This window comes from Vibrio cionasavignyae (assembly GCF_050337155.1).
Lineage (GTDB): Bacteria > Pseudomonadota > Gammaproteobacteria > Enterobacterales > Vibrionaceae > Vibrio > Vibrio nomapromontoriensis.
Map to the genome: position 1 here is coordinate 1 of NZ_JAKJSR010000018.1, position 57,671 is coordinate 57,671.

The following is a 57,671-nucleotide window of genomic DNA, read 5'->3' on the forward strand; positions in this document are numbered from 1 at the left end:
CCACTGACAATGCTTGGTAAATCGTTAACGCCGGTAATCGTGATGACGATGTTGTGCGTGGTGCCGTCTTCACTGAGTACTTGGAACGTCTCGGTGCGCGTTTCGCCTTCAGAGAGTGATTGCACCGAGCTGTCGGTGTTGTCGATCTCGTAATTCCACGCGCCAGTCGCATCAATGGTCAGAGTGCCCACCGGTGTGAGGCCGTTGCCATCATCGACTTTAGTGACGCTGGTTTGGAATTGGCTCTCGCCTTGATCGGTATCGCTAATCGTCAGCTGGCCGCTTTCTTTAAGCAGATCGCCCGCTTGAATATCGGTATCTTCAATGACGCCACCGATGTCAGTACCCGCTATCACGGGCGCGTCGTCAGTACCTTCAATGGTCACTTCGATGATTTGGATTTTGCTGCCATCAATCGAGGCGACTTCAAAGCGCTCAACGCGTGTATCGCCGTCGCCGAGCTCTTGCACGCCAGTGAGGCTGTTATCGACGTTGTACGTCCACGTGCCGTCGGCCAAGATGGTCAGCGTGCCTAGAGGGGACTGACCTTGGTTATTCGTTAAATTAGTGACGGTGGTGTTAAACGCCGCTTCTCCGGCATCCAAATCGGCAATATCGAGCTTACCGCCACCGAGTAACTCACCCGCCACTTCGCCGGTGTCTTCTTTGACGCTGTCTGGCACGTAGTTGGTGATGAAAGTTTCATCTTCTGCGCCGTTCACGGTCACACTAATGGTGTGCTCGGTGCCATCGACGGAGGTGACAATAAAGGATTCAACTAAGGTGTCACCGACATCGAGGGCTTGCACCTGCGTTAAGGTGTTATCAATGGTGTACGTCCAGGTGCCATCAGCCAAAATAGACAGGCTACCTAACGTGGTGCCAACTGAGGTGCCCGCGCCTGCATTAAAGACATTTTCACCGGCGTCTTCATCGCTAATGACCAGCTGCTCAGAGGCGACAAGGTTATTGCCCACCACACCCACATCTTCGGTGAGTTCAGCGGATTCACCACTGACGATGGTCGGCGCACCGTCCACCCCTTGAATGGTCACAACAATATCTTGATAGCTGCTGCCATCAATGGAGTACACGCGGAACACTTCGTCACGGCTATCGCCGTCACCCAACTCTTGCACGCCCGTCAACGAATTATCGACTTGGTAATGCCACTGCCCATCAGCGGTAATGGTTAAGCTGCCGAGTGGTGCGTCACCATTGCCATTTTGCTGGCCTTCGACACGAGTAATATCAAATTGTGCTTCACCACTGTCGGCATCGGCAATGTCCAAATCACCACTGTCGGTCAAAATACCGGCGGTGTCTTCCGTCACTGAGCCCGGCTCGTAACTGCTGATGATGCTTGGATCTTCCGTGCCATGAACGGTCACCGTAATGGTGTGCTCTGTGCCGTCGGCACTTTTTACAATAAAGGATTCGGTCAGGGTATCGCCCACATCCAATGATTGGATTGGCGCTGAGCTGTTATCAACTTTGTAGGTCCATTGACCATCCGTGCCGATGGTGAGGGCACCGTAAGTCGTGCCTACTGGCGTGCCTGCGCCGGCAATGAAGGTCTCTTCATTGGCGTCGGTATCACTGATCACTAAAGTATTGCTGGCGACTAAGTTGCCGTCAGTATCTAAGTCGACCACCGCGTCTTCGGTGGCATCATCACTGGCGCCACTGACAATGCTTGGTAAATCGTTAACGCCGGTAATGGTGATGACGATGTTGTGCGTTGTGCCGTCTTCACTGAGTACTTGGAAAGTCTCGGTACGGGTTTCGCCTTCAGAAAGCGACTGCACTGAGCTGTCGGTGTTATCGATCTCGTAACTCCACGCGCCACTCGCATCAATGGTCAAGGTGCCCACTGGTGTGAGGCCGTTGCCATCATCGACTTTAGTAACGCTGGTTTGGAACTGGCTCTCGCCTTGATCGGTATCAGTAATCGTCAGCTGGCCGCTTTCTTTAAGTAAGTCACCACTTTGGACTTCAAAGTCTTCGGTGACACCACCAATGTCAGTACCCGCTATCACTGGCGCGTCGTCAGTACCTTCAATGGTCACTTCGATGATTTGGGTTTTGCTGCCGTCAATGGACGCCACTTCAAAGCGCTCAATACGTGTATCACCCGCGCCCAACTCTTGCACGCCAGTGAGGCTATTATCGACTTTGTAGGTCCACGTGCCGTCCGCTAAGATGGTCAGTGTGCCTAGTGGCGACTGACCTTGATCATTGTTTAGACTTGTCACAGTAGTATTGAATGCCGCTTCATCCGCATCCAAATCGGCAATGTCGAGCTTACCGCCGCCAAGTAGCTCACCCGCCACTTCGTCGGTGTCTTCTTTGACACTGTCTGGTGCGTAGTTGGTGATAAAAGTTTCATCTTCCGCGCCGTTCACCGTCACACTAATCGTGTGCTCGGTGCCATCGGCTGAGGTGACGATAAAGGACTCAACTAAAGTGTCACCCACATCGAGGGCTTGCACCTCGGATAAGGTGTTATCGATGGTGTAGGTCCAGGTACCGTCTGCTAGGATAGACAGGCTACCCAACGTGGTGCCCACAGACGCACCCGCGCCTGCGTTAAAGACATTTTCACCGGCATCTTCATCGCTAATCACCAGCTGCTCAGAGGCGATGAGGTTATTGCCCACAACCGCGACGTCTTCGGTGAGTTCATCACTGTCACCACTGATGACGGTTGCTGAATCATTGCTACCCGTAATCGTAATCACGACGTCTTGGCTAGTGACGGCTCCTTTATCATCCGTCACACTAACCGTATACGTAACGTCCTGAACTTGACCATCTTTCAATGCTTGAGTCGCATCAGCATCGTTATCTAATGTAAATGTCCAATTGCCAGAAACCGGGTCAATACTAAACGTACCAAAATCGCTGTCGCCGCTGTATGAGAAGCTGGCAACCGAATCGGCATCAACGTCGCTCGCAACAATGTTACCTGTCGCAATATCAACGCCGGGTACATTATCATCACCCGCTTCGATGACGGAACCCACTACGACACTGGTATCTTCAATTACTGGAACATCATTGGTTCCCGTAATAGTAATAGTGACTGTTTCAGTATTCACCGCACCAAACTCATCGGTAACTTTGACAGAAAAGCTTACGTCTTGCTTCTGTCCTTCTTTTAAGGCTTGAGTCTGCGCTGAATCATTATTGAGCGTAAATAGCCACGTTCCATCCGTAGCGACATCGAGATCACCGTAGTCACTACTGCCACCATCGGTTGAAAACGTTAGCAACGCATCGGCATCAACGTCAGAACCAACCAGATTCCCGGTTGCGGTAGGGTTTCCAGCCACCTCAGTACCATCATCATTATGACCAGATTCTGTGACCTCGCCGGTGAACGTGCTACTTGAGGTAAATACTGGCTGATCGTTGGTTCCTGTGATAGCTACCGTGATTGTTTCTGTATTCACGGCGCCAAACTCGTCACGCACCGTTACGGTGAAGGTCTCGTTATGCACCTCACCCTCTTTGAGAGCCTGAGATTGGGCGGTATCGTTATCTAACGTAAATACCCATGTACCATCAGGGTTAACCGTCATCGAACCGTAGTCGCTACTGCCATCTTCAATAAAGAATGTCAGATTTGCACTGGCATCTACGTCCGAGCCAATAAGCGTACCCGTCGCGGTAGCGACTCCATCCACCAACGTGCCATCATCAAGATGGCCGGACTCTGTCACGGAACCTTGTAAATCACTACTTGATAAAATGGTTGGCTGATCATTGGTGCCAACAATCGTAATTGTCACGGGTTGGGTCACGGACGCACCAACTTCATCCGTCGCAATAACGTCAAACACCACAGAGGTTTCTTGTCCCTCACGCAATGCTTGGGTAGCAGCAGAAGCATTATCGAGCTGGAAACTCCAAACTCCAGTTTGAGCATCTATTTCAAAGGAACCAAAATCACTTTGTCCTTGGTAGGTAAAAGTAATTGTACCGTCAACATCTGATGCATTAATGGTATCACTTGCTGTCGAAGTCCCGGTCACCACCGTGCCATCATCTAAATGACCAGCTTCAGTCACGAGCCCCGTTGTCCCCGTCAAATCATCAATAACAGGCGTATCATTGGTACCTGTAATCGTAATCGAGACGACTTCGCGGCTTACCGCGCCAAACTCGTCAGTAACCGTGACAACAAAATCCAGTTGCTTGGTTTCGCCTTCGGTTAACGCTTGCGTCGCATTCGATTCATTATCGAGGGTAAACGTCCATTTACCTTCGTCATCAAATGTCATTTGTCCAAAATCAGTAATACCATCAATAACTTGATAATCTAATATCGCATCGGCATCGACATCCGTCGCGACTAAAGTACCCGTCGCGACTGAATTACTTGCTGCACCATCGCCAGATTCAGTGACCATTCCCGTTGTATCGCCACTCGCACCAAACGTTGGCACGTCATTCGTGCCTTCAATAGTGATAGGCAACGTTTGAGTAACCTGCGCGCCTTTATCATCGGTAACCGTAATGGTGAAGGTTGTATCAACAGAATCCCCTTCTTTAAGGGCTTGTGTTGCAGGAGCACTATTGTCTAAGGTAAACACCCATTCACCCGTCAACTCATCAACCGTTAATGTACCGTATTCGTTACTCGCGTCTTGGACACCATACGTAAGCACAGCATCGGTATCATCGTCGGTTGCTATAATTTGACCTTCGGCTGTCGCAATACCATCGACATTAGTGCCGTCATCCAAACTGCCCGCTTCCACAACATCAGCAGAGCCTACATCGATAATATCGGGGATATCATTAATTGGGTTGATTGTCAGTAGAACACCGCCCGTCTGAACTGAGTTTTCGGCACCTCGTCCATCATCCACGGTATACAAAATCTGACCCGCGTCATCGCCGGCAGTGTATTCTTGCGGCGCATCATATTGAAGGGATTCGAACTCGGCTTCAGTGAGTACTTGCCCCACTTTCACAGGTGTGCCATCAGCAAGGGTGAGCACGCCAAGCTTAGGTAACTCGGTAATAGTAAGCGTTAACGTGTCATTGTTAGCATCAGTGGGAAAGCTTAAATTTAGATCGCCATCTAGTGATTCTTCGTCAAAATTACGAGCATCAAAAACGGTAACAGGTGCGGAGTTTGCGAGGATATCTAGTAACGTATCAGTTTGAGGTTGGTTGAGGTCTTGACTATTCAGTCCAGTGGTTTCAAAAAAGGTTGCTGCTAAAACTTGCTCTTGAGTTGCTTCTACCGTTGTTGCCTGAGAAATACTTGAACTGACAGCGTCGCCAGCCGCAGTTGCTTGGTCTTCATTTTGGGTTGGATCTTGGCCCGTTTCAATTTGCGAAATAATGTCCGCAATATCTTGATTGTCCGAAGGGCTCAACCGTGCGGATTTAGCAACTTGCCCATTTTCTCCGATGACATCAATACCAGCAAGCTCACTGGAATCTTGACCGTCGACGACTGACAGAACCGCTTCACCAGGCTGAGGTTCAACACCCTCGGCCAAGACCTTTAGCTGACCTTTTTTATCAAGAACTAACGTTCCCGTAACACTTGCAAGCCCCAAAAATACAGCAAAACCCATAGCGCGCTCCTTTACACCAAACTCTCGGACGAGAGACCATCGAATCATCAACCGAAAAACAATGATTTACTCGCCCCGCTCCATACGCTAACTAGTATAGGTAGTTCGAGTGTTTTTTCTAATATAGTTAACTCTAAATACCAGATTTAGTTACAAATATGAATCACAGAGTTAGGCTTTTTTTGGCGATTCTCAAAAACGAAATACCAAACGATAATATGAAGGAAAAAAGGCGGATTCTTAGAGATTACAAGCGGAGGTGAGTAAGGATTTGTAAGGGCTATGTACTTATATACCTATGTACTCAGCGTATCGAGTAATTCAGGGTTAACACCAAAACCTGTTTTATGTTCTTCAATCACCACTTCACTGCGTGTTTGAATGACACCGGGCAGCGTACCCAGCTTAGTCGACATAAAGGATTGATAGGATTTCATATCTTTTGTTCGCACTTTAATCATGGTGTCGAAGTCACCAGAAAGGGAATAGCATTCTTCTATTTCAGGCATTAAATCTACGGCTTTAGCGAATTTATCAAAAATAGAGAAACTGGTCTGATCGAGACGAATATGGATAAAAACTTGGACATCCAACCCTAATTTCTCGGGGTTCAATTCAGCATGATACCCCTGGATAAAGCCTTCTTTTTCAAGTCGCTTTACACGGTCAGAGCATGGGGAGGTAGTGAGATTGACTTGCTTTGCCAATTCCACGATCGGCATACGACCTTTGAGAGTCAATATCCTAAGTATTTCTAAATCAATTTTATCTAAAGCAAGCTGGGCCACGATGACATCTCAAGTAAGTAATTGTTACCTGATTGTAAATCAAATGCTAGCAGCTTAAAAACACCACTGATCACACTCTGCGACTAATCTAATTTAACCACGCCTATTTTTGACAAACGCAGATAGTCGCAAAAGTATGATTGATTTTACAAATACCTTAGCCGTTAACGCTATGCAAGGTTAGCTTGTTGGTTCATCACAGGTTTAGCTTCCACCTGATTTTCTTGATTGCATACTCGGCAAATAATGCGACGTTCCAATTTGTAATATCCACTACCATTCACTAGTTGTGACATCAGCTGCTGAAAACTTTGTAAGATAGAGGCACTGTCATTTGGGCTACGTTTCATCACCGCTTTATGTGCCGTTTTCTTTTTGCACGCCGCACAGTAGTTCGTTGGCATTTTGCTGTTCTCCTGGAAGTCTGATCATTTGCTGACCATATTGTGTTCAAGGTCAGCGTGTATATAAAACGATCATTGCAGAAAATGAGGCATACATTCAAAATTCATGTCATTTATTTGCGAATTTTTGATCAAGATGTCGAAACTTACTTACATATTGTTCGATCTCAACGCTCAACTCTCGAGATTGACAGCAAATTGCGGTGTCGAACACAGAATCATTCATGCGATAAATAGCAAAGAAAACCGCTAACCACCCATCATGTATGATCTGAGAACATTAAAAAGCCCGCGAGATGCGGGCTTTGGAATCCAGACAATATTAATACATCATCAATTTTACTGAATCGGCTTAATGTTAAAGAAAATGGCAAAAAGCACAGGGACAACAATCAACGTCAATATGGTCGCAAAACCAAGCCCAGCCATGATCGTCACTGCCATTGAACCAAAAAACGCATCAAAAACTAATGGGATCATACCTAATATGGTCGTTAGAGCAGCCATACTCACTGGCCGCACGCGACTTACCGCACTATCGATGATGGCCAGATACGGATCCTTACCCGTTTCTAACTCCAAATTAATTTGATCCATCAAGACAATGCCATTTTTTAGGATCATTCCGCTGAGACTTAGCAAACCCAGCAATGCTGTGAAACTAAACGGCATCCCAGAAAGCAGCAAACCAAATGCCACGCCAATAATGGATAATGGCACGGTCAACCAAATCACCAGTGGCTTCTTAAATGAGTTAAATAACAACATCGTGATGATGAACATCAGCAAATAACCCATCGGCAGAGATTTAAACATGCCTTCTTGCGCATCTTTTGATGACTCATATTCGCCGCCCCACTCCAAGGTATAACCTTCTGGTAAAGCAATAGCTTCAACTTGTGGCTGAATTCTGGCAAATAGGGTGGCGGCGGTTTCATCACCTAACACATCATGATCGGCAAGCACAGTGAGTGTGCGTTTTCTATCACGACGCTGAATCAAAGGCTCCCCCCAATCTAGCGTGACATCATCCACCACTTGTTCAACCGGAACATACGTCTGAAGCATCGGGCTCCAAATAGAGATGTTTTGAAGGGACGAGTAATCCACCCGCTCTTCTTCCGTCAAACGGGTAACAATCGGTAGACGCTGCGTACCATCTCGAAACACACCAATGGCGTTGCCACCAAACGCTAGCTGCAAGGTATTCGAGAGATCTTCTTTTGAAATACCAAGCCGACGAGCCTTAGATTCATTAAATTGCGGCACGAGTTCTTTCGTGCGCTCTCGCCAATCATGACGAATATTACGCGCCCCTGAATCAGCGAGTAGAATATCTTCAACTTGAACGGCAACATCGCGCAATATCTGTGGATCGGGTCCGATGATTCTCGCTTCTATTTTAGAAGCAGGAGAAGGTCCAAACTCCATTAAACGCAACTGGAAAGATGGCGCGGTAAACTCACTCGATAAAGTGTGATCAAGCTTGTCCAATAACGTAAACATGTCTTCACGATTCGTCGCTCGAACCTGCAGCTGAGCATACGCTTCATAGCTCTTTTCTGGCTGGTAGGTCAACATGAATCGCTGTAAACCTTGTCCTACAGATGTCGATACAAAATCCACGTTTTCTTGCGACCGAATATAGGCTTCCACTTTTTCAGTTTGCTTCAATGTTTGTCGAATATCTGTGCCTTCTGGCATCCACATGTCAACAAAAAACATTGGCGTATTGGAGGCTGGGAAAAACGACTGTTTCACCATGCCAAACGCCATGACGGCAGAAATGAGTAGCGCGACCATACCAATAACGGTCAACCAACGCAGTTTTAACGCCAGCTCCAATGACCAACGAAATACCGTAAATAAAATGCCTTTATACGGATCTACCTGCTCTGAGTCGGCCGTGGTAGTCTCCTCTTTAAGCATTAGGCTTGCTAGAAAAGGCGTTAACGTCAGTGCCGTAATCCAACTTAAAAATAGTGAAAAGCAGAGCACCCAAAACAATGAGCCCATAAACTCACCCGTTGCATCTTGAGAAAGCCCAATCGGTGCAAATGCGGTAATAGCAATAACGGTTGCGCCGAGTAGTGGCCACTGCGTTTGCTTGGCAATCGCTTTCGCTGCTTCTGTTTTCGTTTTGCCCTGTTTTAACCCAACTAGTATCCCCTCGACCACAACGATGGCGTTATCCACCAGCATCCCCAAAGCAATAATCAAAGCGCCAAGGGAAATTCGATGCAGTTCGATATTATTAATACTCATCAAAATGAAAGTACCAAATACCGTCAAGAGCAATACGATTCCAATAATCAGACCGCTGCGTACACCCATGGCAAACAGTAGTACAACTATGACAATGGCCACGGCTTGCGCCAAACTGACGACAAAATCTTTTACCGATTGATCGACTTCCGTCGATTGGTTGTAAAAATAATCTAAATTTACGCCCGCTGGTTTAATATTCTCAAGCTCGCTCAATTTCATATCAATCACGTGACCAACGTCTACAACGTTCACCCCAGATGTAAACGAAATTGCTAAATTAATCGCAGGTTTACCATTAAAGGTAATCACGTTTGATGGCTTTTCTTGGATACCTTTCGATATCTTTGCGACGTCTTTTAATCGAATCAAGTTGCCGGTATCTCGGCCATGAATAATGAGGTTTTCCAGCGATTCTACTGAGTTAAGGCTCCCGTTCGGACGAATGGCTAGGTTGTCACCGTTAATCATGATTTCCCCAGCAGACTGAACGCTGTTTTGTTGATTAAGCAATCCAGCTACGGTGTTCATATCAAGGTTAAGCGCCGACAAGCGATTAAGTGAAAGCTCAACAAACAACATTTCTTGCTGATCACCAGAAATCGCGACTTTACCCACGCCATCAACGAGCTCGATTTCTCGGCTTAAATAATCCGCATAACGTTTAAGTTCCACGTAATCATAGCCGTCTCCCGTCAGCATGATCATCACGCCGAACACATCGCCAAAGTCATCAATGATTTGCACCGAGTTCACACCACTTGGCAAGTTCGGCTTTAAATCGTTAATCTTGCGGCGCATTTCATCCCAAATTTGTGGCAGTTCATCTGGGCCATAATCCATCCGCATGCTAACCATGATTTGCGACATTCCGTCTGAGGATGTTGACTTAATATTATCGATGTATGGCAACTGTCGAATCTGTTTCTCTAATGGATACGTCAGTTCTTCTTCAACTTCCGTTGAGGTGGCGCCTGGGTAAGTAGAAATAATCATGGCATCTTTAATCGTAAATGCCGGGTCTTCAAGACGCCCCAGATCCATAAACGATGTGATACCACCCACGGTTAAAATAACGATGAAGAGCCAGCTAATCACTCGGTTCTTAATTGAATATTCCGTAAGACTCATTTCTCTTCACTCCCTTTAAGCGTCACTAACTCACCATCACGAAGCTTTCTCAAACTCGAAATAATCAATACATCCCCTTCCGTTACGCCCGAATCCACAATGACACCAAAGCTATTAACCTGATCAACATGAACCAAACTGCGCATTGCCTTGCCATCAATGTGCTTCCACACATAAAACTCAGAAGCAGACGTGCCCGGCTCGAGCGCCGTCATCGGCAATTGATAACCTTGAATTGAACTCAAGCCAGCAGCCACCATGTCAACATGCACACTCACGCTTGCGCCGGGCAATATGGTTTGTTTAGGTTGTGGCATTTGCAGCCAAAGCTCATAGGCTCGAGACTGTGCATCAGGCTCACTCGAGTGCTCTAGATATTGCATCGTAAAGCCATGATCTCGGTCTGAGAAAAAAGCCAAAGGTTGATACTTATTGCGTTGGGCATCCGGCGTAATAGACGCCAATATGTAATCAGATAAACTTATTTTTACGTACACTTTGTCTGCCTGATACACGGACACAATGGTTTCACCCGGGCTGGTATTTTCAAAGCGCTCTTTCAATACATCCGCTACAACGCCAGTAAAAGGCGCTCGTAAGCTGGTGTACTGCAGCTGATGCTGCATGTTCTGATACTTCGCTTTGGCTAACTGCTTATTTGACGTCAACTCATCAAGTTCAGAATTGGAAATCATATCTTTAGCAAACAATTCGGCCCCTCGACGCAGTTGCTTCGTCGCCAGTTCAAATTGAGCTTGGGCATCTCGATACTGTTGCTGCAATTTTTTATCATCTAATTTAGCGACAACCTGTCCTTTCTTAACGGATTGACCGGGCTTGACGAGAAGGTGAGATATTTCACCACGAATACGAAAAGCCAGATTGGTTTGCTCTGCCGTCACAACTTGACCACGAAACTCCCGAAACTGCTTCGATACTGGTTGAGAGACATGGAAAGACGCCACCGTTGTTTCCGCAGCGCTGCGTGTCGCTACATCGGACTTGCAGCCTTGTAGAACAAGTAACGCCAGACCCAGCATGATGAACAATACCTTTTTCATTAGATACCACCCTCACGTGTCCATAATTTAACCTGCTGCCCTTCCATCAAATTGCCAGCACCAGCTATCACGATCTGATCACCATGTTGAAGGCCTGCAGTAATTTCACCTTGTTCATTCAGCACTAATTTAATCTGATGGACTTCTTGCGTAGCCGGTTCAAATATCCACACTTGGCCTTCACCGTCTTGCTGAGTTATCCAGGCACTTTTAGGCAGCGATATCGCGCGGTTAGTGGCTTCGCGTTGAATATGCACCTGTCCAGACATTCCAGATAAAATGTTAATATTTGAGGGCTTATTTATCGAAACCGACGCTGTATAGCTATTGGTATCTAGATCAGGTTGCATCGCAATCTCACGAAACGTTGCTGCAATGTGTTGATTACGATGACTGTCTAACGTTACAAAGAATCGCTGCTGTTGCAGTTCATCAAATGTCATGGATTTCACAACCGGGACAGGAATGGAAAAGGTTACATCCAACTCATCACTACTAATTAAATTGAGAATCGGTTGTTTTTCTCCAACCACCTCGTACGCTTTGTGGTAAGTCATTGAAACGACGCCATCAAACGGAGCAATAATCTGGGTATAACCAAGATCAGACTTTGCTTGCTCAAGTGCCGCTTTCGCTGCCTTATATTGAGTTTCTTGCTGATCAAATCTATCGGCGCTAATCAGCTTTTTCTCGACCAGTTGCTGTGCTCGTTTGAGCTGTGAATTAGCCAAGTCAAATTCTGCCTGACGAGCGTCTAGCGCGACTTGGTAATCCGTAGGATCCAATGTTGCAAGGATTTCTCCCGCTTTCACCGATTCGCCCATTTTGACATCAATTGACGCCACTTGACCGCCTACTTGGAACGATAACTGTGCGCGGTCGGTTGCATCAACTTGTGCTAAGTAGCTATTGACTGGAGCAAAATTAAGCGCCGGAATCTCAAACACCTTTACGGGTTTAATGATCGGGGCATGAATTTCAGATTGAGCTTGATTACACCCCGACAGGCTCATGGCTGCCAATACAGGTAACGCAATCAATGCACTTCGTTTGAATAGACGAAACGTGGTCATAGTGGTCATCTCTAATAGTTTTAATTATACTTTACACTTGTGCAGTATAGGTATAATTTGCATCAGATCAACACTTACTACACAATTGTGCAGTATAATTTTTTATCACACTTTCATTCATTTTGGTTATATAGGCCTCATCATCAGCGCTCATTGATGAACACCTTGTCGCTGAACGGGAAAGTGCAGTACCCTATACAAGTACATCGAAAATATAAAAGGTATCGAGTGGAGAAGAAAAAAGGGCGTCGTAGCGCCATGGCAGCGGAAGAGACAAAGAACCTCATCATGACCGTTGCCGCAGAAATGTTCTGTGAATTAGGATATGAACGTGTGTCTATTCGCAATATCAGCGAAAAGGCCGGCGTATCACACAGCCTAATCCGTCACCACTTTGGCAGCAAAGAACAAATTTGGTATTGCATCAGCGACCATTTGCATGCCTATATGCAAAAATACATCCTACATCTACTCGATGAACTACCAGAAAACACACCTACCAACGTTAAACTCTACCGCTTTTCAGTCGAAATGTTGGCTCATATCATCGTCATAAGACAGCCAATCCAGCTCATTGCTGATGCCATGCGACAAGAAAATGAGTTCTTCGACTACTTTATCGATAGTCATGGAGAAATTGAGAGTATCGTCAACAAGTTAGTTGATGCTTATAATGTCAGCCGGCCTGAAACTCCGCTCAATATGGTGGAACTAAAGTGGCAAATGATGATGTTCGCTCACGGTGCGGCGTGCATGCTACCGATGCTTAAAGCCACATGGGCTGAAGAGACACAAGATTTGGATACATGTTTGGTAAAGCACTGGTCGATGTTTGAAAATCAAGTCGCCTGCCGGTTTGACATCGCTGCGGCCGATCGTCTCACGCCGAGTAAATTGGAAGACCTAGTGCACAAAGTAGAATGTGGCTGGAAAGAAACCCCACTTTAGCCATTTTTAATGAATATTAGCGGCATGATTGAAGATCTTTCTCTTGTCGCTTTATTTACCACCTTAACGACTTTTCAAAGTAATAACCGCGACCACTGCAATACCTTTCTCTCCACTACGTCCCTTAGCTGATTCGACACTGCTCACCCCTTCTAGCGACTATTCACTCTCGGCTTTTATACCCGTTAGGTGCCTCAACTCATCCATGCTTTATCACTCTCACACACCATAAACCTATCTCTCACACGTTCAATATTTCAAAACGTAGTGTTATATAAATTCATACATACTTAACATTATATTTTGCTTATCTTGTGCCCTTACTTTGATAGCGATCAATAAAACACTGAATTCCTATCAAACATCTTAAGTATATCGATCCTGTCATCAGGTGAAGTAGGCACACAAGAAGTTAGGTAATTAATATGAACAAACCGATAAAAGCACTGGTGTTAGCGCTCTGCTGCGGCTTTGGAGCGGCATCATCTTACGCCATCGAACTGGAACCTCTAGACAAGGATTTTACACTGCAAATTCTTGGCTCTGGCGGACCAATCTCGGATGATCTTCGGGCATCATCTGGTGAGCTAATTTGGTGGAAGGGAAAATCAAGAATTATGATTGATGCCGGTGGCGGCAATTACTTGAGATTTGGTCAAGCTGGAGCAAAACTTGAAGATCTTGATTTACTCGCCATCACCCACTTTCACACAGACCATGTCGCTGATCTTCCTGCTCTATTAAAAGGGGCTTATTTCTTCAATCGTGAAGATACGCTTGATATCACAGGTCCTAAAGCAGGATCGGCGTTCCCAAGCTTAACCGGTTATATCGATGCGATGTTCAACCAAGATCACGGTGCCTACGCTTATCTAAACGGACTATACGACGGCAGCGATGGACTGTTCCCAATCGCTCTCACAGACGTCCCTTACACTACAAAAACCCCACAAAAAGTTTACGAATTAGATGGGCTTACCGTGTATGCCTTGGGCATCCCTCATGGTGATGTTCCGACCTTAGCCTACCGTATTGAAAGCAACGAAGGCGTCATCGTAATCTCAGCTGACCAAAACGGCAGTAATCCCGCATTTTTAGACTTCGCCAAAGGTGCAGACATCTTAGTGATGCCAATGGCTATTCACGAAGAAGCTGATGCCATTTCCGCCTTTATGCACGCTACACCATCCGTCGTCGGTCAAATTGCCGCAGAGGTCAATCCCAAGCTCTTGATCTTAAACCACTGGATGGGATTAGGCCTCAAACGCAAAAAAGAATCTGTCGCCATTGTGAAGAAGTACTACAACGGCAAGATTTTCTCCGCTCGAGATCTCTCCAGCTTCCCCGTTGCATCTCTTAAGGAAACACCAAATGAACAATAAACTCGTTATCTCAATCACTATTACATCACTCGTCTCACTGCACTCAGCTATGGCCGCAAGTGAACAGCCTGTCGAAGCACCAATCAAAGCGCAACCCACAGAGCAACACGGAGGTAAATGTGCTGCGGGAAAATGTGGCACAGAGAAGCGTTTTGAAAAACAAGAGCTGACCAGCAACCCACAGGACAAACTGGTTCGTGCAAGAGATGGGAAGTGTGGCCTTTCGGCGCAAGGTATCAATACGCCATACAATTCGATTATGTCAATTGGCAATAAAATGACAGGTGGCGTATGCGGACAATAACCAGCACCAGTAAAGGAATTGGTCTGCGTATGGAGCACATCGATATACTCAGCGAGATGCCCAAGCACCCGGACATCGATTTTTTGGAGCTAGCACCGGAAAATTGGATGAACATTGGCGGAGAAAAACGCGAACGTTTGAATGAGATCGCACAAAAATATCCACTCATTGCTCATGGCCTAAGCCTATCAATTGGTGATTGCTTACCGTTGAACGAAGCATTTTTAAAAGATATTGGTCATTTTTTAAATGAGTTTTACATAGAGATATACAGCGATCATCTGTGTTATTCCCGCGATAGTCAGGGATATTTGTATGACCTACTTCCAGTACCAAGAATGGAAGAAAATATTGCCTATCTAACGCCACGAATTAAACGAGTCCAAGATCTTCTTGAACGGACACTGGTATTGGAGAATATTTCCTTTTACCACCGCTACCCTAACGAAATGCCTGAGGGAGAGTTTTTCTCCGAGCTGATAACGCAATCCGGCTGTCAAATGTTACTTGATATCAACAATGTATACGTCAATAGCGTGAACCATAATCATTGCCCGTATGAAATGTTACGCACCTTGCCAAGTGATGCTATTCGCTACTATCACATCGCAGGGCATTTACAGCAGGATGATACATCGCTCCTCGACACTCATGGAAAGCCAGTACCAGAGTGTGTTCGTGAGCTTGCGCACTACGCCTTCAACCTCCACGGTAATAAACCTTTACTACTTGAGAGGGATCATAATGTGCCCCCTCTCGTCGTACTCACAGAGGAATTACGCGATATTCATCGTGAAGTGAAAGCCTCTGAACCTCAGTTTACCCCATCCGTCCAAGGAGCCTACTATGTGTAATCCTCCGGGATTGATGCTGCGCCAAACGGAAGCGTTGGCTAAATGTATTCGTTCGCCACAAGCGATGCACTCTCACTGTCAATATGGCGGCTTTATTCGCAATAATATTCACAGTGTCGTAAGAAATACTTTCCCTTACTTTGCTGAACAAGTAGGGCAACATAAACTTTATCGCCTAATTGACGACTTTCTGTTACGACATAGCGCTCTCGAACCTGAGTTTCATCATATCGCAACAGAATTTGTGCAGTACGCACAGCAAAGCCAACAATTAGATACGCTCAGTACTTCGGTATTAGAGTATGAATGGGCCGTATTTAGTGTCGAGATCGATCAAGCCTTTACACCACAAGGGGTAATTTGGAACGACAGCATCCATGCTCAACCCCACGCATACACTCTGAGCTGCAACCCGACGCTTCAACTGTTAAAACTTCCGTTTGAAATAACTCAGCACGCCGTCCCGTTACTAGAAAACAATGTAGATTCGCAATATTACTGCGTCTTTCGAACCGTTCAACATCGGGTGGTTTCACAAAAACTCAGAGCGATTGATGTCGCGTTGATTCAAATAATTCAACCTGTATCTCAACTGAACTTGCTCGATTTTCAACAACATACCACCGCTCAACTCACCTCATTTGACGCCCTTCAATGGACGCAACACTTCACAACGCTAGAGCTTGTGCAACTACAAGCCTTAGGAGATTAAAATGATTAAGTCAGTCATTACTTGGTACGACACCATTATCGGAAAATGCAAAAAAATCGATTATCTGGTATTACTCTCGATCCGGCTCTACCTGATACCTGTTATATACGTGGGCGCCCGTTCAAAAGTATTAGGGTTTGCCGGAACCGTCGCTTGGTTCGGCGCTTCTTCAGCAGATGGCGGATTAAACCTCCCTTTTCCTGAATTTCTTGCTTTTCTTGCCGCTGCAACAGAAGTCGCAGGGTGCATATGCATTGCCTTAGGCTTGTTTACTCGCATCGTCTCAATACCGATGATTTTCATGATGAGCGCCGCAAGCGCTATGGTGCACTGGAAACACGGTTGGGATGCTATTGCGACAGGCGATATGGAAGCCACCCTCCGCTTAAACGGTTTTATCACTTGGCTCGCCGAGAACTTCCCCGGTCGTTACAACTACATTACTGAATTGGGTGACCCCGTGATGCTCAACAATGGTATGGAATTCGCGGCCACTTACTTTGTCATGCTTATGGTGTTATTTGTCTACGGTGGTGGGCGCTACGTAAGCCTAGACTACTGGTTTAAAAAACCCTTCCTAAACAAGCCTATTTGAACCTAATCACTCTCGTTTTTTACTTTTTCTACCCGCTACATCAGTAGCGGGAAGGGGATACTATGTTATCTGATGTCGTTGATCTGTCGCGTCTGCAATTTGCCAGCACCGCACTCTATCATTTTATATTCGTTCCACTCACTATCGGGCTCTCGTTCCTTCTCGCCATCATGGAGTCTGTCTATGTCATTACGAGAAAGACCATTTACAAAGACATGACCAAATTTTGGGGAAAACTATTTGGAATTAACTTTGCCATTGGGGTTGCAACAGGGTTAACCATGGAGTTCCAATTCGGAACCAACTGGTCTTACTATTCACATTATGTGGGTGATATTTTTGGCGCTCCTCTTGCCATTGAAGCTCTCATCGCGTTCTTCTTGGAATCAACTCTGGTTGGGATGTTCTTCTTTGGGTGGGATAGACTGAGTCATCGCCAGCACCTCTCCGTCACTTGGTTAACAGCGTTAGGATCAAACTTCTCCGGGTTATGGATTTTAATGGCCAACGGCTGGATGCAAAATCCTGTGGGCGCTGACTTTAACTTTGAAACCATGCGCATGGAAATGACCAGCTTTACCGATATTATTTTCAACCCAGTCACTCAAGTTAAATTCGTTCATACCGTGGCAGCAGGATACACAACAGGGGCGTTATTTATCATGGGGATCAGTGCCTACTATCTGTTAAAGAATCGAGATGTGCCCTTTGCTCGTCGCTCATTTGCCATTGCCACCTCATTTGGTATGGCTGCGATTCTCTCTACCCTCATACTTGGTGATGAATCAGGGTATGAGTTAGGTGATGTTCAAAAAGTCAAGCTTGCCGCTATTGAAGCAGAATGGCACACAGAAGAAGCCCCTGCTTCATTCACACTATTCGGTTTCCCTAATCAAGACACCATGACAACAGAATACGCCATTAAAATCCCGTATCTCATGGGCATCATCGCGACTCGATCTATCGATAAACCCGTCCTAGGTATTAAAGATTTAATGTCCATCAACGAGCAACGAATTCGGAATGGCATGATTGCCTATGGATTACTTGAACGCTTAAGAAACGGAGAAACATCAGAAGATAATATTCGTCGATTCAATGAAGTAAAAACTGACCTTGGTTATGGGCTGCTACTGAAAAAATACACCGACGACGTCCCTAACGCCAGTGAGCAATCCATACAAAATGCCACTCAAGACACCATTCCCCATGTGGCGCCTCTATTCTGGAGTTTCCGTATTATGGTGGCATGCGGCATCTTGATGTTCAGTATCATTGGCTTCTCGTTTATCCAAGTCTGTCGCCAAAAAATCGGCTCGCAGAAGTGGTTACTTAACGGCATTCTGTGGGCGATTCCACTACCTTGGATTGCCAGCGAAGCAGGTTGGTTCGTTGCAGAATATGGCCGTCAACCGTGGGCTATCGGTGAAGTGCTGCCGGTAAATATGGCCACTTCAGATTTAGCTGCCAGTGATTTGTGGATCTCACTTGGTGCTGTTTATCTGCTGTACACACTCTTCCTCATCGTAGAAATGTATTTAATGGTGACCTTTTCTCGCCGCGGCCCAAGCTCGCTAAAGACTGGCCGCTATCACTATGAGAGTCACTCCTCTCTAGACACTCTCATTGATAACTATAAATAAGGAGATGTGATGTTTGATTACGAAACACTCAGAATTTTTACGTGGGCCATCGTCGGTATCTTGCTAATAGGTTTTGCCATCGCCGATGGTTTCGATATGGGCGTCGCGGCGCTGTTGCCTGTGGCTGGAAAAACCAACCTCGAACGCCGAGTCATGATTAATATCATCGCTCCGCATTGGGATGGCAATCAAGTATGGCTTGTGACCGCAGGAGGGGCCATATTCGCTATTTGGCCCGCTATTTATGCCACCGCATTTTCCAGCTTTTACTTGGCGCTAGTTCTGGTTCTAGCGGCACTTTGGTTACGGCCACTCGCCATGGATTATCGCAATAAAATCGATAATGACCGTTGGCGACAAGTTTGTGATATCTCGCTCACCGTCAGCGGAATCGTGCCTCCGCTCGTATTTGGCGTTGGTTTTGGCAATTTATTTACCGGAGTTCCTTATACGCTCAATGCATTTCTGATGATCAGTTACCAAGGTGGTTTTTGGGATTTATTCACCACTTTACCGATAATTTGTGGCTTAGTTGCCGTAACGATGACGCTACTCCAAGGCGCGACGTTTCTTCAGCTAAAAACAACCGGCGCACTGCGCAATCGAGCTCAACGTATTGCGGTTTGGAGTGCCTGTGCATCGCTGGCATTATTCATTGTGGGTGGTTTGTTCGCCGCCCAATCAGATGGCTATATTATCCAAAGTCTGATGAATAAGAATGGGGTGTCAAACCCACTGACGAAAACTGTCACCGTGATGGAAAATGGACTGCTCCACAATTTTGTCGACTCTCCTGCACTGTTTATCGTGCCGCTGACCGCAAGCATCATGCTCCTGTTATCCGCTATATTATCCATGGCCAAACAAGCAGGCAGCGCTTTCTTATGTTCCAGCCTTGCAGTCTTGGCAATCATTTTGACTGCCGGTTCCGCGCTGTTTCCCATGATCATTCCCTCCAGCCTAAACCCATCACATAGTTTGACGCTATGGGATGCCACTTCGAGCTATAAAACGCTGAGTATTATTTCAATCGTCGCTATCGTCGTCGTTCCCATTATTTTGGGTTACACCTCATGGTGTTACTACAAAATGTTTGGTCGTATCGACAACAGATTTATTGAAGAAAACACGACATCGTTATACTAAAGAGAGAGAAGTATTATGTGGTATATCTGCTGGGGGCTGGGAATTTTACTGGCATGTTCATTTGGTATTATTAACGCACTTTGGCTTGAACAAAGGGATCGTAACCATCATTAACAAATGTTAATTAACCAACAAAAAAGGCTCCTCTCATTCTTCGATGAGTAGGAGCCTTTCTTCATAAAGAACGGTTAGTCTAGTTCAACTAAGTTCTTTTCAAATACATCATGTTGATCTTGCACGTCTTTCGAAGGACCGCCCGTTAGCGCACTCACTACGACGATGGCGATTGTTGACAAGATAAATCCTGGAACAATTTCATAGACGTCGAAGATGCCACCGGTGATTTGTTTCCAAACCACGATGGTAATACCACCAACCAAAATACCGGCAATCGCACCATTACGGTTCATACCCGCCCAATACAGGCTTAGCAGTACCGCAGGACCAAATGCTGCACCAAAACCTGCCCATGCATAAGAGACAAGACCAAGAACTGAGCTATCTGGCGTCATGGCTAGCACCAAAGCAACAATAGAAATAACCACAACTCCAACACGACCAACCGTAACGACTTGCTCTGAAGTGGCTTCTTTATTGATCACTTGCTTGTAGAAATCTTCCGCTAGTGCTGAAGATGACACCAATAACTGCGAATCTGCTGTACTCATAATGGCGGCTAAAATCGCTGCTAGTAGAATACCGGCAATGACAGGGTGGAACATCGCATTCACTAGCAACATGAAGATTTTTTCACCATCGGCTAGCACATCACCACCCGAGTTCGTCACGTACAGCAGACCAATCACACCAACTAGCATTGCACCAGCCATAGACAATGCAGACCATACCACAGCAATGCGACGTGCCGTTGTCAGATCTTTATTGCTGCGTGTCGCTTTAAAACGGGCAAGAATGTGTGGTTGACCAAAGTAACCCAAACCCCAAGCTACCAGCGAAATGATCGCGATCGCAGATAACGGCTGACCTTTGGTGTCGTTCCATAGGGTAAGTAGCTCTGGGTTGATAGCTCTAAGATCGCTAACTACCTGTCCAAATCCACCTTGCATCGCCGCCACAGGCACAATCATCAGTGCCGCGGCCATGAGCAGGCCTTGTACTAAATCGGTCCAAGACACAGCAAGGAAGCCACCAAATAACGTATAAGAAACCACACATACGGTGCCAATAATCACCGCCGTGGTGTAATCCAAGCCAAAGACCGTTTCAAACAGTTTACCGCCCGCCACTAAACCAGAACTGGTATAGAAAAGGAAGAAAAGCAAAATAAAGAACGCAGAAATTACCTGAATCATTTTCGAGTTGTCATTAAAACGACGAGAAAAATATTCCGGTAAGGTTAGCGCGTCAGTAGTAATACTGTAAGTACGAAGGCGTTTAGCACACAGTAGCCAGTTCAGCCATGTGCCTAACAGCAAGCCACCAGCTAGCCAGAATGCTTCAATACCAGCGGCATAGGCATAACCTGGCAGACCCAGCAATAACCAGCCACTCATATCAGACGCACCCGCCGACAAAGCCGCAGGCCATGGTCCTAATGAACGTCCGCCCAAAAAGTAGTCACTTGAGTTTGACGTGCGCTTATAGGCAATCACACCAATGGCAAGCATCATCGCTAAATACGCGATAAAAGTTGTCGTAATAGCAAAGCTATTTTGAATCATTATTATTTCCTCATCCTAGAATTCAGCCTTCACCTGAGTATTCAAAGTGAAGGCCGATAGGGGGCATTAGCAAAAATACCGTTTAACTACCGAGTTCTAACAAGGTAGCGTTCCCCCCCACTGCTGTAATATTGATAGTTCGAGTTCTTTCTGTAATAAACTTCAATACTAGATTTGGATCGTGTGACGTTGGCATTGACGTCAGATCCGTTTCAGACACCAACAAACCAATCGCACTAGTGCGACTCGCTAATTGATGATTGACCTGCCATAACGTGTCTTCAGATCCGACCAACCCTACTACTCGAACGTCTAAATCGATAAAGGCATTGGCTTCTTCTAAAGGTACGATATGAACAAGCTGTGATGGCAATTGAGAACGCTCAACCGCCGAAACTAATAATTGATTAAAGGCCGTATTGTTTGAGCTAACAATGACACCGTTACCTGCGACTAACGCGGTTGTGATCTGAGCAATGGCCGCAATACTCGCTTGCGCATCTTCGCTTTCAACAATAATAAGCACCACGCCACGACCCGCCGCATAGAGCTCATTGGTTTCACCCGTTGGTCCCGGCATTAAATGAGGCGTGCCCAATAGTACATTCGCCTGCTGGATGTGATACGCCATGACGCTGGCTAACGTCCCGTTCACTTCATTCATATTACGTTGCAGTGACAGTACGCACTCTCGCTGCTCGGCAAACTCGGTGATGTTCCATTGCTCCCAAGCACTAAAAACATCAGAGAAAATTGTTGTGTTATTGACCATGATTTTTCTCCTTATTTCGATACTTGAATAGCATCAGTAAAACGGTACAAATAGTGTGGTCCACCCGCTTTAGGCCCAGTTCCAGATAAACCTTGACCACCAAATGGTTGCACGCCCACCACCGCACCTACTTGGTCACGGTTGATGTAACTGTTTCCGACACGAGTATGTTTTTCTATCCAACGGTAAGTGGATTCGTTTCGACTGTGGATACCCAAGGTGAGTCCAAAGCCAGTCGCATTAATGCGCTCAACAACACTTGGTAACTCGGCGGCTTTAAAGCGAACAATATGCAGAATTGGACCAAATTTCTCTTCTTTCAAAATAGACATATCATCAATTTCAAAAGCACTTGGTGCCACGAAGTCCCCTTCCGCACACTCACTGTCTAACGACAATTGCGCCACTTTCTTGCCATGGATTTGCATCGATTCAATATGACTAAGAAGCTTTTCCTTCGCTTTTGTATCGATGACAGGTCCCACATCGGTTGCATGTAAGTAAGGCAGTCCGACCTTAAGCTCCGCCATCGCACCTTGAATCAGGTTAACAACACGGTCGGCAATATCGTCTTGCACAAACAGCACACGTAGGGCTGAACAACGTTGCCCTGCCGATGCAAACGCGCTGCGTACCACATCACGTACCACTTGTTCAGGTAGCGCGGTAGAATCAACAATCATGGCATTTTGGCCACCGGTTTCCGCAATAAAAGGAACCGGGGCAACTTGACGAGCAGCGAGCGTACTGTTGATACGTTGCGCCGTCGGTGTTGAGCCCGTAAATGCCACACCAGCAATCGCATCGTGAGAGGTCAATGCATAACCAACATCAGCGCCATAGCCGGTAATAAGCTGAATCGTATTCGCGGGGAAGCCCGCTTCAAGCATCAACTCAACGGCTTTAACTGCAATCAAAGACGTCTGCTCTGCAGGTTTCGCGACCACCGTATTACCCGCGACTAATGCCGCTGAAATCTGACCTAAGAAAATCGCCAATGGGAAGTTCCAAGGGCTAATACAAACGAAAACACCACGTCCCTGACGAGTAAAGGTTTTCGATTCACCGTCAAAGCCAAGTAATGATTGAGGCTCAAAGACCTGCGGCTGTTTCGCGTAATAGCGACAAAAATCGACCGCTTCACGCACTTCATCAATAGAGTCGTGAATGGTCTTACCCGCTTCTTGGTGACAAAGTGCAACCAGCTCATGCAAGTTATCTTCCAGTGCATCCGCAAGCTTCAACAAACACGCGCTGCGTTCTTGATAACTCACCTTAGACCATGAGGCATAACCTTGATCAGCGATCCGGATCGCTTCGGAAACATGATCATGGTTTGCCATCGCCACCTGACCCACGACAATACGACGATCATAAGGCGCCGTGATCGTATCCAGTGTCGCTCCTTCCTTGATCATGCTTTCGTATAACGAAACACCGTTAATGATCGGTGCCCCTTTCCAGTGCTTACTCAGGAAGGCTTCAACTTTGTGCTCGTAGTCTTTCGCTTCCGATTCGATATCAACATTGACACCCACGGAGTTCTTGCGATCAGCAAAAATACGCGGCGGCAACTCAATCTGATCATTATGCAGAGTGGTATTAGCATTCAGCGCATCGACAGGATGAACCGTTAATGTCTCTACTGGGCAGCGGGCATCCACTAACCGATGGACAAAGCTACTGTTAGCGCCATTTTCTAACAAACGACGAACTAAATAAGGTAAAAGATCTTTATGGCTGCCAACCGGAGCATAAATACGGACAGGTTGTTTATGCGTATCCATCACATGATCATAAAGAGAATCCCCCATACCATGCAGACGCTGGAACTCATAATCGGTGTGCGGTGCCATCGTGGCAATCGCTGTCACCGTATGCGCATTATGGCTAGCAAATTGCGGGAAGATATTACCGCGAACATTGTCATTTAAAAGAAATCTTGCACAGGCTAGATACGCCACATCTGTCGCTTCTTTACGAGTGAAAACCGGGTAAGCATCATAGCCCGCTTGTTGAGACCACTTCACTTCGCTGTCCCAGTACGCGCCTTTAACTAGACGTAGAGGGACAAGGTCTCCTTGCTGCTTAGCCAATGCGTTAATCCACACCAGTACTGGCAAAGCACGTTTTGAATACGCCTGAATAACTAAGCCAAACTTGCCCCAACCTTTCGCGACATCACTGCGATAAACTTTTTCAAACAGCTTTAACGACAGCTCTAGACGATCGGCTTCTTCTGCGTCGATGGTAATCGCCACATCAAGCTCACGTGCTCGTGTTAGCAACTGCGTGAGCGTGTCACACAACTCGGTCAATACTCGTGCTTCATTCGCCACTTCATAGCGCGGATGTAGCGCCGATAACTTAATGGACACTGAGGGTGCTGGGCTAGTATCAAGTCCATACTTATCGCCGCCTACGGCCTCAATCGCCATGAGGTAGTCTTTAAAATACTTGTCTGCATCGGCTTTTGTTAATGCCGCTTCACCTAACATGTCATAAGAGTAGGTGAAACCGCGGTCGCGCATTTTCTTACCGTTCTTTTGCGCTTCACTGATACTGCGGCCAAGCACAAACTGATGACCCATGATCTTCATCGCTTGGTACATTGCTTTACGAATTACTGGCTCAGAGAATTTATTCACCAGCTTATTCATTGCCTTAGCAGGGCTTTGTGTTTCCTGATCGCCCAGTCCTACCACTTTACCCGTGAGCATTAAGCCCCAAGTAGATGCATTGACAAACACGGAATCTGAACTTTTCAGATGCGATTTCCAATCCGCAACGCTGAGTTTGTCACGAATCAGCGCATCAGCCGTGGCAGAATCAGGTATACGCATTAACGCTTCCGCCAAACACATCAACAAGATCCCTTCTTGGGTATCAAGGCTGTATTCCAATAGCAGCGCATCAATCATTTGAATAGCATTTTTGTCGGCGCGAATCGCCTCGATTAGCTGCGTGGTTTTCAGCGGAATTTGTGTGGCTTCATCACCGCTAGGCGTTGCCAAAGGTAAAAGCTGTTGTAACCATTGTGATTCATCCACCATGTATAGTGGAGAGATCAGTGACCAGAGCTGCTCAAGCGGTTGCTCGGCAAACTCTTTTTTAAGCACATCAGTTGCTGTAAACATGCGTCATCCTCAATCTCGCTCCAACCGCAACAGGCGGTAGGCGTACTACAATGGCAGGGAGTGTATTGTGAGTGCACGACGAATACTTGTCAAAAACTCCGAGCTTTTTGCTGTTTCCTACGCTTATTAACAAAACTAATACAATGTCACATATCAACAAGCAATATGAGCTGTTACTTTCTGCAATCAAATTAACATATTGTTTCGTTTCTAACACTGACGTTTACTGTGAGGTTGTCATTGCTCACAAAAAATAGACGATCAAAAATATTGCAGCGAAGACAACGCTATAGCGTCACCAGCAATATCTATTAACACTTATTTGTGGGACTTTTGCCCATTTTGAGACCTCCATCCGGTATACTGCCAGCGAACAAATCGATGCTAATAACATAAATTGTTGCCAAAAATATAAATCGTTGCCAAAAACAAGAGTACCGACTGACTTTGCTTAAACGTTGCTATCACCTCTTTATCGCGATAATGATTACAGTGTGCTCTTACACTGTGAGCGCGACAGAGTACGCATCATTTGAGACATCCCCTCACTCGACAGCTAGTGCATCCCTTGCCCTAGATTTGACTCAACTAAGCTCGACTCAACTAGCCAACGATACGTTAGATTCACTGGATACTGATGACGATGGTTCGGCAGTGAATGACAACATTAGTCCCTATTTTCTTTCGGTCTCTCGCCGAGCGATCAGTGACACCCATTGCGCAGAATACGGTACGTCACCGGATTACTTATTGCTCATCGCTTTTTTGCCACCACCTCTACTAGAGATGGCCACCAAACCCACCACGATTCTTTCGACTCAAATGCACTGGACGAGCCGCGTAAGCGCTTCGCCTTCGCGCTTATCGGGCTGGAAAGACGCCAACACTCTCTATTCACACCAACACGCTAGATTTAGCTGATTCTCTCATGCTCAGAACCGCCTGAGCCGCACCACCCTCGCTCAAGACCAATCACCACAACTCTCTTTATGTCGTGTTCTTAATTCATTTTAAGACAACATATTAGGGATAGTTCTATGTGGCAGCTTTGCTTGGTCTTGTGTGTTCAAACCATAAATGAATGAGAGAATTTTCTTTTGAAAAAACACACCCAGCGTTCCATTAATCACTTAGCTAAATGGAAATACATCGTGCTCGCTATGACGTTACTAGTGATGCTATTTAGTGCATTGCCATCAGTATTTGGTGAAAATGCCGCCTTGCATATCAATCATCGTGGGCAGCCGACGGATGCCACGTTGTTATCCCATACCCTTACGGAATCCAACATTACTCCTATGAGTATCGAGCAAAATGGTGACACCACCGTCATGATCTTTGATGACGCGACCCAGCAAGCTCAAGCTCAAGTCTTGCTTAAAGAGCACTTACCAGAATCGACGACCGTCGCACTAGCGATGGAGCCAGCGGCACCCCAGTGGCTGCTTAATGCTGGGTTTTCACCTATTGCCCTTGGTTTAGACTTACGCGGTGGCGTGCAGTTTTTACTAGAAGTCGATATGGAGCCGGTGTATCAAGCCCACCGTCAAATGGTGATTGATGAATTTTCTAGTGAGATTCGTTCTAGCCGCGGACGTGAAGTTAACGACTCGGTCCAAATCAATCTCTATAACGATCAAGATGTCACGGCAGCACGTACCTTACTTCGTAGCCAATTCGCCCATTGGGACAGCCGCATCAGTGGCAGCACCGTCACACTGTCGCTATCCGATGATGAAAAGGTGTCGCTGCGAAACCTCACGGTTCAGCAAAACTTACAAATCATGCGCGGGCGCATCGCCGAGTTAGGCATTACTGAAGCCTCAGTGCAGCGTCAAGGTGAAAACCGCATACGAATCGAGTTGCCGGGCGTTCAAGACCCAGCCGCAGCGAAAGACGTGATTGGTGCTACTGCTTCGCTCGCCTTTCACGCAATGCCCACCACGCAGACCCGACAAACGCTCTCACTTCTCGACAGCGAAGGTCACCCTGTCAATGTGAATCGACGCGCCATTTTAGCGGGCGAGCATATTATTGATGCCAGAGCTGGCATTAGCGACATGGGTACAGCAGAGGTCAATATTTCTCTGGACTCGGCAGGCGGTCGAAAGATGTCACAATTTTCTCGAGCCAACATCGGACAACCTATGGCGACCCTCTATAACGAGTACAGCCGTGATTCGAAAGGTGAAAGCCAACAAGTCAGTGAAGTGATTAGTGTCGCGACTATTCAATCTCAACTTGGTAGCCGCTTTAGAATCACGGGAGTGGGAAGCATGCAGGATGCTCAAGAGCTCGCTCTGCTGCTGAGAGCGGGGTCGCTGACCGCACCGGTTACCATCATCGAAGAAAGAACCATAGGGCCATCGCTAGGAGCTGAAAATGTTCAAAATGGCTTTGCCGCGCTTGCTCTAGGGTTAGCACTGACGCTGAGCTTTATTGCACTTTGGTACCGTCGTATGGGCTGGGTGGCCAATGTAGCCCTGCTTGCCAATATGGTGTGTTTGTTCGGGCTCATCGCTTTACTACCCGGAGCGGTACTGACTCTGCCAGGCATCGCCGGCATGGTATTAACCGTTGGAATGGCGGTCGATACCAACGTACTCATTTTTGAACGAATCAAAGACAAGATGCGCGAAGGAAGAACCTTTGCACAAAGCATTGATAAAGGCTTTCACAGTGCCTTTAGCTCTATATTCGACGCCAACTTAACCACCATGATTGTTGCGATTGCGCTATACACCATTGGCAATGGACCTATTCAAGGGTTCGCCATCACGCTTGGACTTGGGTTGCTCACGAGCTTGTTTACCGGAGTATTTTTATCTCGCGCCATCATCAATCTCATATGGGGGCGTGATCAGCGCCGTGAAGTAAGGGTTTAGCCATGAATATCTCTCAATACTCACTCACTCGTGTTCGCTATGGCATGTCAGCAGTGTCAGCATTGCTCTTTTTAACCGCTACGTTATTTATCACCTTGCAAGGGTTTAACTGGGGGCTAGATTTTACCGGCGGCATCGTTGCAGAAGTTCGCCTTGATGAGGCGTTAAATTTAACCGACATCAAATCCTATCTTGAGCACGCTTTAATGCAAGATGTTCAAGTCATCAGCTCCACTGAGCCCGGACGCTGGATACTTCGCTACAACGAACTAGGTGACCAAGCACTGGCGTTGTCCCCTATTCTTGAATCCGTCAGCCAACATGTAGAAGTGCTCAATAGCAGTATTGTTGGTCCACAAGTAGGACAAGATATGGTTGAACAAGGCGGCGTTGCGATCTTGGCGTGCTTTGTATTAACGATGTTATATCTGAGCTACCGATTTGAATGGCGCCTTGCACTGGGTGCGCTCGTGGCTTTAACCTACGACGTGATTCTGGTTCTCGGGCTTTTCGCCATGACTCAAATTGAGTTCAACTTAACTATCCTTGCCGCTGTTCTAGCAGTGCTGGGGTACTCTTTGAATGACTCAATCATCATTGCAGACCGAGCTCGTGAACTCTTTAAAGCTAAACCCAAAGAGTCCGCCGACACACTGATTAATCAGGCAGTTAAAGCCACATTTTCGAGAACACTCATCACGTCAGGGACCACGCTGGTCACTGTCTCCAGCCTATGGTTATTGGGCGGACCTGCTCTTGAAGGATTCGCTATTGCGTTATGTTTGGGCATCGCCAGTGGTACATGGTCATCAATCTCTATCGGCGTCACCTTGCCTCAACTGATTGGTATTAACCCATCGCACTATCGCGCCGCTAAACCAACACCTGAGGAGGTTTCGCCATGACACGATTCATCAAGCAAGAGTTTGTTTTCTTACTCGGTCTACTCACGGTCGTACTGTTCAAATTTGGCGGAGAGGGCATACTTCAGACACAAATGCGATCATCAATAGGGCTTCTACTCACCGCGGGACTGTTTGCGGTTGTCATGGCAGCGATATTTGCCGTTGTGCGCCATTCGGATGCACTTGCAATTAAGCTTGGTGACCCTTATGGCACACTAATTCTGACCATCTCCGTTATTTTGCTTGAAGTTGTGATGATTTCATCCGTCATGCTCACAGGAGACGCCAACCCTGTATTAGCACGTGACACTATGTTTGCCGTGATCATGACGGTATTAAATGGACTCGTCGGGATCACGCTGTTAATAGGAGGACTCAAGTATCACACGCAGAAATATAACCTAGATGGCATAAAGTCGTACCTAGTTGCCATTGTTCCTCTCGTGTTGTTATGTCTTGTGCTGCCAAACTTCACCAGTATGGATGAGCTAGGTTCGATGTCGAGTACGCTCACCGTAACCTTAGTACTGGTCTCCATCGTTTTATACGCGGTATTTTTATTCATACAAACCAGCAGCCATACTCACTTTTTTATGGATGAAGATCATCAAGATGAGCATGAGTTCCACGGTCCACTAGGCAGCAACCTCTATCACTCCCTCATGCTCGTTGGTTACCTGCTGGTGGTGATCTTGCTTGCTAAGAGCTTAGCCATTCCTATTGATGGCACTGTCGGCTTACTTGGTGCTCCACCAGCATTAGGGGGCTTAATCGTTGCTATTTTGATCTTAGCTCCGGAAGCCGTAGGGGCGGCAAAAGCGGCGCTCAATAATCAGCTGCAGCGGGCTATGAATCTGTTCTTTGGTTCAGTGCTTGCGACCATCGCGTTAACGGTGCCAGCGGTTTTGCTTATTTCCAGTATTATCCACCAACCGATTCAACTGGGGCTCGCGCCCGCAGAAATGGTATTACTCGCCACCACACTCGTGATGACAAGTGTCAGTTTTAGTAGCGGGCGAACTAATTCCCTTAATGGCGTTGCTCATCTCGTCCTATTTATTGCCTACATCATTTTGATGTTCGAGTAATACCACCCATCTACCTTGTGCTGCTCGGCACAAGGTAGTTCATATTACGGAGGGACTTCCCAATGTTGGATATATTTGTTGCTATTTGGCACCACGATTTCGAGACGCTGCAACAAGTCAGCTCATTAAACGGATTTTTACTTCTGCTCGCGTTTATCTTGCTACTCGAATCCAGTTTTGTCTTCTTACCCTTACCAGGAGATAGTCTAGTATTATTCGTCGGTGGGCTAGTGGGTCTAGGGATCGTGGATTTTTACCCTGCCGCAGGCGCACTCTGTTTGGCAGCATCACTTGGTAGCATTAACGCCTATTTACAAGGTCGGGTTCTTCACAAAACACGATTGGTACCCTTTTTGGATCGCGTACTCCCCCATGACGCTTTACCTAGAGCCAAGGAATTGCTGCACCACTATGGGTTCCTATCACTGTTTATTTCGCGCTTTATTCCCTTTGTCAGAGTCCTAACCCCAATGTTAATGGGATTGTCTAAATTAAGTATGTGTCGCACCGTCATTATCAGCATTACCAGCTCAGTAATTTGGTGTTTGGTGTTAATGCTGTCAGGAAAATGGTTAATGATTCATCCAAGCCTAAGTGACTACCAAGAACTGATTTCTAAAGGTTTAGTCATCATGAGTCTCATATTAGTGATGGCTGCTATTATTGGATTGTTTTATCGTTATATGACATCAAAAAGCGAGCGCGTTAATCTCTAGAGCCTACTGTCATGTGGGTATAATTCGTCAACAAACTAAATAGTAAACGTCACAGCTTGGACGTAACAAGGCTAAACGATAATTGTCACTTTCTCGTAGCCCTAGAATTACTAGGGCTCTGCCTTGATAGAGTTTGTGACATAAAAAGTTGAGCGTCAAAACAAACCAGACTCCCTCTCTGGATTATTTACTTAATTGCCAGTTCAAAACGGGCCAATTACACGTTTCATTTTCCTTCGTCAGCCGACGACAGGGGTTCACTAAATACGCAAAATCAGCGTATTCACACAAAGGCAAATCGTTAATTGAGTCGGTATAAAAATGAATAGCCTCATAGGTTCGACTTTCATCTTTAAGCCATTGTTTCAAGCGACTAACCTTACCTTCACGATAAGTTGGGATACCATTTATCTCTGGCGTATAAGTGTTATTTTCTTCAACTAAATCGATACCCATCGCAACATCAATACCAATACGTTTAGCTATGGCTTGAACGAGAAAGCTGACCGATGCCGAAATCATCACCGTATCGACTTCATCACGTCGAAGGTTCGCAAGTAAATCGCTTGCCTGAGGGTAAAAACGAGGCATTATCTTCTCGTCGATACATTGTTCGACCCAGCATGCGATGTCTTGTTTAGGTACCCCTTTAAGCGGCGACATCGAGAAGGTCAAATAGTCCTCCATCTTCAAATCACCTTGGGCATATAGCGCCATTAAACGCGTATCCTCTTCAAGAAAACCCGGTGTTGTCGCAATCCCTTTTTCTATCAGAAATTCATTCCATAATACTGCGCAGTCGGCATCAAAAAGCGTTTCGTCCATATCGAAAACATAGAGGTCTTGAAGCATCATCCGTTCCATTGTCATCTAGCGATTGTAAGAACGTTAGCGATGTCTTCACTAACGATTAGCGGTCAAATTGGGCATCATGCTAATCACTCATTGTGACAATTTGATGTAGAAAAGGAGGGAGGAGAAAGAAGCCGCTATCGTCGACTTAAAGAAATCGCTTCTTAAACTGAGAAGGGGAGATCCCCTGTAAACGCGAAAAAGCATGAGTAAAAGTGCTTTGACCAGAAAACCCCGTTAACTCGGCCACTTGACCTAAGTTCAAATGCCCTTGCTCAATCAGGCGCTTGGCGGCATCAACCCTTTTATTTAACACATATTGGTGCGGTGTAATGCCAATCTGCTCTTTGAATAACATATGAAATTGGCTTTCCCCCAAGAATACACTTCCCGCTAGCTGCGATACCGATATTTTGTGGGAAAGATGCTGATCGATATAGCGATCAATCTGTTCAAGATCAAAACGAGAATCTCGTAGCGCAGTTTTAAATGCGGAAATATGACGTTGTAGCAATGCAACAACCGTATCATTGCAAGCGCGGCTCAATAACAGATCATCGGGACTATTCTTCATTTCGGCGACCAACAGCTGTATCAGCTTTTGGATCTGTGTATCGAGTTGGAAATAGGTTTTATTCTTAGATAACTCATTGATACGATGTAGTAATACTGGGTCGTCATCATTAGGTATAGGTAAATTCAGCACCAAAATATCGGGTTGATCAACCACGCCACCGAAAGCATGATCAAGGCCTGATGTGACAACGCACCCCTGACCCGGCCCAACTAAGTTACCCACGCCACCCACTTCAAACTCTGCCTGACCTTTTAAACCAATCACTACCTGCGAATAATGGTGATCATGAGAATCCATATGAGAAGGTAAACGGACTATTTCTGCCGGTTTTGGGGAAGCATGATCAAGAGGTACGTTTGATTTATTCGGCATGGTTCAAGGCGCCAGTCATCGCGAGGAAGAAAACGAGAGTATAGCGATTTCACTCGATTTTTGAAAAGATATTCATGGTCGAATGCCGAAATTGACACCCACAAGTACTAAATTCAAGCAGTTATGGAACACAGCAAAGGATCCTCACTTGATCAAGCTTCCGGAACCATGATCATGAAGCCATAAGTTACGGTGGTTGTAATTTGAACTATTTCACGATTTTGATATAAAAAAGCCGCAATAATTGCGGCTAGATATAAAAACAATTAACGCTCAGCGGAAATAGTTAAGGCGCTAAACGCTCTATGTCCCACTGACCCACACCATCTTCTGTAAACAAAAAGCGATCGTGTAAGCGATTTTCTCCGCCTTGCCAGAACTCTATGGACTCTGGTCGAATACGATAGCCGCCCCAAAATGATGGCACTGGAATTTCGCCTTTTTCAAACTTCTTCTTTAGCTCAAGGTACTTTCCTTCAAGGACACCACGAGCTGAAATTCGGCTACTTTGCTTACTGGCAATTGCGGCAAGTTGGCTCTCTTTAGGGCGCGAAGAAAAATACTTCATATTCTCTAATGTGCTGAGTTTTTCCGCCACACCAGTAATATGCACCTGACGTTCCAATGGATGCCACGGAAAATGTAAACTGACTTTGCTATTGACGGCAATATGCTGTGCTTTGCGGCTACCCAAATTGGTATAAAAAACAAAGCCGTTTTTATCAAAATTTTTAAGCAACACAATGCGTTGAAATGGTTGGCCTGTTTCATCAACCGTTGCCACTGTCATCGCAGTCGGATCCGTTAACTTAGCTTCAACAGCCTGCTCTAACCATGCGTTAAATTGATCGATAGGATCTGCGAGTAAATCCTGACGACGTAACCCACCCTTTGAATATTCACGGCGGATATCTTCGAGTTCCATAACCATTCCTCAACGTTTTTCTGAATTTTGCGCTTATCGTCAGCAGAAAACAACCCTGGATACGACAACTAATCATCGATTTTTGATGGTTATCTTCTAGTTTGTCTGTATCAGTCATCAGAACGAGACAAAACAGACAATATTTCGATATATCATTACTTTGCATTCACAAAAGTAGTACTAAACTTTACTATGTCATCTTGTCTATAAAGACGACTACTTAAATGCTACTCAATAACCTTCACCGTTATTGCCAAGTAGATCGAGTCTTCAGTGTACGCCAGTTACAATTTGACAACAGTAGTAATAGTATTAAACGATCGGATAGCGTCATCCGATACCAATCGCGGATAGGACATGAATAAGAACGAATACAATAAAGTTTCTAACGCCGAAATCGACTACATCGACGATAAAACAGCTGCGCTGCTGCTTAATACCCCCACCAGCGCACGGATCATGTTGTGGGTGGTTGTGCTCTTTTTCATTTGCGCTGGCGTTTGGGCGTCCTGGGCTGAAATCGACAAAGTGACCGTCGGTCAAGGCAAAGTGATCCCATCATCCCAAATCCAAGTCATCCAAAATTTGGAAGGCGGATTGGTTAAGCAAATTTTAGTAAAAGAAGGGGATACCGTTAAAGAAGGTCAACAGCTTCTTCTGATAGATGATACCCGCTTCCGCTCCGACTTTAGAGAAAGAGAACAGCAAGTCCTTAATCTGACGGCGAATGTACTGCAATTATCCGCATCACTAACCAGTGTGGTCATTAACGAAGACGTGGATAATAAAAACTGGCAACAGTCGGTCACTTTGCAAACCGACAAATTAGCTTTCCCCCCTACTTTTGAAACCGACTATCCAAAACTTGTTAGCCGACAGCGGGCAGAATATAGACAAGACTTAAACGAGCTACGTAACCAGCTTTCTGTTCTTGACTACCAAGTGCGCCAAAAACAGCAAGACCTAATCGAAATACAAGCACGTGTTCGTAACCTACGACAAGGCTATAACCTAGCCAGAGATGAACTTAACATAACCAAGCCTTTAGCCGATGAGGGGGTCGTCCCTAAAATTGAGCTGCTTAAGCTTCAGCGTCAAGTGAATGATACCCGACGAGAATTAACCTCTACCGAACTCAAAGTGCCGGCACTCAAGTCTGCTATACAAGAGTCCATGTTAAGCCGAATCGATATTGCACAGAAATTTCGATCTGAGCAGCAAGAAAAACTCAATCAGGCGCAAGATAAACTCTCTTCAATGACCGAGTCAGCCGTTGGTTTAGAAGACCGAGTCAATCGAACCATTGTGGTATCTCCAGTGAATGGTACCGTTAAGACGCTTAATGTTAATACCGTGGGTGGTGTCATTCAGCCCGGTATGGATCTGGTTGAAATCGTCCCGACCGAGGATACCTTGTTAGTTGAAGCTAAAATTGCCCCACAAGATATTGCATTTTTGCGCCCCGATTTGCATGCCATTGTTAAATTCAGCGCTTATGACTTTACCAAGTATGGTGGTCTAGATGGCGTACTCGAACACATTAGTGCTGACACCACGCAAGATGAAGAAGGGAATAGCTTTTATATTGTTAGAGTGAGGACCGAAATAACGAACTTTGGTCAAGGTGAAGAGTTGCCAATTATTCCAGGGATGACAGCTTCGGTTGACATTATTACAGGAAAACGAACGGTTCTCGATTATCTATTGAAGCCGTTAATCAGCGCCCAAAATAACGCATTGAAAGAGTAAAGCGGACTGTGTTAACGGATAAGCGGACAGGGAGTCTGCCAATCAAACTTAAACACTGCGTACTCAGTATCGCGGTGACGACGGTGTTATTGCTTGCTGGACATTCAGGGGCCTATACGAAACAAGAGCAAACTTGGATTAACACGGTTTCAAGTGTTTATGGCGAACGAGCGGGCAAACGCGTCGAAACATGGCGAACTATCCTTGCGGAGTTACAAGGACAGTCGGAGCAGAAGCAACTCGAGGGGGTTAATCAGTTTTTCAATCAACTGAATTTTGTTGACGATATCGATTTGTGGGGAAAAAAAGATTATTGGGCAACACCTTTGGAGTTTTTAGGTAGCAATGCTGGCGATTGTGAAGACTTTACCATTGCAAAGTACTTTTCATTATTGGAGCTCGGCATTTCCGACAAGAAACTTCGGCTAGTTTACGTTAAAGCCATTGAGCTTAACCAGTTCCATATGGTACTTGCCTACTACGAAACACCTCGCTCTCAACCAATAATTTTAGACAACTTAATTGGTGAGATTAAGCCCGCATCAAAGCGAAATGATCTACTCCCGATATACAGCTTTAACGGTCGAAACCTTTGGGTGATGAAAACCACACAAGGAAAATTGGCTGGCAAGTCGTCGAGACTTAAATTATGGAATGATTTGCGCTCGAGAGAGCGCTCATTGAAGTTAAGGAAACCCAAGGTAAATTACGACGAGTAAACAATTATGACACTATACAGACAGCTAGTGGTTAGCATGATAGCAGTATTTATTCTGCTCTTAACGTCGGTGTTTATCATCGAGTTTAACACCACAAAAAACTTCCTTGAGCAGCAGCAACGTTCAGAGGTGCACAATACTATCAATACCGTCGGTCTAGCGCTTGCTCCGTATTTGAAATCGCAAGATACCGTTGCCGTCGAGTCAGTCATCAATGCCTTATTTGATGGCAGTACCTACTCGACCGTCCGTTTGGTCTTCCTAGAGAATGAGCAGGAAATCGTTCGCAGCTATCCGATTCAGCCCAACGGTGTCCCTGAATGGTTCACTAACCTAGGGATCTTCAAACCCATCCACGACTCTAGAGTTGTCACCAGTGGCTGGCTTCAGCTCGCTGAGGTGGAAATAATCAGTCATCCTGGTAACGCCTACGCGGAGCTTTGGGGCGCACTAAAACATCTCGTCATTGCTTTCACGGTGATTTTCATCTTCGGAATTGTGGCAATATCCTTCATCTTGCGACGAGCACTAACCCCTCTAAGAGCCATTGTTCAAAAGATGGAACAGGTTGCCCACAAACAATTTGGTGCCCCTCTGAAGCGCCCAAGTACCAAAGACCTGATCGCTGTTGTCGATGGTATTAACAGCATGTCATCACACGTAGAAGAGTCATTTAAACAGCAAGCTAAAGAAGCGCAAAAACTCCGTGAGCGCGCCTATATGGACCCGGTCTCACAATTAGGTAACCGTGCTTTCTACATGGGTCAGCTCAATCAATGGCTATCTGAATCCTCGCTTGGTGGCGTCGCAATTCTTCACGCTGAATTTATTAAACGAACGTACAAAGCCGAAGGCTATGAAGCGGGGGATGGCCAAGTTAAAGAGCTCGCGGATTTATTATCATTGAGTATTAATATTCCCAACGCTGTGATCGCACGGATATCTACCGATGAATTTGGTTTTGTCTTCCCAAATATTGATGAAAGTGAACTCAAATTAGTCGCCAGCAGCATAGTAAGTTGCGTGCAAGACCTCAACTCGGATCCAACCGGGCTGAGCAAAGCAAAATCGGCACTAGGGGTTGTATTTAATGAAGAACGTAAGAACTCAACACAACTACTATCGGTGTTAGACAATGCGTTGACGAAAGCCAAAGCAGATCCCGCGCTAGATTATGGCTATGTCACCACAGAAACGACTGGCGCGATTCTTGGTAAGCAGCAATGGCGCAATATGGTTGAAGAAGCCATTAGCAACGATTGGGTCACTTTCCGCTTTCAGGCTGCGAATAGCAGCTGGGGCGAGACCTATCATCGCGAGGTCTTCTCTGCGATTGAAAAAGACGGTGAGCGTTTTACCGCCAATCAATATCTGCTTGCCCTTGAACAGCTTAATGCTAGCCACATATTCGATGAACACGTTATTGTTTCGGTAATAAATAAGCTAGAGAAACAAGAGATGTCCGATCCTATCGCCATCAATATTGCACCAACCAGTATTGCCGAACCTAGCTTTATACGCTGGATATCTCAAACACTTGCCAAGCATCGCCATATTAATGAAAAGCTGCATTTTGAGATCCCGGAGACGTGTTTCATCAATAACCCGCATCACACGGCGTTATTCTGTAATGCCCTGCGTAATGAAGGGGCTAAATTTGGTGTCGATAACTACGGTCGAAATTTCCATTCTCTAGAATATATTAGTGAATTTAGACCTGATTACGTCAAACTCGACTACCTCTATACACACCAGTTGGATGACGAAAAACAGAAATTTACGCTCACGTCAATTTCTCGAACCGCACACAATTTAGGTATTAAAACTATCGCCTCTCGAGTGGAAACACAAACTCAGTTAGATTTCCTATCTGAGCATTTTGTGGATGTATTCCAAGGCTTTATCGTCGATAAATAACAAGGTGCCGATAGCATGAAAGACCCAATACTGAATTCGCTGATCTACATCAGCCGATACTATGGGCTTGCCAACTCTCCCGAAGCGCTGGTGAATGGCTTACCACTGTCAGAAGGTAAATTAACGCCATTTCTGCTCCCTAGAGCCGCCGAGCGAGCTGGGCTAGTCGCAAAAGAAAATCGTTCAACACTCGATGGTATTCCGTCCATTGTTTTTCCCGTCATTTTGTTGCTAAAAGGGGGCGATGCCTGTGTCTTGAACAGCATCGATTCTGAGAACAACGAAGCAGAAGTGATAACACTCGAATCTGGTTTAGTGCCTATATCTGTTCCCTTAGACGATCTAATTGAGCAGTTTATTGGTCGATACTTTCTGGTAAAAAAACAGTTTCGCTACGACGAACGCTCGCCAGAAGTACTCAAAACCCGCGAAGGACACTGGTTCTGGGGCACGATCTGGGAATCAAAGCACATCTACCGCGATGTCTTAATGGCATCGCTAGTCATCAACATATTCGCAGTTGCCGCGCCTCTTTTTACCCGTTTAGTTTATGACAAAGTGGTGCCTAACCTTGCCTTTGAAACCTTGTGGGTGCTCGCGGCGGGGATTTTTATCGTCTTTGGTTTTGATCTTGTACTCAAACTGATGCGCAGCTACTTTATTGATGTCGCTGGGAAAAAGTCCGATATTCTGATTTCATCAAAGCTTTTTAGCAAGGTGATGGGAATACGAATGGAGTCGCGACCACCATCCGTTGGCGCTTTTGCTCGTCATCTACAAGAGTTTGAGTCAATTCGGGAGTTCTTTACTTCTGCAACCATCGCATCTCTGATTGATCTGCCCTTTGCGCTGCTGTTTTTAGTACTCATTTGGTTAATGGCCGGTAACTTAGTGATTATTCCCATTATTGGCGTCGTCATTTTAATTATTTATTCGTTACTTATTCAAGCACCGCTACGACGAGCCATCGAAGAGGGCTCACGCCTTGCTTCACAAAAATACGCCAACCTTATTGAAAGCCTGGCTGGCTTAGAGACGGTTAAAATTTTCGGTGCTCAAAGCCAGTATCAATACCGCTGGGAAGAAGCCGTCGCGCATATGGCGAACTGGAATATTAAGAGCAAACGTATTACCGATGGCATCCAAAATACCGCAGGATTTGTCCAACAATCGAGTAACGTCGGCATGGTGATTCTTGGTGTCTACCTCATCTCTGGTGGTGAACTCACCATGGGGGGGTTGATCGCTGCAACCATGCTAAGCAGTCGTGCGATTGGCCCTTTAGTTCAGCTCTCATTGCTCTCTACTCGCTACAATCAGGCCAAGTCGTCAATGACCATCATTGAGCAAGTCATGGCAATGCCCGATGAACAAGAGGAAGGCAAACGCTATATCCACCGCCCAATTATTCATGGAAAAATCGAACTGGATCGCGTGACATTCCACTACCCAGATTCACCTATGGCGTCTATCCGAGATTTAAGTCTAACGATAGAGCCAGGAGAAAAAGTGGCGATCATTGGTCGGATTGGTTCAGGTAAAACCACCCTAGAGCGACTCATTATGGGGCTTTACCAACCCACAGAAGGCCACGTTCGAATTGATGACACAGACATTGCACAGCTTCACCATGTTGACGTGAGACGCAACATTGGCTGTGTTCCTCAGGACTGTAACTTATTCTTTGGGTCTATCCGTGACAATATTACCCTAGGGCGCCCTCTGGTCGACGACAGAGACGTTATGGACGCAGCAAACCGAGCTGGTGTGACCGTATTCACCCAGCAAGATCCTGCTGGCTTAGAACGACAAGTTGGCGAAGGGGGGTTATTGCTGTCTGGAGGACAACGACAAGCGGTCGCTATTTCACGTGCGTTCCTTGCTCGCCCCCCTATTTTGATCATGGATGAACCCACTAGTGCAATGGATAACCGCTCTGAATTGCACATTAAAACGCAGCTTAAGCAGCTCAAATCGACAGAAACACTGGTGCTGATTACCCATAAAACGTCAATGCTTGATGTCGTTGACCGGGTAATTGTTATGGAAAAAGGCGCCATTATTGCTGATGGACCGAAAGCGCAAGTTCTCAACGATTTAAGACAAGGTAAAGTGAAAGCAGCCAGTTAAGTGGCAACCATAAGCTAAAACAAAAAGCATAAGCTAACATTAAAAGGTCGACCTCACGGTCGACCTTTTTTTAGTTCACAGCTTACGCTCTACTGTCGCGCTTCACTCGACCCGAAGAGTTTCCATGACTTTCCTCCGTTACGGCTTTTTAATATCACACCATTATGCGCTTTGATTCCAGAGTACAAATTGACCTCTGCCGTGCCTCCGGTTTCAATCAGCTCCAGTGGCCAACGTTCTCGATATTCTTTCGCATTGTCGTCACTTAAGAAGTGATGATAGAAAAAGTAATTGAGATAAAGATCATCATTAGGGGCTACAGAGAGCTTATGGTAAAAGACACTATATCGACCTAGAGCAGGCACCACTATGCTACCCACATCCTGCCACGCCCCATCTTTATGCTTTCGCATATAATGTAAGCTATATCGGTCATGTTCATCGACTTTACGAAACACCATATGAATCGTATCTTGGCTATCAATCACCAAACCTGGATAGGTATTAAACGGCTGACCCAATGCATTTTTAGAAACCACCTCCACAGGATGGCTCCACTTCCCAGCAAGCTCACCACTGCTTCCTGTTTGAGCAGAAAGATACACAAATGGCGCCTGATGACTGCCAGCCATCACATGCAGAGCACCACCACTATCGACCAAAATAAAGGGGATATTATGGTTATCCGGCGATAGACAACAACTGCCAGTTGAGGTTAGGTATTGAGGTAGCGTCACCTCACCGCTTATGTGATTATAGCTAGCATAATAGATATCGGTATCCGTAATATTATTCCCTAAATTACTGTCTAGGCGAGCAAAAACAAAGTGAGTGTAATCGCCAATCGTGGCACTACTGTTCATCCCTCCAGAGTGTGAATAACCGGCAATAAATTCCGTGATACCACTACTTTCCAAAATCAATGAAACTGGCGTGTCGATGAGTAGCCCATCGCCTGTTTTTTCGATTGGCACAATATTAGCTTGATCGTAAATCAACACAGGAGGCACATCACGATTGGTATTCGGAGTCACCGCTTGAAAGTTATAGTGACCATTTTGATAACTGCACGTTTTTGCGCGCGATGGTAATGTGTAGCCTTGCCACTGCTTAAACTGCGCCTCACCTGACTTGGAATACAACAAAACCCAATGGTTTTGATCATTTATCGGCTCATTAACACAGGCAAGTAAGTAAGCATCACCATCATTATCGAACTCAACGCGTTCATGAATAAGCTTAGCCCCAGACCAAACACTGCCATCCCATGACGGTTTATTGAATGCACTACGCAAAGCGTCATTCACTGAGTATGACTTCCAGCCCTTTGCTGATTTCAACTGAATAAATTGCTCCGATGGAAAACCATAAGATGGATAAATCGTACTGTTGTCATCCTTCTTCTCGTAAGCACCAGCAACAATAACCTGCCGTCCTCGCCCATCAAAAGTCACAATATTAGGGTAGTATCTTGGATCATAACCGAATAGCTCACGCTCTCGTTGATACAGTGCGGGGTAAATTAACGGCTGAGATTCTGGTCGTATTGCACCAGGCCAACGCTCACTGTCCCATTCAGCTTGTCCCTTATCCCATGAAGATTGATCGAGAATGTCGTCAGTACCACGAAATAGCGACGAAATTTGCTCATCATTCAGAGACTGGCCGTAGAAGGACACTTCATCAATGACGCCTCTAAAGTGCTGTGTATTGTCTCGTTTAAATCCAATACTCAAGTCTCTTGATTGATTCGGTCTATAACGCATATTATTCGTCGTTGCTTGAAGCTGACCATCTAAATACAGTTTTGCTTCCCCAACCAAGACTTCAGAATCAACGTCATCCAGTTCGCCGCGGAAGGTCAATGTCACAAAAGTCCAAGTATTAGGCGTCACTTCTGGACCGTCTAATGTCGACAATACCTGACCATCCCCGGTTAAAAAGTGCCATTTCCCCTGCTCATCAATCGACAATTCATGAGTTCGTTTATCATCCGTAGAGCTCCACACCACCTGTCTACTGCCATTAAGCTTCTTGACTTTAACCCAGCTAGAAATCGTAAAATGAGGGGCAGAAAATGCGGGTGAAATAGGAATATCTATTCCTTCCGAACCCTTAAATTTAATGCCAAGGGACTTAACATCACTTCGGCGAACCGTTACCCGTTTGGGGTCATTTCTTAACTGACCATTATGGTTGTGTTCAGCGTCATATACCCACTCGCCCACGCGTTCAGAAAAGTGCCATTTAGCGATAGGCATCATAGCCTTAGCTCTAACCTCTGCTTCACTTAAAGCACCTGAAATCACTTCAACATCATCAATCTTACCTTCAAAGAAATACTGGTTATCACTGCCTCGGTAACCAATCCCCATTTTCGCATCAAGATTTTGCTGATAGTCGACGTCATTCAACCGTTCAAGCAACTTGCCATCTAGATAAAGCGCAGCGGTACCTTTTACGAGAGCGCTCTGTTCGTCCTCACTACGGGATATTTCGTCATCCGCTTCAAACGTTGCCACTAGGTGCTGCCACTGGCCCAATGTTGCCTTAGCGCTCCCCACTCGCGACCATGAACCGCCACTGTTGAGCCAAAACTGCCACATCTTATCTGGCGTTAAATATATTTGATAACCGCCACTCTCCCCACGCGAAGCAAAAGGTGTTTGATACACCGTACTCGACCCTTCAGGTTTCACCCATAACGACAAGCTAAAGTGTTGTAAATTGAGCTCGGGGTTTTGTTCGATCATCACTCCATCGTTTAATCCATCAAACGCCAAAGCGTAACCAGAACCTGTGGCCGTATCTTCAGACCAATGAGGGGCACCAATTCGCAATCCAGGATGATTAAACTGCAGAACATCTTCCGGGTTGGGATCTTGCGAGAGGGGCTCGGTAACTTTGGTGCCTGTCCCCTCATTCATCTGCCACATAGCCAACAAGCTATCTGGACGAGTATTACTGTTGAAGTGCGCCTCAACTTCCGAGGCATATAACGCCGTTTTATACACCTCTACTTGCGCGATATTACCGTGATAAAAGTACTGATTGCTGCTCCCTCTATACCCAACACCAATTTTGGCAAGCGTATCAGGTTGATAATTAGCTCTCGGGTTCTCCGCCACCTCTACGCCATTGAGGTAAAGTGATGCAATACCGGTTTGAACGTTATTATCCCCTTCAGATTCACTAAGAAACGTCGTGGTAATATGCGCCCATTCCCCCAAGACCACTTTGGGCCCAACCACTTTGGACCACCCTTCAGGACTTTGCAGCCAAAACTCCCAATGTCCTTGAGGAGAAATGTAAATCACACTGCCTTGGGCTGCACCTCGCGACGAATATACCGCTTGATAGCCTGCAGACACTGACATAGGTCGCACCCATGAAACCACACTAAAATCTGCCGTACCCATTTTCTTGTTGGCAGGGATCGTGAGTCCGGCACTCAACCCATTAAATTCAAGTGAATACCCTGACAAGTTTTCCGGTACATCTTCAGACCAAATAGGAGGACTGCCATAGGTAAGAAAGGAAGCAGTCAAATTTTCAGCGCGATAGAAGGTACTAATCGTATCTTTCACTATCGAGTCATGCGGCAATTCCATCTCCCAATGAGCAATGGTTGTATTTGAAACCGATGCCGCTCCTGCATACAACGGAAAGAAGAGCCATAATAAAACCCGGCCTCGTTTTTTATACCAATACTTCATGTCATCCTCCATAAAATTAAAGCTCCAACCCTCACTAAATCGCCCTTAATTTCAAATGTAGCAATACGAACTGAATTATCAGCCAGATGTGCATAAAAAATAATAGTCGTTTTAAATAAGAGTGGAGCTTAGTTATATTGCTAACCCGTTAGCAATGTTTATTTACTTCCATACATAACCAAACCCAACAACTAGGGCATTATTAACTGCGCTACTTCCATCCGCATTTTTCAAGCCATTAGCTTGGTTTCGCCATTCGACAAATGGTTGAACACCACTTCTTGTCCAAGTTAATCGAACTTCATTATCCATGGTGTTAACTTTCTCATTACCATAAAAATCTTCATTGCCCTTTAAAACATAAATATTCTTATACCAAATAGAAATGTCGTGGTCTTTAAATTGATAGGCTATTTGGTTATCAAAGCGATAATCCGTATCTGAGCTCTGTATTTGATCATCTCTATCCGCATAAATATGAGCTCGACTACGGTGATAAAGAGAAATACCGCTATCGAAGTTATAACCTAACTTAATCAAAGGTCTATATTGAATGGTTTCTCCCGCTTGAACGAGATTGTGATAACCCACCGATGCCCAGAATTTACTGTCTAAGTTTAGGTTTTGCTCAACCCCTAATGTCACAACAGGAGACGGAGCAATACCGTTTTTCATTTCTCCTAATGGAATACCATCTATTTCCATTAACAGCCGCGTTCCTGAGTCAAAGTTGTGCCCAACTTCCACAGTTGATGTCGACTTTGAACCATGAAGGTATGAGTCATGTAACTGCACATTGCCATTAAAGTAACTAGAAGACGATACGGCTTGTCCAGAAACAAGTGTGGCTAATAGTACAAAAGGAATACTTCTATTCATTAATAACTTCCTATGTTTATGAGTTTAATTAACACCAAATAGTGTCGGTAAATACATGGTAAAGAATGGGAAATAGGTAATAAGCATCAATCCAATAAATTGCAACGCAAATATAGGCAATAGCGGCTTAACAATACTTGTTATTTTCTCCCCCGTAACGCTACAAGAAACAAATAATACAGTCCCAACAGGAGGTGTGATTAATCCCATACATAAATTATAAACAATCACTACACCGAACTGTACTGGATCAATTCCGAGAGTCATCGCAACTGGATAAAAAATCGGCGTGAAGATTAATAATGCCGGTGCCATATCCATAAATATTCCGACAACCAATAGGGTCAAATTCATCAATAGCAATAGTAATATTTTATTTTCTGTCACTCCGATCAATATTTCACCGATGGCATCGGGAATACTCGCGAACGTCATGCTCCAACTCATTAGGCCAGAACAAGCAATTAAAAACAAAATCACGGAAGACGTTAAAGCCGAGTCAAAAAGTACCTTGGGTAGCGCTTTTACACTAATGGTTCCATAGCAAAATGACAAAACAAGGCTGTAAAGTACAGCAATACCACCCGCTTCTATTGCTGTAAATACGCCAGACAAAATGCCACCAATGATGACAAATATCATGGTTAGACTCGGCAATGTTTTCCAAACCGTTAGCGCAATCTGTTTCCAATGATAGTGCGTGTTATCAACTGGGTATTTGAGCTTTTTCGCATATAAATACGCGACGATCATCACCGACAGTCCCATCATAATCCCGGGTAAATAACCCGCTAGAAACATCGCCGCAATAGAAGCACTGCCACCGGTAATCATTGAGTAAATGATAAAAATGCCCGTTGGAGGAATCATCATTCCTGTCGGTGCCGACGCGGCATTAATCGCCGTCGAGATAGACATGTCATAGCCTTTCTCTCTTGCCATTGGCGAAATAATTCCACCTATCGCCGTTGACGCTGCGATACCAGAGCTGGACAAGCAGCCAAACAGCATATTGGACAAGACATTGGCCTGCCACAAATTACCGGGAATCCTGCGCCCTAACAGCATCGCGAGATCGATAAGTCGACGGGCAATACCGCCTTGGTTCATGATGTTGCCAGCAAGAATAAAGAAAGGTAATGCTAGAAATCCAAAGCTCTCTAAGCCTCCAAACAACTTTTCACTCGCGGTGACCATTAGGCTATGGCTATCAATTTGCAGAGATAACACCCAAAGCCCAGCAAACGCCAATCCCACAGAAATCGGCACATTCATCGCCAACAAAAAGAAAAATGCACCAAATAATAATAAGGTTGACGTCAATTCCAGATGTTCATCGACTAGATACTCATAGGTACCCGTTTGCTGGAAACCATGCCACAGTAAAAATCCCAAAATACCCATGGCAACGATCGATGCCGCCATGATCAGCGTTTCACGGCCTAGCCCAACGAGTTCAATGACTCTTTTCAGTTGCATTGACACAAAAAACACGCCTGACAACACCAGAATACTTTGTAGCGTCGACATCGAGAGACGCAACATTGGTGACGTAAACGACGCATTTTTTTCCATGGCATATAAGCCGCCATAGGCAATGATTCCTGCAAGGGCCACCGTCAGTAATGCACTGAAGATGATCAACCATTTTTGATTCCTTTCCGAGAGAGCATCAAAAACGATGGGCAAGCTTAAATGCGCCCCTTTAGCAAAGCACACAGAAGACCCAAGAAAGCTCAGCCAAATCATTAAATAGATAAGCAGTTCTTGAGATAGACCACTTGGGTCACTTAATACATAACGTGTAAATACCTGATAGATAATGAGTACACTCATCATCGCTAATATCAAAGTTACAACCTTAGATAGAATTCGTTCATTCCAATCACACACTTGATAGATCGCAGCCTCAATACGCTGACCTATCGAGCCGTTGTCATTATTGTTGTTGAGGGTGATGAGTTTCTCTCTCATGGTTCTCGCTCCTACTCCCCATGTAGAGTCGATTAGAAAAAGACAAAGGCTAGGGGGAGCCTTTGTCTCCTACTTTCCTTACAATGAGCGCTCTTGGAGCTCAAACATTTCTTTTAGGAACGGGCCTTTATCAGGGTCAGCAAAGGTTCTTTCATAAATTGGTTTCATCGAATCAATCAGCGGTTGTTTATCAATTTCAACAAATTTAACACCCAGATTTTTCTCAGCGAGCGCCATCGACGCCTCGGCATCAGCAACAATCACCTCTAGTGAGCGCTCACTTGTCTCGTTCATCAGACGTTTCACTGTTGCCACATCTTCAGGAGACATTTTGTTAAACGAGCGTTCATTGATAATAATCAGGTCAACCATGCGTGTTTGTTCAGTCAAAATGCCATATTTCGCGTATTCACCGAACTTAATATCCCATAACGTTCCTAAGCCTCCTTCACCGCCATCAATCATGCCTTGCTGCATGGCTGAATATATCTCGGTAAAATCAAGTGGCGTTGGCGATGCCCCCATTAGTGTCAACATTTCGATATAGGTTGGGCTAGACATACTTCTTAATTTGAGCCCTTTTAGATCCTCTATGCTATTCACGGGTTTTGTTGAATAGATACTACGCGGCCCGGTATCCATAAAACCAACCACTTCAAAACCTTTCGTTTGCGTCGTTTTAAAGAGCTTATCTTGAACCAAGTCGCTATTCATCACCGTTTTAAATTCTTCGAAATCACGGAAGATAAATGGCAAGTTCAGAACACCAAATTTGGGCTCAATATTTTCCATCATCGCACTGTTCACCAGCCCCATGTCCACCACACCGCTCTGTATTTGTTGTAAATACTGCGCTTGGCCGCCCAAGGTTCCGTTGGCAAAAACTCGAATTCGAACTCTTTTCTCCGTTTGATCCGTAACATTTTGTGCAAATTCTTGTAGCAGCTTACCAGTGGCACTGTCAGCAGGTACGTTAGATGCCAATTTATAGGTTTTCGCTGCCACCCCCTGTGACGACACAGCCAGTAAAGTCGACAATAAAACAGCAGCAATACTCTTAAGTTTCATAATTAATATTCCCTATTGGATGTAAAGTGATGCCATGATCACCAGAAAAATTTGCTATGTCCCATGGAGCGAAGCACAGCTTCGTAGTAGTAATAATCGCCGTAAGGCAGCATAGAATTCGCTAGGTAATCCAAATCTAAGTCATGAGCAACATGAACAAATGACGCGGCCTGGTTAAGCAAACCCTGTGCCTGAGGCTCTGCTGTGATATCGCAATGATTACGTAAAGCGTCAAGCATCTGAATACCAAATTCACGGTACTGACTCGACGCCTCCGGCTCCCCAAACGTATCCATAACCTGAGCAAGTAATAACGCACCAGAAGCGGTGACTGCGCCAGCTGAACTGTCTTTATAAGGCACTTCATGACTAGGCAGGCGGTAATCCCATATCGGCACTAGATCGTCGCTAATATGCTGCATAACGAACTTTAGTAACCCTGCACTGACATCAGCAAAACGCTTCTCTCCCGACATAAGCGCTAGTTGAGCAAAGCCGTGGATAGCCCATGCCTGTCCCCTTGCCCAGCAAGACTCATCTGCATACCCTTGGTAGTTACAGCCGCGAATTGGCTCATTGGTGGTCGTGTCAAAATCGAACGTATGATATGTGCTCCAATCATCTCTGATAATGTGCTTTATCGTGGTTTCAGCTTGGGCAATTGCCACCGTTTTAAAGGACTCGATATTGGTTTCAGAGTACGCCCACATCAGTAGCGGTAGGTTCTCCATACAATCGATAATAATTTTGCCTTGAATCTGCTCCGCATGTTCCTTGCCTTCAGAGCCTGCCGTCCAAGCAACAAGGTAGTTACCATTCCAGTTGAAACGATTTCTTAGCGCCTCAGCGGCGCGAAGCGCTAATGCTCGGGCTTCTTTATTGCCGGTCAATTTATAATCCGCAACCGCACTCAAACTAAACTGAAAACCGAGATCGTGATTCATTTGTATTGGTGTCGCGAGAATACGATCCAAATGTTCATATCGCATTCTTGCCATATTTTTGTATTTACTCTCTCCTGATACCATATACGCGAGCCAGAGTTGGCCCGTCCAAAATGAGTCCGTCCAAAAAATATCTTTTGGGTATCGCCATTGATAGTCATTGGGTCCTGCACCAACCATAGGGTTTCTTAAACCAATACGCGGTGCGTTTCTTTCAATGCTCGACAGTATATTGATACCTGTCTGTTCAAAGTGGAGGGTCATGTTCTACTGCATCCTAATTAACCATTCATTGCCAACTAGATTATTAACTTTTCTATTGATAAACCGTGACTATATGACCCTTTGAAACAACAAAAACCTATGAAACGTTTCATTGAAGGTGCGATCACATTATTAGTAAACGAACGGAATATAATAAGGGACATAACGATATAGTGACGTTATAGCGTCGGAAGTTGGTACAAAAACCACGATTTAGTGCCGCAATGGTCCACCGCCTATAATGAAACGTTTCATCATTAACCGGTGAAGGAGACAACATGAATAGAAAGAAAAAGACCACTCTCACCGATATCGCAGAACTCTGTGGAGTATCAAAAGCCACCGTCTCTAGAGTGATGAATCAAAGTGAATTGGTGAGTGACGACGTCGTTCGAAAGGTCCGTGCCGCGCTACAAGAGCATGGCTACAAACGGACTCAGCCAAAGCTAAAGATTCCGATGCCTATCCGAAAAATCCTTGTATTGGGTGAACATGACCTCAACTCCCCACATAGTTTTTTCGGATCCATACTAAAAGACTTAAAGCAACAAGCTAATGATCTTGATATCGCTATCGAGCTGCAACTTCGTGCACAAATTTCACATGACAACTCAGCTCAATTACTGACTCGAGCCCAAGCTATCATCGTACTCGGTATGGACGATTCTGAGTTACTCACCATGTTGCGCGCCACACACCTGCCTGTATTGCTTATCAACGGCTATGACCCAATGATGCAATTTTCAAGTGTCTCACCTGACTACTACCTAGGTGGGCAACTCGCCGCAGACTATCTGTTTTCCCTCGGCCATAAAAATATTAAATGCATCACCGCCAATATCAAACCCACCGTCTACCAACGGGCTGATGGGTTTAAAAGAGCCTTACTTGAGAACGGCATAACGCAACCTGACGAGCATATCATCGACCTGGCGCAGCATATTGTCGCTCAAACCATTAACGATGATGAAATCACCCAACTGGGAACCGACTTTGGCGCCCATAAGTGGATACCAGAAATGATCAGCAACGGCGTTTTTGCTAACTGTACTGCTGTCTTTTGTATTTGTGACATGATCGCAATGACGCTAATTGAAGCGTTTAGAACGCAAGGTATTCGTGTACCTGATGATATTTCCGTTTTGGGCTTTGATGACATTGACCTTGCCGAATTTTCAACGCCACCACTAACGACTATTCGTACCGACCACAAACGTATTGCCAAAGTCGCAATACATACACTAATTCAAGCCATCAATGACGGAGGGGATACCGTGACTCGAAGTTGCGTGTCCGTTTCTCTCGTATCACGACAAAGCTGTCGTCAGTATAAAAACTCATTTTGCACATCAACTTCGCCTAGCTAACAACGCAAAAAGCCGCAGAATTCTGCGGCTTGTAAACGATAGTACTTATTCGGGTATTACTAAAGCAAAGATATTCTTGCCTTCACTCACGACGGGCTCTAACTATCATGGATAATAACGATATTACTCAAGATACTGTTATCTACCCCCGTCACACCCTCAAGCTCGATAGTAACCGTTTTCCCATTACCTTTATCAATATTAATGAAGGTATTACCATCCTCTTCCGTCACGGCGATGGTGTTATTATCAAGCAAGCTTTGCAGCGTATCGTCATCATCAAACAAGTCAATAAAGTCAATCACATCTCGGTTTCCAGCTTCTTGAGAGAAGTCTGTGATCACGTCGTGACTGCCGTCCAAATCTGACTCTGTCCATTTGAAAGTATCGTCACCTAGACCACCCGTTAATACATCAGATCCCTGACCTCCAATAATCAGATCATCACCATCAGTACCCGTTATCACAGTCACACCATTACCGCCTTGCACAGCATAATCAACACTCTCTGCATCAAGGACATTACCGTTTGGAACAATGTTGACATCAACCGTAGCCGTTTCAAGGCTTGCTAATCCGTCGGAATCAACCGCACTGTATTCGAATTGATCCGCGACTTCAGCATCCACCACTTCAATAGACTGCAATACAAATCCCGCTTTTTTATCGTTATCATCAACGGCGACAATGCGCATTTCATCAAAGCCTTGCTCCGAGGACACGGAAATCGTTGCTTGATGATCAACGATCGCATCATTGTTCATCTGCACTGGTGTATTGCTGACTAAATCGCCTCCAGCATAGAGGTAGACTAAAATATTCGACTGCCCCCCTCCATTTGCGCTGGCACTAAACTGCCCTGTAAGACTGCCAATACCCACCAATGCTCGGGTCATTAAGCCTGCGGTAAACTTAATAGACATGTACTCTTTTTCCTGAGCTTCTGTCTCTTTCCCTTGGCCATTTTCATCGGCTCGTTTGGTATAGTAACCTCGCTGCTTCGCGGCTCCGGCACCATCAAATGCGATACTTTCGAGCTCGGTATTAATATGAGGTTGGAGTCCATCATAAGTGCCACCACTAATGGCTAACCCTTGTTCAAGAAGTACATTTAAGTCTGACTCATAGCCCGCTGTTGTCGCATCAAAGCCCACATCGAGATCGTAATAGACGTCGACACTGTCTTCCACTAAATCACCACTATCAAGATCAAACCGATCACCTGAACCACTCAAGAAATACAGCTGACCAAATTCTGGTTCACCTTCAATTTTAACGAACGTTTGCTTATCGTCGCTCGCATCATCTTCAAGGTCTGTCACCAGCTCAGAGAAATTAAGCGGAATCGTGTCGTCTTGTGCAAAAAACTCCACATCGGTCACTTCTGGCGCCGTATTCAAATTTGGTTGTGGATTCGGTACTACGGTTAAATTAATGACCTCTGAAACGGTTTGATCCGTAGTTGGGTGCGTGTCGTCATTTTCTGAAGACGTCGCTTCAATGGTGATTGGGTAGACCCCAACATCATCAACTAATACCTGTAGATCATCCAGCGCTTGCCACTGAGAGATATCCGCTTCAAGTGATTCACCAACAACCAACGTTTGAATCCCATTTGTCACAATAGTCCCTGCAGGTAATCCTTTTAACACTAGGCTTAATGACTCAGATCCGTCCATATCAGTCAAAGTAGCAGCGATATCACTTAGGTTGATATAGCTATCTTCATAACCATAATTGTTACGTGTGCTTAAAGATATGTTATCTAATAGCGCCCCATAACTATCAACCTGTTCGGATTCAAATAGTAGCCGGTAATTGCCATTTTCTGGCGTCTGGAACACGACATTTTCTGAGTTCCACGCTCTATCAACGCTATCATCAAACTCATATAACTCGCTTCGAACGCCTTGATCATCCACCAAAAATACTTTTACAGGTGAATCATTAACTCGCCTTGCAGCAATATCGAACGCTAGGTTATAAAAGGAACCGGCGCTGCCTTCAAAGTCTGTAAATAGAGAGTCGTCGGTATTGCGTCGACCTTCAATTTCAAAGATATGATTGTCGCTATCTTGTGATTGATTACCTAAGTAAACGCCCTCTCGTCCCACTTCACTCACTAAACTCGAGTTTTCTGTTCCCCAAACGCCCGTTGAACCATTACTGTTTAGCTCGGCATCGGAGACATTTCCACGCCACGAACGGCCCCCTAAACTCACGTTCTCAAAATCGATCGACGCGAGGATTTCCTCACCAGAGACATTCAGTACCGGTATATCGGTAACAGGCCTCACCGTCACTTCTAACGGTGCCTGTTCAATCAACTGATCTGCGCCATCAAGCGCATTGACCTGTAAGGTAAAATCAATATCACTATTCGGTGCAGGTTGAATAAACAGTTGCGCCAACTGAAGTTCATTAAGCGTGATTGTATTGTCGACAATAGGTATCTCAGCCACATCATCATAAATTTTTGCCCCGTCAGGAATGCCACTAATCACTACCTTAGTCGCATCGCTGTCAACCGGCAGGGTTACTGCCAAGGCAATTTTACTGTCTTCATCACCGATAGCTGGCGTAACAGCCAAATCTGGAACACTCATCACTTCAATGGTGGATAGCGCGGTATTGGAAGGTAGACTTAGTTCATCAAATGTCGTGATTTCGATCATTCTATTGGTCGTATCTGGGGTTTGACTGCCATTCTCAAACTGTATCAACTTGAGTGCGGCTTCATAGTCATCGGCGCTGGCATTACCATACAAGGAAATTTTTATTGCGCCAGAGCCTAACGTTTCACTCGAGTAAGCGATACCACTTAGCAATGGGTTACTTGGCGCCACAACATTAAAGCTATCGCCTGACTGAGGGTTAATTAAAATGACTTCCGCTAACGATATAATGTTGTTCTCATCAAAAACGTCTACATCATCATCGACAACACCAATCGCACTGTCCCCTTCAGTAAATACAGACGCAAAGCCAGTCCCTGCTTCGCTAGCATCAAGATCCAAGGTTGGTGCTGCGTTATTAATACGCTCATCAGCAATCGTAACAACCGATTCTTCACTCTCACCACCATCGGAATCTACCGCTTGATAAGTAAAACGATCATTCAATGCCGTTTCTAAGTATCTTAACTCCCAATTACCTGGACCGTCGGTACCCACGCTGATTCCGGTGATCAACAGCCCTTCTTCAATGTTCAGATCATCCACTGAAAAACTCAATTCGTGAAACAACTCGTCATTACCTGATGTGTCTTTTTGTACATCGGGGATATAGTCCACGCTAGAACCGTCGCTAAGCATCACTTGGATCGTGACCGCTGATTCATTACTATCGCCAAGCCCGCTATAGAAATAGCCGCCCATACCGTCTAGCCCTAAATTGATATGAGTTGCAGGCCGGTCTTCAAAAGCAATGGTAAGTTGTTCGCCCTGATTAATTCCCTGACCACCACCAATCCCCAAACCATGACCCACATGATTCTCTTGGACATCACCTCGATACTGCGTAAGAGGGCCACTGTTACTGCTAATGGTCACCTCATCACCATTTGCTAATTCAAGAGCACGATTCTTACTATCGACCTCATCACCCCAGTTATAAAACGTCTCTTGAGTACTCTCAAGATCACTGTCTGTCGGGATAACTCTAGTCCCTAGAATAAACCCTTGAGCATCTTCGCTCGCTTGATAAGTAATTTTTGTTGGATCGAAAGTATCGCCGTTATCCACTTGAGTTTGAGTGATCTCCACGCCGTCGTAATAAAGCGTACCACCGATAGGGAGTTCGGTAATTTTGACGTTTACCTGCTCGCCATTAATATCGTCCTCAATATCTGAAATATGATCGCTGCCAGCCCCTTCAATTGAGCCCACCCCCGTATCAAAACTCACACCTACCGGATCATTACCTGAAATGGTAAAGCTAAAGTCTTCAGACTCAGGAGGCGAGTTTACCGAGATAACATCAATCGTTGAAATCGCGACGTTAGAAGCTAAATCTTGATCATCAAACACGGTCACTTCAATCTCACGAGGCTCCGTATTTGGGTCTTCACTATCATTTTCAAATTCAAGTTGTTTGAGCGCCGCTTCATAAACATCCGCGTTCGCCTCACCACTAATAGTCAGTAATAACGCCCCACCTACTGTGCTAGTCGTTATGCTAAGCCCGGTTGGTAACACACCATTTAACGATAACGAATCATTGGGCTGCGGGTTTGTGAGTCTGATTTCGGCTTTGCTGATAACATCAATATCGTCAGTGATAACAATATCGCTATCAACAACCATAATGGGGGTATCTCCTTCGGTAAAGGTTGCGGTATACCCCGAGCCACCTTCACTGCCGTCTAAATCTAAAATTGGTGCATTGTTATCGTTATCTCCACTCGGCACACCGCCAATTTCGCCATCGTCAGAAATCGTGGCATCAGCAGTAACGCCAACGACCCCATTGGTCGTCAGCCCTGCTGGCTCGGTGATTTTCAGTGTAAAGTCTTCATCCTGCTCATAGTGTTCATCATCCAAAATACCAACGTTAATATCGATACTTGTCACCCCTACTGGGATTTCAATCTCACCGTTCACAATGACAAGCGGTACATCAGCATTGCCGTTGTTATAAGTCGCTGTCGTAGTGCCGAAGTCATCGCTATTGGTATCCGTATCTAAACGCGAAAGCGCTATGGTTAACGGCACATCTGAGGCGTGGCTTAATTCCAGTTCAAAACCGATACTACCCGCATCTTCGCTGACCTCACCACCACCAGATAAAGACAATGAAATAGGGTCATTATCAAGGATACTGCCAGCCGCTGACTGACCATCAATGAGCAAGGTAAAGCTTTCATCGCCTTCGTAGCGATCATCATTAACCGTGGGTAATGAAACGGTAAATTCATCCACACCCTCAGGAACTTCAAGCTCTCCTGAGACTGCGTTGTAACTCACCCCGTTGCTAAACGTCATACTGGAAGGGTCAACATCGTTGATTGAGGCGGTATCACCACTGGTACCAAATTCAATATCAAAGAACGTCTTAACGTTGGTCGTGCCATCTAAAGTGACTAAGTAGGATAGATTTTCGCCTTCTATAACACTATCCGCATCAAGATTAAGTTCAACACTTCCAACACCAATCGGTGCTGGATTCACTAACACATTAACGGTCGCAGTATCAAAACCACCCTTATCATCCGTGATTTGATATTGGAACTCAGTCCGTCCTGAGAAATCTTCTGGTAGATCAAAGATAACGTTATCACCTTCAATCCGAGCATCCCCTTCCGTCTCACCAAAGACGTAAGTAATACGGATGCTATCTCCGTCTACATCACTATCATTAGACAAAATTTCAGACAGCGGTATGACCACAGGCTCATCATGATCAAACACATAAGCCCCCGCTCCAACGACTTGAATGCCTTGTAAGAAATAATCTGAAGAATCGGTGCCACGAGCTGGCCCACCAGTAAATTCAACCGATTCAAAAACAAGACGGTCAAACGCTGCGCCGTTGGTTTCAATATCGAAGCTGCCTTCATGGCCAGAATCGTTATAAAAGTGATCACTTGCAACGAGGGTTCCCCCTAAATACGCCGACCATTTGCCTTGTTCATGACTGCCCGCTCCTCCTTCATTGGCAAAAAGATTGGTGACGGCGAAAGCCCCATCAACCGCTGGCTCTTTAAGCGTAATAATGAGTTGTTCAGACTCGTCATCTTCTCGGTTATATTGAATTTGAGATTCTGGACCAGCATTCACGGTACCATCAGGAATACCAATACGATCAGAGCTATCAATGTTATAGCTAACCGTTTCACCATCATACTTAGCAACGATGCTTTCAACGCCACTCCAGCCTTGATCACCACTGCCCATATCCCCTTGGATTAGGATATAACTCTCAGGATCATCCACCGCATCAGGATTCTGGTTACTTCTTTGATCGTCAATGGTCACTGTCGATTCTTCACTGTATGCACCATCAGAATCCAGCGCTCTATAATCAAACGAATCGTCTAAACTAGTTTCTAAATATCGTAACTCCCAATTACCATTACCTTCAGTGCCAACAGTAACAGCTTCAATCAATAAGCCTTCTGCTCCGGGAATATCTGCAATAGAAATATTCAAATCGACGTCTAAATCAGCATTTCCGGGACTATTTTTCTGGTAAGGGTCGAGCTCTACCGTAGATCCATCACTCAAGGTGACCGAAATAACAACAGAAGACTCATCGCTATTATTTAAATTCTCATCAAAAAAGCCACCTAACCCGTCAAGACCAAGAACAATCGAGGTTGCAGGGCGATCTGAAAAATCAATAGTGAGCGTTTCTCCTTGATTAATGCCGTGTCCACCTCCAACACCTAGCCCATGACCAACATGATTTGCATCGGGATCACCACTGTACTGAGTTAAGCTGCTTCCTGAACTGGTAATCGTAATGGTGTCATCACCGATAGTCAGCACTCGTTCTGCAGGAGTACTGCCGGGCTCACCCCAATTTAAGAAATCACTTTGACTACTTTCTTCCTCTGCTAACCCTTGCGGATCTTTGATTCCTAAAATAAACCCTTGAGCTGTATCATCAGGAAGATAGGAAATATTATTGGGGTCAAAAGCGGTTCCTTCCGCAACGCCATCAATGTGAAGATCGGCCTCGACGATTTCACGAACACTGACACCATCGTTGTAAAGTAACGTCCCGCCAATCGGAAGCTCAGTGATGACTACCGATAAGGTTTTGTCATCAGTAGTACTGCGATCATCTTCACGATCAGAGATATGGTCAGAGCCAGCACCGTCTATGGACCCTTCACCGGTATCAAAATAAACCGGTGTGGCAGCGCCATTGGTCACGGTAATAGCGAAGTCTTCAGATTCTGGGTCATCATTCAAGCCATGAACCGTTATCGATACCGTTTGTGGCTCACTAGGGCTTCCTTCATTATCAAGCGCATAGTAAGTAAACTCGACGACTTCTGACTCACCGCTAGTAAGCGACTGGAAATCTTCCCCCGGATTGAAGCTGTATGAGCCATCCGAGTTGAACGTTAGGCTACCTTTGTTGGCTGGAATGTCGTCTTGTAGCGCATAGGAGGAAATGGTGCC

At 45.5% G+C, this 57,671-nt stretch carries 37 protein-coding genes (1 of these 37 running past the window's edge); 19 read left to right on the top strand and 18 right to left on the bottom strand.

All coding sequences use genetic code 11. The features are described from left to right. From L4D74_RS14370 to L4D74_RS14395, 6 genes are all read right to left on the bottom strand, one after another. The coding region (locus L4D74_RS14370) for a VCBS domain-containing protein (RefSeq protein WP_428752786.1) at positions 1-5,597 on the bottom strand (5,597 nt) is incomplete at its 3' end. A gap of 296 nt (positions 5,598-5,893) precedes the next feature. Beyond that, positions 5,894-6,385, bottom strand: a complete 492-nt coding sequence (locus L4D74_RS14375; protein ID WP_428752787.1) for an Lrp/AsnC family transcriptional regulator — start codon at positions 6,383-6,385, stop codon at positions 5,894-5,896. Between the two features lie 170 nt (positions 6,386-6,555). Next, positions 6,556-6,789, bottom strand: a complete 234-nt coding sequence (locus L4D74_RS14380) for a hypothetical protein (RefSeq protein ID WP_265677242.1) — start codon at positions 6,787-6,789, stop codon at positions 6,556-6,558. 339 nt (positions 6,790-7,128) lie between these two features. Then, complete coding sequence (locus L4D74_RS14385) at positions 7,129-10,185, bottom strand: efflux RND transporter permease subunit (RefSeq protein WP_428752789.1); 3,057 nt, start codon at positions 10,183-10,185, stop codon at positions 7,129-7,131. Then, entirely contained in the window at positions 10,182-11,246 is a 1,065-nt protein-coding gene (locus L4D74_RS14390) for an efflux RND transporter periplasmic adaptor subunit (RefSeq protein WP_428752791.1), read from the bottom strand. The genes L4D74_RS14385 and L4D74_RS14390 overlap by 4 nt, the downstream gene beginning before the upstream one ends. Next, positions 11,246-12,319 (bottom strand): efflux RND transporter periplasmic adaptor subunit, encoded by a 1,074-nt coding sequence (locus L4D74_RS14395; protein ID WP_428752792.1) that lies wholly within the window; start codon positions 12,317-12,319, stop codon positions 11,246-11,248. Before L4D74_RS14395 ends, L4D74_RS14390 begins: the two co-directional genes overlap by 1 nt. 228 nt (positions 12,320-12,547) lie before the next feature. On the opposite strand from L4D74_RS14395, the gene L4D74_RS14400 reads away from it, so the two are divergent. The 9 genes from L4D74_RS14400 to cydX all read left to right on the top strand — a co-directional run bounded on the left by L4D74_RS14400 (position 12,548) and on the right by cydX (position 20,017). Beyond that, positions 12,548-13,267: a TetR/AcrR family transcriptional regulator gene (locus L4D74_RS14400; protein WP_428752794.1), complete on the top strand. Its 720-nt coding sequence runs from the start codon at positions 12,548-12,550 to the stop codon at positions 13,265-13,267. A gap of 425 nt (positions 13,268-13,692) precedes the next feature. Continuing rightward, a complete protein-coding gene (locus tag L4D74_RS14405; RefSeq protein ID WP_428752796.1) occupies positions 13,693-14,649 on the top strand; it encodes an MBL fold metallo-hydrolase in 957 nt (318 codons plus the stop codon). Next, the gene (locus L4D74_RS14410; protein ID WP_428752797.1) at positions 14,639-14,953 is read left to right on the top strand and encodes a hypothetical protein; all 315 of its coding nucleotides are present in this window, start codon (positions 14,639-14,641) and stop codon (positions 14,951-14,953) included. Before L4D74_RS14405 ends, L4D74_RS14410 begins: the two co-directional genes overlap by 11 nt. Further along, the gene (locus L4D74_RS14415; RefSeq protein ID WP_428752799.1) at positions 14,941-15,807 is read left to right on the top strand and encodes an MbnB/TglH/ChrH family RiPP precursor modification enzyme; all 867 of its coding nucleotides are present in this window, start codon (positions 14,941-14,943) and stop codon (positions 15,805-15,807) included. Before L4D74_RS14410 ends, L4D74_RS14415 begins: the two co-directional genes overlap by 13 nt. Beyond that, positions 15,800-16,519, top strand: a complete 720-nt coding sequence (locus L4D74_RS14420; RefSeq protein ID WP_428752800.1) for an HvfC/BufC family peptide modification chaperone — start codon at positions 15,800-15,802, stop codon at positions 16,517-16,519. The genes L4D74_RS14415 and L4D74_RS14420 overlap by 8 nt, the downstream gene beginning before the upstream one ends. Before the next feature lies 1 nt (position 16,520). Then, complete coding sequence (locus L4D74_RS14425) at positions 16,521-17,114, top strand: HvfX family Cu-binding RiPP maturation protein (RefSeq protein WP_428752802.1); 594 nt, start codon at positions 16,521-16,523, stop codon at positions 17,112-17,114. A gap of 62 nt (positions 17,115-17,176) precedes the next feature. Continuing rightward, positions 17,177-18,757, top strand: a complete 1,581-nt coding sequence (locus tag L4D74_RS14430; RefSeq protein ID WP_428752804.1) for a cytochrome ubiquinol oxidase subunit I — start codon at positions 17,177-17,179, stop codon at positions 18,755-18,757. A 9-nt stretch (positions 18,758-18,766) separates the two neighbouring features. Continuing rightward, positions 18,767-19,903 (top strand): cytochrome d ubiquinol oxidase subunit II, encoded by a 1,137-nt coding sequence (gene cydB / locus L4D74_RS14435; RefSeq protein ID WP_428752806.1) that lies wholly within the window; start codon positions 18,767-18,769, stop codon positions 19,901-19,903. Between the two features lie 15 nt (positions 19,904-19,918). Then, positions 19,919-20,017, top strand: coding sequence for a cytochrome bd-I oxidase subunit CydX (cydX, locus tag L4D74_RS14440; protein ID WP_428752808.1), 99 nt, complete (start codon positions 19,919-19,921; stop codon positions 20,015-20,017). Between the two features lie 74 nt (positions 20,018-20,091). On the opposite strand, the gene putP is transcribed toward cydX, so the two are convergent. The 3 genes from putP to putA form a co-directional block, all read right to left on the bottom strand. Further along, complete coding sequence (gene putP, locus L4D74_RS14445; RefSeq protein WP_428752809.1) at positions 20,092-21,585, bottom strand: sodium/proline symporter PutP; 1,494 nt, start codon at positions 21,583-21,585, stop codon at positions 20,092-20,094. Positions 21,586-21,667: 82 nt separating this feature from the next. After that, complete coding sequence (locus tag L4D74_RS14450) at positions 21,668-22,357, bottom strand: aldehyde dehydrogenase family protein (protein WP_428752810.1); 690 nt, start codon at positions 22,355-22,357, stop codon at positions 21,668-21,670. A gap of 11 nt (positions 22,358-22,368) precedes the next feature. Then, the gene (putA, locus tag L4D74_RS14455; protein ID WP_428752811.1) at positions 22,369-25,494 is read right to left on the bottom strand and encodes a bifunctional proline dehydrogenase/L-glutamate gamma-semialdehyde dehydrogenase PutA; all 3,126 of its coding nucleotides are present in this window, start codon (positions 25,492-25,494) and stop codon (positions 22,369-22,371) included. Positions 25,495-26,001: 507 nt separating this feature from the next. Here putA and L4D74_RS14460 point away from each other — a divergent pair. From L4D74_RS14460 to L4D74_RS14480, 5 genes are all read left to right on the top strand, one after another. After that, positions 26,002-26,415, top strand: coding sequence for a hypothetical protein (locus tag L4D74_RS14460; RefSeq protein ID WP_428752812.1), 414 nt, complete (start codon positions 26,002-26,004; stop codon positions 26,413-26,415). 176 nt (positions 26,416-26,591) lie between these two features. Continuing rightward, on the top strand, positions 26,592-28,379 hold the full coding sequence (secD, locus tag L4D74_RS14465; protein ID WP_428752813.1) for a protein translocase subunit SecD: 1,788 nt from the start codon (positions 26,592-26,594) through the stop codon (positions 28,377-28,379). 2 nt (positions 28,380-28,381) lie between these two features. Beyond that, positions 28,382-29,284, top strand: coding sequence for a protein translocase subunit SecF (secF, locus tag L4D74_RS14470; protein ID WP_428752815.1), 903 nt, complete (start codon positions 28,382-28,384; stop codon positions 29,282-29,284). Further along, positions 29,281-30,372 (top strand): calcium:cation antiporter, encoded by a 1,092-nt coding sequence (locus L4D74_RS14475; protein WP_428752816.1) that lies wholly within the window; start codon positions 29,281-29,283, stop codon positions 30,370-30,372. Before secF ends, L4D74_RS14475 begins: the two co-directional genes overlap by 4 nt. Positions 30,373-30,434: 62 nt before the next feature. Then, positions 30,435-31,088: a DedA family protein gene (locus tag L4D74_RS14480; RefSeq protein ID WP_428752817.1), complete on the top strand. Its 654-nt coding sequence runs from the start codon at positions 30,435-30,437 to the stop codon at positions 31,086-31,088. Between the two features lie 183 nt (positions 31,089-31,271). Here L4D74_RS14480 and L4D74_RS14485 read toward each other — a convergent pair whose 3' ends face one another. From L4D74_RS14485 to pdxH, 3 genes are all read right to left on the bottom strand, one after another. After that, on the bottom strand, positions 31,272-31,940 hold the full coding sequence (locus tag L4D74_RS14485) for an HAD family hydrolase (protein WP_428752983.1): 669 nt from the start codon (positions 31,938-31,940) through the stop codon (positions 31,272-31,274). A gap of 148 nt (positions 31,941-32,088) precedes the next feature. Next, complete coding sequence (locus L4D74_RS14490; protein WP_428752819.1) at positions 32,089-32,889, bottom strand: AraC family transcriptional regulator; 801 nt, start codon at positions 32,887-32,889, stop codon at positions 32,089-32,091. A gap of 286 nt (positions 32,890-33,175) precedes the next feature. Next, positions 33,176-33,814: a pyridoxamine 5'-phosphate oxidase gene (gene pdxH / locus L4D74_RS14495; RefSeq protein WP_428752820.1), complete on the bottom strand. Its 639-nt coding sequence runs from the start codon at positions 33,812-33,814 to the stop codon at positions 33,176-33,178. 357 nt (positions 33,815-34,171) lie between these two features. Between pdxH and L4D74_RS14500 the strand changes: the two genes are divergently transcribed. The 4 genes from L4D74_RS14500 (at position 34,172) to L4D74_RS14515 (ending at position 40,329) form a co-directional block, all read left to right on the top strand. Then, positions 34,172-35,563: an HlyD family type I secretion periplasmic adaptor subunit gene (locus L4D74_RS14500; RefSeq protein ID WP_428752821.1), complete on the top strand. Its 1,392-nt coding sequence runs from the start codon at positions 34,172-34,174 to the stop codon at positions 35,561-35,563. A 68-nt stretch (positions 35,564-35,631) separates the two neighbouring features. Beyond that, positions 35,632-36,282, top strand: coding sequence for a transglutaminase-like cysteine peptidase (locus L4D74_RS14505; RefSeq protein ID WP_428752984.1), 651 nt, complete (start codon positions 35,632-35,634; stop codon positions 36,280-36,282). A gap of 6 nt (positions 36,283-36,288) precedes the next feature. Beyond that, on the top strand, positions 36,289-38,199 hold the full coding sequence (locus L4D74_RS14510; protein WP_428752823.1) for a bifunctional diguanylate cyclase/phosphodiesterase: 1,911 nt from the start codon (positions 36,289-36,291) through the stop codon (positions 38,197-38,199). 15 nt (positions 38,200-38,214) lie between these two features. Next, positions 38,215-40,329 carry a type I secretion system permease/ATPase gene (locus L4D74_RS14515; RefSeq protein WP_428752824.1) on the top strand — a complete coding sequence of 705 codons (2,115 nt, stop codon included), beginning with the start codon at positions 38,215-38,217 and terminating at the stop codon, positions 40,327-40,329. Between the two features lie 89 nt (positions 40,330-40,418). On the opposite strand, the gene L4D74_RS14520 is transcribed toward L4D74_RS14515, so the two are convergent. The 5 genes from L4D74_RS14520 to L4D74_RS14540 all read right to left on the bottom strand — a co-directional run bounded on the left by L4D74_RS14520 (position 40,419) and on the right by L4D74_RS14540 (position 49,174). Beyond that, positions 40,419-44,045: a LamG-like jellyroll fold domain-containing protein gene (locus L4D74_RS14520; protein ID WP_428752826.1), complete on the bottom strand. Its 3,627-nt coding sequence runs from the start codon at positions 44,043-44,045 to the stop codon at positions 40,419-40,421. 162 nt (positions 44,046-44,207) lie between these two features. Further along, positions 44,208-44,924 (bottom strand): oligogalacturonate-specific porin KdgM family protein, encoded by a 717-nt coding sequence (locus L4D74_RS14525; protein ID WP_428752828.1) that lies wholly within the window; start codon positions 44,922-44,924, stop codon positions 44,208-44,210. 24 nt (positions 44,925-44,948) lie between these two features. Beyond that, entirely contained in the window at positions 44,949-46,898 is a 1,950-nt protein-coding gene (locus L4D74_RS14530; protein WP_428752829.1) for a TRAP transporter large permease, read from the bottom strand. 78 nt (positions 46,899-46,976) lie between these two features. Beyond that, positions 46,977-47,966 (bottom strand): TRAP transporter substrate-binding protein DctP, encoded by a 990-nt coding sequence (dctP, locus tag L4D74_RS14535; RefSeq protein WP_428752830.1) that lies wholly within the window; start codon positions 47,964-47,966, stop codon positions 46,977-46,979. Between the two features lie 38 nt (positions 47,967-48,004). Beyond that, positions 48,005-49,174: a glycoside hydrolase family protein gene (locus L4D74_RS14540; protein WP_428752832.1), complete on the bottom strand. Its 1,170-nt coding sequence runs from the start codon at positions 49,172-49,174 to the stop codon at positions 48,005-48,007. Positions 49,175-49,452: 278 nt separating this feature from the next. On the opposite strand from L4D74_RS14540, the gene L4D74_RS14545 reads away from it, so the two are divergent. Next, positions 49,453-50,541 (top strand): LacI family DNA-binding transcriptional regulator, encoded by a 1,089-nt coding sequence (locus L4D74_RS14545; RefSeq protein ID WP_428752833.1) that lies wholly within the window; start codon positions 49,453-49,455, stop codon positions 50,539-50,541. Between the two features lie 98 nt (positions 50,542-50,639). On the opposite strand, the gene L4D74_RS14550 is transcribed toward L4D74_RS14545, so the two are convergent. Beyond that, positions 50,640-57,671: the 3' portion of a cadherin-like domain-containing protein gene (locus L4D74_RS14550; protein ID WP_428752835.1), read on the bottom strand. The gene runs 3,315 nt beyond the window's last position; 7,032 of the gene's 10,347 nt are visible here — the last part of the coding sequence; its start codon lies off the right edge, out of view — the gene reads right to left on this strand; the stop codon is at positions 50,640-50,642.

Bases quoted from the DNA above. Each gene is read 5' to 3' on its own strand.
- L4D74_RS14540 (WP_428752832.1), bottom strand. From the start codon at position 49,174: ATGACCCTCCACTTTGAACAGACAGGTATCAATATACTGTCGAGCATT.
- L4D74_RS14520 (WP_428752826.1), bottom strand. From the start codon at position 44,045: ATGAAGTATTGGTATAAAAAACGAGGCCGGGTTTTATTATGGCTCTTC.
- L4D74_RS14545 (WP_428752833.1), top strand. From the start codon at position 49,453: ATGAATAGAAAGAAAAAGACCACTCTCACCGATATCGCAGAACTCTGT.
- L4D74_RS14490 (WP_428752819.1), bottom strand. From the start codon at position 32,889: ATGCCGAATAAATCAAACGTACCTCTTGATCATGCTTCCCCAAAACCG.
- L4D74_RS14515 (WP_428752824.1), top strand. From the start codon at position 38,215: ATGAAAGACCCAATACTGAATTCGCTGATCTACATCAGCCGATACTAT.
- L4D74_RS14405 (WP_428752796.1), top strand. From the start codon at position 13,693: ATGAACAAACCGATAAAAGCACTGGTGTTAGCGCTCTGCTGCGGCTTT.
- L4D74_RS14450 (WP_428752810.1), bottom strand. From the start codon at position 22,357: ATGGTCAATAACACAACAATTTTCTCTGATGTTTTTAGTGCTTGGGAG.
- L4D74_RS14380 (WP_265677242.1), bottom strand. From the start codon at position 6,789: ATGCCAACGAACTACTGTGCGGCGTGCAAAAAGAAAACGGCACATAAA.
- secF (WP_428752815.1), top strand. From the start codon at position 28,382: ATGAATATCTCTCAATACTCACTCACTCGTGTTCGCTATGGCATGTCA.
- L4D74_RS14385 (WP_428752789.1), bottom strand. From the start codon at position 10,185: ATGAGTCTTACGGAATATTCAATTAAGAACCGAGTGATTAGCTGGCTC.
- L4D74_RS14395 (WP_428752792.1), bottom strand. From the start codon at position 12,319: ATGACCACGTTTCGTCTATTCAAACGAAGTGCATTGATTGCGTTACCT.
- L4D74_RS14415 (WP_428752799.1), top strand. From the start codon at position 14,941: ATGCGGACAATAACCAGCACCAGTAAAGGAATTGGTCTGCGTATGGAG.
- pdxH (WP_428752820.1), bottom strand. From the start codon at position 33,814: ATGGAACTCGAAGATATCCGCCGTGAATATTCAAAGGGTGGGTTACGT.
- L4D74_RS14425 (WP_428752802.1), top strand. From the start codon at position 16,521: ATGATTAAGTCAGTCATTACTTGGTACGACACCATTATCGGAAAATGC.
- L4D74_RS14430 (WP_428752804.1), top strand. From the start codon at position 17,177: ATGTTATCTGATGTCGTTGATCTGTCGCGTCTGCAATTTGCCAGCACC.
- putP (WP_428752809.1), bottom strand. From the start codon at position 21,585: ATGATTCAAAATAGCTTTGCTATTACGACAACTTTTATCGCGTATTTA.
- L4D74_RS14485 (WP_428752983.1), bottom strand. From the start codon at position 31,940: ATGCTTCAAGACCTCTATGTTTTCGATATGGACGAAACGCTTTTTGAT.
- L4D74_RS14500 (WP_428752821.1), top strand. From the start codon at position 34,172: ATGAATAAGAACGAATACAATAAAGTTTCTAACGCCGAAATCGACTAC.
- L4D74_RS14410 (WP_428752797.1), top strand. From the start codon at position 14,639: ATGAACAATAAACTCGTTATCTCAATCACTATTACATCACTCGTCTCA.
- dctP (WP_428752830.1), bottom strand. From the start codon at position 47,966: ATGAAACTTAAGAGTATTGCTGCTGTTTTATTGTCGACTTTACTGGCT.
- cydB (WP_428752806.1), top strand. From the start codon at position 18,767: ATGTTTGATTACGAAACACTCAGAATTTTTACGTGGGCCATCGTCGGT.
- L4D74_RS14530 (WP_428752829.1), bottom strand. From the start codon at position 46,898: ATGAGAGAGAAACTCATCACCCTCAACAACAATAATGACAACGGCTCG.
- L4D74_RS14475 (WP_428752816.1), top strand. From the start codon at position 29,281: ATGACACGATTCATCAAGCAAGAGTTTGTTTTCTTACTCGGTCTACTC.
- L4D74_RS14420 (WP_428752800.1), top strand. From the start codon at position 15,800: ATGTGTAATCCTCCGGGATTGATGCTGCGCCAAACGGAAGCGTTGGCT.
- L4D74_RS14525 (WP_428752828.1), bottom strand. From the start codon at position 44,924: ATGAATAGAAGTATTCCTTTTGTACTATTAGCCACACTTGTTTCTGGA.
- L4D74_RS14480 (WP_428752817.1), top strand. From the start codon at position 30,435: ATGTTGGATATATTTGTTGCTATTTGGCACCACGATTTCGAGACGCTG.
- L4D74_RS14390 (WP_428752791.1), bottom strand. From the start codon at position 11,246: ATGAAAAAGGTATTGTTCATCATGCTGGGTCTGGCGTTACTTGTTCTA.
- L4D74_RS14510 (WP_428752823.1), top strand. From the start codon at position 36,289: ATGACACTATACAGACAGCTAGTGGTTAGCATGATAGCAGTATTTATT.
- cydX (WP_428752808.1), top strand. From the start codon at position 19,919: ATGTGGTATATCTGCTGGGGGCTGGGAATTTTACTGGCATGTTCATTT.
- putA (WP_428752811.1), bottom strand. From the start codon at position 25,494: ATGTTTACAGCAACTGATGTGCTTAAAAAAGAGTTTGCCGAGCAACCG.